Consider the following 55,593-nt stretch of genomic DNA (forward strand, 5'->3'; position numbering starts at 1 on the left):
GGGGCCACGCCGCCCCCCCCCCCCGCCACGGGGGGGCGGCGGAGCCCGGGCGCGTGATCGTCCGGGGCCCCCGGTTCCCCCCGCCCGGGGGGGGGGGCCCGGGGGGGGCCCCCCCCCCCTCCCCCCCGGGGGGGGGGGCCCCGCGCCGTTCGCGTACGCCCCGGGCGCCCGGCTCAGCGGGGCGCCGGGACCAGCCTCTCCGGCCCGTGCGCCACCTGCTCGCGCAGCGACTTCTGGAGCTCCAGGTCCTGGGCGGTGAGCTTCTGCGGGCCACCGCGCGGCGGTACGCCCCCGACGCGTTCGGCGGGGGAGACCGGCGGCTCGTAGTGGGTGGGCGCGGTGTGCAGGGTGAGACCGGTCAGGAGCATGAGCAGCGCGACGCCCGCGACGGCGGCCCTGGTCCACCGTCGGGCCCGGTTCTCGCCGCCGGAGCGCACGGCGTCGGCCGGCGGCGGTACGGGGAGGTGCCCGGCGCGGGCGAGGCCGTCGAGCCGGTCGTGCAGCAGGGCCGACCGCTCGACGGGCGAACCGGCCTCCGCCAGCTCGGGAAGCCGTGCGGCGAGGGCGGCGTGGGCGGTCATCAGCCGGCCCGCCGCCGCCGGGGTGCTGGCCTCCGTCTCGGCGGCGGTCTCCGGGAGGTCCAGGCCGACCCCCTCGTACAGGAGCAGCGTGCGCCGGTAGGCCGGGGGGAGGGCGAGCAGCGCGTCGAACAGCGTCCGCTTGCCCGGCTCCGTGGGCGGGGCGTCGGGGTGCCGGTGCGTGCGGCGCATCCGGTGCCAGGGGGACATCGCGTACTCGTGTGCGGCGGCCCGCACCCAGCCGGCCGGGTCACGGTCGACGGCCACCTCGGGCCAGCGGTGCCAGGCCAGTTGGAAGGCGCGCTCCACGGACTCGCGGGCCAGGGTGCGGCGACCGGTCAGCAGGTAGGTCTGCCGGACGAGGTCGGGGGCGGTCCGGGCGTACAGCGCGTCGAACGCGTCGGCCGGTGTGAAGCCCTCCTCGCCGGAGGGCTCCGGCGCGGCGCTCGTCCCCGCCTCCCCTTCTCTCTCCGCCCCCGCTTCCCTCTCCGTCGCCTCTTCCGCCTCCGCCCCCGTCGCCCCCCTCGCCTCTTCCGCCTCCCCCTCCCGCGTCGCCCCGGCTTGCGCGGGCTGCGGCGCGGACAGGCCCCGTTCCGGTTCCGGGCCGGGCGACGCCTTCCCGGCCACGGGCTCCGCCACGGTCACCGCCGCCGACTTCGCGGCCCTCGCCACCGACTTCGCGGCCACCGTGATCGGCTTCGCCGTCACCGCCACCGGCTTCGCGGCCCCCGCCGCCGGTTCCGCCCCCGGCGCCACCGCCGCCTGCACCGCTGTCCTCGTCCCCGGCCCGGTCTCCGGCGGCTCCGGGGCGATGATCCGGGCGTACAGCGCGCGCTTGCGTCCGCGCGGGCTCGTGCGCCCCGTCTCCCAGGAGCGCACAGTGGCGCGCGTGACCCCCACCGCGCTCGCCACCTCCTCCTCGCTCAGCGCTTTCGCCTCGCGCAGTCTGCGACGCTCCTTGGGCGAGGGCAGCGGCTCTGCCGCGGCCCCGTCGGTCGTACTCCGGGTCATGGACGACCCCCGGCCCCATCGCACGCGGAGAAAAAGTACATAAACGTATATTGAGCGACACAGCGGCTGTTCGCGCGTTACGCGAAGAAAGCGCGTGTCGTTGGCAGCATGGGCCGCGTGACCCGACTGACGCAGCGCCGCCCCCAGGTGACGACCGATCGGAACCGCGCCCTGGCCCTCTCCTCCGCCGTGGTGCGGGGCGCCGTCGCCGCCGGACTCGGCCTCGGCGCCCTGGCGGTCCTGGTCACCGTGGTCTGGATCAGCTCCCCGCACCCCGACAGCGGACCGGACGGGGCGTTGCGCACGGCCGCCGGGGTCTGGCTGCTCGCGCACGGCGCCGGACTCGTGCGGCCCGACACCCCGAGCGGCGTTCCGGCCCCCGTGGGCGTGGTGCCGCTGCTGCTCATGGCGGGCCCGCTCTGGCTGACGCACCGCGCGGCGCGTGACGCGGTGGAGCCGGAGGAGCCGGAGGAGGGGCGGTCCAGCCCGTCGCGGACGGGCGCGTTCTGCGCGGTGACCGCCGGGTACCTGCTGGTCGTGGCGGGCGCGGCGGCCTACGCGCGCGGGGGCGCGCTGCGCCCGGACGCGGACACGCTGCTGTTCCCGGTGGCGCTGATGGTGGCCGGTGCGGCGGCGGCCGGAGTCTGGACGGCGGCCGGACGGCCGCTCGGCCCCCTGCCGTCCTGGTCGCCCCTGGCCCTCCAGGAGGCCGCCGCCAGGGCGCTGGTCCGGGACCGGGCCGAGGCGGCGTGCCGGTCGGCGGCGGTGGGCGTGGCGGCGCTGCTCGGCGGCGGGGCGCTGCTGGCCGCCGTGGCGCTCGGGCGGAACGCGGCGGCGGCCCAAGAGGCGTTCCTCGGGCTGGCGGGCGACTGGTCGGGGCGGTTCGCCGTACTCCTGCTGGCCGCCGCGCTCGTGCCGAACGCCGCGCTGTGGGGGGCGGCGTACGGGCTCGGGCCCGGGTTCGCGCTCGGTACGGGGGCCACCGCGACCCCGCTGGGACTCGACGGCGCCCCGGCCGTCCCCCGTTTCCCCCTCCTGGCGGCCGTGCCGGACCCCGGTCCGGGAGCCTGGCCGAACTGGGCGGCCGGGGCGGTCCCGGTGGCGGCCGCGCTGGCGGTCGCCTGGTTCACCGTCCGCAGAGCCGCCCCGGCCGGCGTGAGCCGCGCGCGGGCGTGGAGTCCGGGCGAGACGGCGCGGACGGCCCTGCTCGCCGCGCTGGGGTGCGGCCTGGGGACGGCGCTGCTCACGGCGTTGGCCGGGGGGCCGCTCGGGACGGGGGAGCTGAGCGTCTTCGGCCCGGAGTGGTGGCTGACCGGGCCGGCTGCCCTCGCCTGGACGGCCGTCATCGGCGTGCCGACGGCCCTGCTGCTGCGTCTGTGGCGGCTGCGGACGCCGGGCTGGGCCTGGCGCGGGGAGGTGACCGAGGCGCGGGACTCCCCGGAGGCCGGGGTGGGAGCGGCATACCGGCGGGACGCGTTCGCGGGCGCGGGGGAGAGCGGAGAGGAGGGCGCCGGAAGGGCGCGCCGCCGGTGGGCGCCGTGGCGCGGGCGGGGCGGGGAGGAGGGCGTCCCGGACCGGACCGGGCCGGACGCACCGGCGCGCCCGGCCGCTTCCTCCGTTCCGGCCCCCGGCGCGGGCTCCGGCGGACGGTCCGGATCGGGGGCGGGGCAGGGCGGCGCGGGGTTCGAACCGTACGACTTCCTGCCGACCGACCCGTGGCACGAGAAGGACTCCAGGGAAGCCCGGTGGGCCTCCCTGAGGCAGGGGTCCGGCGGGCTGATGGCCGACTTCCCCGCAGGTCCCGCCGCGGACCGGCCGCCGGGCGGCCCCGCCGTCCGGCCCGCGGACAGCCCCGCCGACCGTGCCGCGGGGGCGGCCGCCGGCGCCGCCGGGGAGGCGGACGGCGGCCCGGCGGCTACTCCTTGACGCCGAAGAACGGTTCCAGCGGCTTCGGGAGGTGGTCGTTGCAGGCCACCGCGCCGGACTTGGTCAGGGCGTCGTTCACGCAGGTGTAGTAGTCGCGGTAGACGAGCTGCACGGTGAAGGTCGTCGCGACGATGAGGAGCGCCAGCAGAGCGGTGACCAGGCCGCCGACCGCCGCCGTGGTCTGCTGCCGGCCGGCGGTGCTCCGCGGTGCGCCCGGCTGCCCCGCCGGGGCGGCCCCGGCGCCGTCCGCCGCACCCGTCCCGTCCCCGGCCGCGGAGTCGGCCGCTCCGGCGCCGTCCGCCCCGGTGGCGTTCTTGAGCGGGGTGCGGAGGGCGCTGATCGCCCAGTACGTCGCGAGCGCGCCGAGCAGCAGGGCGATCTCCGGGAAGTCGAAGAGCGCGAAGAAGAAGGCCCACATGCCGCCGAGCACCGCGTAGCGGGCGCGCCGCTGTGCGGGGTCCTTGGGATCCCAGCGCAGGCCGCCCGGCCCGCCGCGGTCGTTTCCGCCCTTGCCGCCCGGACCCCCGGAGCCGTTCCCGCCCGGGCGTCCGCCGAAGCCGCCGCCGCCCCGGCCGGGCTGCCGGTCGCTCCACTGGCTGCCCCACGCCGGGCGGTCGGCCGAGGAGCCGGAGCCGTTCCCCTCGGAGCCCTCGTTCCCACCCGTGCCGTCCGAGCCGTCGGCCGCGTGGGGGCGGCGCGGCCGCCACGGCTGGTCGGGCCGGTCCGCGGGCGGCGGCGCGAACGGATTGTCCTCCCGCGGATCCCGCGACCCCCCGCCGGAGGGCGAGCCGGACGACCCCGCGGAGGAGGACGAGTCCGGCGAGGAGGACGAGCGCTCCCGCGTCAGCAAAGTGGGCCGCTCGGGCCGGGGAAGGCGAAAGGCGGTGCGACGGCGTCGGTCCGGCATGTGGTGAACGTCTTCCCCATCTCGTCATGTGCGCCCGCGGGACGGTCGGTCCGCCCGATGGACGGTTCGTCCGCCCGGCGGACGGTTCGCTGTCCCCTGACGCTACCTCCCGGTCACGCCCCCGTCCCGTGGGGGCCGTCGGGTGTGCCGGTATCGTTGCTGACGGTCGGCCCGTTCGTAGGGTTCCCCGTATCGGGCGAAGCGATTCTCTCGTACGACCCTACAAAGAGCGTCCCCGTACCCCCGCACCCTGCGTCATCGCGCGGTCATCACGTGAGAAAGGGCCCCGACGTGGCCTCCCCGCCCCCCTCCGCCCCTCCTGCCCGGCTGGTCGTGCTGGTCTCCGGCTCCGGTACCAACCTCCAGGCGCTCCTCGACGCCATCGGCGCCGACCCGGCGTACGGGGCGCGGATCGTCGCGGTCGGCGCGGACCGCGACGGGACTGGTGGCGTGGAGCGCGCCGAACGGGCCGGAATCCCCACGTTCGTGTGCAAGGTCAAGGACCACGCCACGCGCGCCGAGTGGGACGAGGCGCTCACCGCGCTGGTCGCCGAGCACCGGCCGGACCTCGTCGTCTCCGCGGGTTTCATGAAGATCGTGGGGCCGGCGTTCCTCGCCGCCTTCGGCGGCCGGACCGTCAACACCCACCCCGCCCTGCTGCCCAGCTTCCCCGGCGCCCACGGCGTGCGCGACGCGCTCGCCTACGGCGTCAAGGTCACGGGCTGCACCGTCCACTTCGTCGACGACGGCGTCGACACCGGTCCGATCATCGCGCAGGGCGTGGTCGAGGTGACCGAGGAGGACACCCCGGAGGGCGAAGCCGCCCTCCATGAACGCATCAAGGAAGTCGAGCGCACGCTGCTCGTCGAGGCCGTGGGGCGGATCGCCCGTGACGGCCATCGCATTGAGGGACGAAAGGTTCATCTCGGTCATGTCGGTGAATAAGCCCATCCGCCGCGCCCTGGTCAGCGTCTACGACAAGACGGGGCTCGACGACCTCGCCCGCGGTCTCCACGAGGCGGGCGTCGAACTCGTCTCCACCGGCTCCACCGCCGGGAGGATCGCCGCCGCCGGAGTCCCGGTCACCAAGGTCGAGGAGCTGACCGGCTTCCCCGAGTGCCTGGACGGCCGGGTCAAGACGCTGCACCCCCGCGTCCACGCCGGCATCCTCGCCGACCTGCGGCTGGACGCCCACCGCGAACAACTGGCCGAGCTGGGCGTCGAGCCCTTCGACCTGGTCGTGGTGAACCTCTACCCGTTCAGGGCGACCGTCGCCTCGGGCGCCTCCGCCGACGAGTGCGTCGAGCAGATCGACATCGGCGGCCCCTCCATGGTCCGCGCCGCCGCCAAGAACCACCCCTCCGTCGCCGTCGTCACCAGCCCCGAGCGGTACGCCGACGTCCTGGCCGCGGTCAAGGCCGGGGGCTTCGACCTCACCGCCCGCAAGCGGCTCGCCGCCGAGGCGTTCCAGCACACCGCCGCCTACGACGTGGCCGTCGCCTCCTGGTTCGCGGACGGCTACGCGGCCGCCGACGACTCGGGCCTCCCGGAGTTCCTGGGCGACACCTTCGTCCGCAAGAACGTCCTGCGCTACGGCGAGAACCCGCACCAGCCCGCCGCCCTGTACACCTCCGGCGAGGGCGGTCTCGCGGAGGCCGAGCAGCTGCACGGCAAGGAGATGTCCTACAACAACTACACGGACACCGACGCCGCCCGCCGTGCCGCCCACGACCACGCCGAGCCGTGCGTCGCGATCATCAAGCACGCCAACCCGTGCGGCATCGCGATCGGCGCCGACGTCGCGGAGGCGCACCGCAAGGCCCACGCCTGCGACCCGCTCTCCGCGTTCGGCGGCGTCATCGCCGTCAACCGCCCGGTGACCGTCGAGCTGGCCGAGCAGGTCGCGGAGATCTTCACCGAGGCCATCGTCGCCCCGGCCTACGAGGACGGCGCCGTCGAGGTGCTGGCCCGCAAGAAGAACATCCGCGTCCTGCGCGCCCCCGAACCCCCCGCCGCCGCGTTCGAGGTCAAGCCGATCGACGGCGGCGCGCTCCTCCAGGCCGCCGACCGCCTCCAGGCCGAGGGCGACGACCCGGCGAACTGGACGCTCGCCACCGGCGACGCCCTCCCCGAGGACCAGCTGCGCGAGCTGGCCTTCGCCTGGAAGGCGTGCCGCGCGGTCAAGTCCAACGCCATCCTGCTCGCCAAGGACGGCGCCTCGGTCGGCGTCGGCATGGGCCAGGTCAACCGGGTGGACTCCGCGAAGCTCGCCGTCGAGCGGGCGGGCGCGGAGCGGGCCGCCGGTTCGTACGCCGCCTCCGACGCGTTCTTCCCGTTCCCGGACGGTCTGGAGATCCTGACGGCCGCCGGCGTCAAGGCCGTCGTCCAGCCCGGCGGCTCCGTCCGCGACGAACTGGTGATCGAGGCCGCGCGGAAGGCCGGCGTGACCATGTACTTCACGGGCACCCGCCACTTCTTCCACTGACCGCTCCGGCGCCACCCGGCGGCCGCGCCCCTCCCGCCGGGGCGCGGCCGCCCCCGTCTGCGCCGTACGGCGCCCGCCCCCCGCTCTGTTCTAATGACACGGCCGTAGCAATCCCTAGCAGGGGCAGTCACCGTGCTTGAGCTGAACAAGAGTGGAACGGACCGGTCGGAGCCGGGCCGCCTGCCCGCCCAGGGGCCGGGGCCGGACAGCCGTCCGGCGGACGACTCGCCGAGTACGGGGGAGGCCGCCCCCGGCCACGTCCCGTGGCGCCCGTACCTCATCGCCGCCGCGATCCTCTGCACGCTCTACTTCCTCTACGGGTACTTCCAGTGGGCCCGCTTCGGCTCGCCCTCCTGGGACCTCGGGATCTTCGAGCAGGAGGTCCGGGCGTACGCCGGATTCGACGCCCCCGTCGTCGACATCAAGGGCCCCGGCTACCTGATCCTCGGCGACCACTTCTCCCCGATCGTGGCGCTGCTGGCCCCGCTGTACTGGGTCTGGCCGTCCGCCGCCTCCCTCCTCTTCGCCCAGGCGGCGCTCTTCGCGCTCGGCGCCGCCGTCGTCGGCCGCACCGCCCAGCAGCTCCTGGGCGGGCGCTCCGGCCTCTGCGTCACCGTCGCGTACGGGCTCTCCTGGGGCATCCAGGAAGCGGTCAAGGCGGACTTCCACGAGATCGCCTTCGCCGTCCCGCTGCTCGCCCTCGTCTGCCGGGCGCTGCTCCTGGAGCGGTACACCGCCGCCCTGCTCTGGTCGCTCCCGCTGGTCCTGGTCAAGGAGGACCTGGGCGCGACCGTCGCCGTCGTCGGCTTCCTCCTCTTCGTGCACGGCCGCCGCCTCCAGGGCGCGCTGCTCGCCGCGTTCGGGGTCGCCGCCTTCGTCGTCACGCTCACGGTCCTCATCCCGGCGGCCAGCAGCGCCGGCCGTTACGACTACTGGCAGAAGATCGACAAGAACGGCGAGCAGGACGTCTCGATGCTGGACTCCGTCCTCGGCGTCCTCGATTCGTCGGTCAAGATCGAGATGCTGGTCTTCCTGCTCGGCATCACCGCGTTCATGGCGCTGCGTTCACCGCTGACGCTGCTGATCTTCCCTACCCTCGGCTGGCGGCTGCTCTCCCAGGACAGCAACCACTGGGGCATGGTCTGGCACTACAGCGCGATCCTCATGCCGGTGCTCTTCCTCGCGCTGGCCGACGGCGTCCGCCGCAGCCGCGGCTCGCACCGCCCCTGGCTCGCCTCGTACGCGAAGGTCGCCGTCCCCGTCGCGGCCGCGATCGCCGTCGCGATGACCCAGCACCTGCCGCTGCGCGACCTGCTGCGCCCGGAGACCTACCGGACCGACGACGTCCGCAGCCGGGCGGCGCGGGCGGCGCTCGACGCCATCCCGGCCGGGGCCCGGGTCGAGACGGACATCACGCTGATGGCCCACCTCACCTCCGACCGCACCGTCTACTGGGTCGGCGGAGCCCCCGGCACCGCGCCCGACATCGTCGCCGTCAACCTGGACTTCGGCTGGTCCCGCCCGATCGAGGACCCGGTGGCGTACGCCGAGCAGCTGCACCCCGAGGCGCGCTACCGGCTCAAGCACCGGGGCGGCAGCTTCGTGGTGATGGAGCGGACGACACCGGAGCCGGCGGAGCTCCCGGGCGTCGCCGAGGACTGAGCGCGCTCCCCGGCCGGTACGCGTCGAGGGCCGCACCCGGTGGACGGGTGCGGCCCTCGTACGTGTGCGGTGCTGCCGAGCGTCAGCCGGCCTTGACGACCACCGACGAGCAGACCTTGTCCGCGAACGTCTGCTTCTTCTGGTCCCACAGCGGCCACAGCCAGCCGATGTAGCAGGCGAGGCTGTCCAGGAAGTGGGCCAGGCGGCGCACGAAGGCCATGCCGAAGCCCAGCGGACGGCCGTCGGCCTCGCGCAGCAGGCGGATGCCCACCGCCTTCTTGCCGATCGTCTGGCCGGTGGTGCCCTCCTGGTAGAGCTGCCAGATGGCCACGGCCACCAGGCCGAGGAAGCCGATGATCCCGAGGATCGCGCCGAACGAGTCGCCGACCCCGCCGCCGATGAGGACCAGGACGTACGGCACCATCATGACGAGCCCGTCGACGATCAGGCCGCCGAAGCGCAGGCCCCAGTGCGCCAGTTCGGGCATGCCGCCGCCGTAGCCGGGCTGCTGCGGGTAGCCGCCGCCGTACGGCTGGCCGGGCTGCTGCTGGGGGTAGCCGGGCTGCTGCGGATAGCCGTAGCCCTGCGGCGGGACACCCTGCGGAGCCTGCTGCGGGTAGCCGTAACCGGGCTGTCCCTGCGGCGGGCCCTGGGGAGGCTGGCCGGGCTGCTGCCCGTACGGGTTGTTCGGGTCGCCGAAGCTCATAAAGGGTGTTCCTTCAACAGACGTGTGGGGACGAGATGGCCACACGGAGGAAGGACATCGATCAGCGGCCCGCCCCCCGTACAACCGCGGCCTTCATCGTTATAAGCGGACCGCGGGTTTGTCCAGTCCGGGGCCCCGGACGTTGTGCAAGTGCAATGTCCGGTACGGGGATGGCGCCGGCAATTGGTATGCGGGCGGGGTCATCCGCGAGGATGGGCCCATGACTGCCCAGATTCTCGATGGCAAGGCCACCGCTGCCGCGATCAAATCCGATCTGACCGTCCGTGTGGCGGCCCTCAAGGCCCAGGGGATCACTCCCGGCCTCGGAACCCTGCTCGTCGGGGACGACCCGGGCAGCCGGTGGTACGTCAACGGCAAGCACCGCGACTGCGCCGAGGTCGGCATCGGCTCCATCCAGCGCGAACTCCCCGACACCGCCACCCAGGAGGAGATCGAGGACGTCGTCCGGGAGCTGAACGCCAATCCGGAGTGCACCGGCTACATCGTCCAACTGCCGCTGCCCAAGGGCATCGACACCAACCGGGTCCTGGAGCTGATGGACCCGGAGAAGGACGCCGACGGGCTGCACCCGATGAGCCTCGGCCGCCTCGTCCTCAACGAGACCGGCCCGCTGCCCTGCACCCCGCAGGGCGTCGTCCAGCTGCTGCGCGCACACGGCGTGGAGATCGCCGGGGCGCACGTCGTGGTCGTCGGCCGCGGTGTCACCATCGGCCGGTCGATCCCGCTGCTGCTGACCCGCAAGACGGAGAACGCCACGGTGACCCAGTGCCACACCGGCACCCGGGACCTCTCCGCCCATCTGCGGCAGGCCGACATCATCGTCGCCGCCGCCGGGGTCCAGCACCTGATCAAGCCGGAGGACGTGAAGCCGGGCGCGGCCGTGCTCGACGTCGGCGTCAGCCGGGACGAGAACGGCAAGATCGTCGGCGACGTGCACCCGGGGGTCCGCGAGGTGGCCGCCTGGGTCGCCCCGAACCCCGGCGGTGTCGGCCCGATGACCCGCGCCCAGCTGCTGGTCAACGTGGTCGAGGCGGCCGAGCGTGCCGCCGCCGCGACCGCCGACGCCACCGCCGCGGGCTGACGGCCGGATCCGGAGAGGGCTCCCATGGGTGCTGGTACGAGTCCGGCCGACCCCGCCCCGGCGGGCCGGGCGGCAGACGATCCGGGCGAGCGGGACGGCGCCGGGGCGACCGCCGCCGCGCCCGGCCGGGCGGACGGAGCCGAGGGGGGAGCGGCCGGGACCGCCGGGCAGACCGCGGAAGCCGGCCCCCGGCCCCGCGGTTCGCGGCGGTTCCCCCGGTTCACCCGGGACACCGCCCCGCCCGAGGGAGGCGGCCGGGCCGCCTCCGGCGACGCGCCCGCCCCGGCCCGGCAGTGGCCGCTGCTCACCGTGCTCTGCGCGGCGGGGCTCGGCCTGCTGATCGTGGCCCTGGACCCGTTCGCGGAGGCGTTCCGCGTCGGGACGATCCTCATCGGCTGCGCGCTGATCACCGGCGCCGTGCTGCGCTGGGCGGTGCCCTCGGTCGGCATGCTGGCGGTCCGTTCCCGCTTCACCGACCTGGTCACGTACGGGCTGATGGGCACGTTGATCGTGCTGCTCGCGCTGGTCGCGCAGCCCGACCCGTGGCTGGACGTCCCGCTCCTGGAGGACGCGGTCCGCTTCACGATCCGCTAGCGGGCGCGGGGCGGACCGCCACCGGCCGCGACACCCGGCGGTACCGGTCCGGGGCGCCTGGCGGTACCGGTCCGGGGCGCCGACCGCGGTGCCCGTCCCTACCCCCGAGGAGGGACGGACACCGCGGCCGAACCGGGGCGACCGGGGAAGAAGCCCCGGTAGGCGCCGGGACGGGCCGCCCCGGCCCCTCCGACTCCAGCGTCATGGACATGAAAGTCCGGAACAAGCGGCCCCTGTGGCCTGTGGCACGGAAGTGACCATTCCGGCACGGTGTGATCGTCGCGCAACGATGGCAGACTGGCACGGCGCACCGACACGGCGCACAGAGTGGCGCGGAGCGGCGGAGCGGTGGCCGGGCAGCGACCGGCGCGGTGTTCGGGGCGCGTGGGGATACGCTCCCCGCCGTTCATGCTCCCGTGCGCCCCCTCGCCAGGAACTGACTCCCCGGCTCGGCGCATCCTCGTGGGTGGCCCGCCGACGGTCCGGCACGACCGGACGGCGGAGGGGCCGGGGGGTGCGCGGGCCGGAGGCCGGCCGCGGCGGGGTACAGCAAGCACGTCCGGGGGACATGAGGGGGAAAGGGAAAAGACCATGCCTCGTTGGAAGGCTCTGCCCGAAGAGCTCGATCCGCAGATCCGGGAGTTCGCCGGGCAGCTGCGCCGGCTCGTCGACCGCAGCGGGCTGAACATCAACGCGGTGGCCGACCGCACCGGCTACAGCAAGACGTCCTGGGAGCGGTATCTCAACGGGCGGCTGCTCGCCCCACGCGGGGCCGTCGTCGCCCTCGCGGAGGTGACGGACACCCCCCAGCACCACCTCATGACCATGTGGGAGCTGGCGGAGCGGGCCTGGAGCCGGGCCGAGATGCGTCACGACATGACGATGGAGGCCATCCGCATCACGCAGGCCCGCGCCGCGCTCGACCACTTCGGCACACCGGCCCCCGGCGCTTCCCCGGGCGGCCGGTCCGGCCGTCCCTCCTCGGCCGGCCGCGGCGACGACTCCCGCCGACCGGGCGACCCCGGGCCCGACGCCCACGGCTTCGCCGGGGCGGACGGCTCCGGCGCGCACCTCCCCGGCGGCCAGGGCACGACGCGCCCGCCCTCCGTGCCCCAGCAGCGCGGCGGCGGACAGGGAGCCCGCCGGCCGCAGCCGCACGCGCACCCCCGGATGCGCCGGAGGGCCAGGGGCGGCGCGCTCCCCGGCCGCCGCAAGGGCCCCATGCTCGCCGTCGGGGCGGCCGGCGCCCTGATCGTCGTGGTCGGCGCGGTCCTGCTCGCGCCGGGCGGCGACGACGCGGCCAAGGCCGCCCCGCCCCCGACGGCGGCCCCCCGCACGGCCGCCCCCGAACTGCCCGTGGGCGTCGAGTGCAGCGGCGCGGAGTGTGCCGGGCAGGACCCGGAGGCGATGGGCTGCGGCGGCGAGTTCGCCCGTACGGTGGCCACCGGCGTGGTCGGCGGCGGCAAGCTCGAGGTCCGCTACAGCGAGGTGTGCTCCGCCGCCTGGGCCCGGCTCACCGAGGCGGCGATCGGCGACACCGTGCGAATCACCGCGGGCGAGGGCGCGCAGGACGGCGAGGTCATGGGGGACACAGAGGCGTACACGCCGATGGTCGCGGTGAAGAAGCCGTCCGACGCGAAGGCGTGCGCGACGCTCACCTCCGGCACGGAGGGCTGCGCCGACCCGGCCGGGTGAGCCCCCGGGGCCGGGGCGGGCGCACCGGCGCCCCTCCCCGAGGTGCGGGCGGTCGCGTACGGGCGGTGCGCGCGGCCCGTGGCCTGCTACGGGGAGTGGAGCGGGGGCCCGTGCCGGGCAGGCGGTGCGTGCGACGCGTGCGGTGCGTGACCGGTTGTGCGCGGTGCCACAGGGGGGCGGGCGGCCCGGCGCGCCCCGGTCCGATAGCCTGGCCGCCGGATATCTCTTCACGTCAAGATTGGTCGAGGCGCGGAGGGTGTCCAGCACCAGGGTCCGGCACCAGGGGCCGGGACCCCCACCGCCAGCTGTCTAAACGGAGACCGCCATGACCCGCACGCCCGTGAATGTCACCGTGACCGGCGCAGCCGGCCAGATCGGCTACGCGCTGCTCTTCCGCATCGCCTCCGGCCACCTGCTCGGCCCGGACGTGCCGGTCAACCTGCGCCTCCTGGAGATCCCGCAGGGCATCAAGGCCGCCGAGGGCACCGCGATGGAGCTCGACGACTGCGCCTTCCCGCTGCTGCGGGGCATCGAGATCACCGACGACCCGAACGTCGGCTTCGCCGGTGCGAACGTCGCCCTCCTCGTCGGCGCCCGCCCGCGTACCAAGGGCATGGAGCGCGGCGACCTGCTGGCCGCCAACGGCGGCATCTTCAAGCCGCAGGGCAAGGCCATCAACGACCACGCCGCGGACGACATCAAGGTCCTCGTCGTCGGCAACCCGGCCAACACCAACGCGCTCATCGCGCAGGCCGCCGCCCCGGACGTACCGGCCGAGCGGTTCACCGCGATGACCCGCCTGGACCACAACCGCGCGATCTCGCAGCTGGCCGCCAAGACCGGGGCCGCCGTCTCCGACATCAAGAAGCTGACGATCTGGGGCAACCACTCCGCCACCCAGTACCCGGACGTCTTCCACGCGGAGATCGCCGGCAAGAACGCCGCCGAGGTCGTCGACGACGAGGCGTGGCTGGCCGACACCTTCATCCCGACCGTCGCCAAGCGCGGCGCGGCGATCATCGAGGCCCGTGGCGCGTCCTCCGCCGCCTCCGCCGCCAACGCCGCCATCGACCACGTCCACACCTGGGTCAACGGCACCGCCGCCGGTGACTGGACCTCGATGGGCATCCCCTCGGACGGCTCCTACGGCGTCCCCGAGGGCATCATCTCCTCCTTCCCGGTCACCACGAAGAACGGGACGTACGAGATCGTCCAGGGTCTGGACATCAACGAGTTCTCCCGTGCGCGCATCGACGCGTCGGTCAAGGAGCTCACCGAGGAGCGCGACGCGGTCCGCGAGCTCGGCCTCATCTGACCCACCGCGGCGCCCGCACGCGGCGGTGACCGCGGCGGTGACCGCGCACCGGGCACACCGAACGCCCCCGGCAGCATCCGCTGCCGGGGGCGTTCCCGCTTCCCGGCCGACGGCGGGAGCCGGCCGGCGGCCGCCTGCCCACGCGGCCCGGGGAGCGGTCAGCTCTTGAAGTCGCCGGGGGTGTAGTGGCCCGGGGTCAGCCGGCCGGTGACGCCGAAGCGGTTCCAGGCGTTGATCACGGTGATCGCCGCGATCAGCCGGGCCAGCTCGGTCTCCTCGAAGTGCTCGGCGGCCTCCGCGTACACCTCGTCCGGGACGAAGCCGTCGGTGAGCACGGTGACCGCCTCGGTCAGCGCCAGCGCCGCCAGCTCCTTCTCCGTGTAGAAGTGCCGCGACTCCCGCCAGGCGCCGAGCTGGACGATCCGCTCGACGGACTCGCCCGCCGCGAGCGCGTCCTTGCTGTGCATGTCCAGGCAGAAAGCGCACTGGTTGAGCTGCGAGGCGCGGATCTTCACCAGCTCCACCAGCACGGGGTCCAGACCCTGGCGGGCGACGATGTCGAGCCGGACCATCGCCTTGTAGACGTCGGGGAGGAGCTGGGAGACGGAGATCCGCTGCGGCTCCTCGGGGGCGAGGTCGGCCGGGGTCCGGTGGTGCGTGTGCGATGAGGTCATGAGGACGACGCTACGGCCTGGATGGCACCCCGGTATGGTCCATTGGCATGACGGATTCCTGGGCCGCTTTCGGCGCGGACCTGCATCTGGAACCGGTCGGCCGGGGGGTGCGCAGCGGGCTGATGGAGGCGCTGCGGGAAGCGGTGCGCACCGGCCGCCTGGCCCCCGGCACCCGGCTGCCGTCCTCCCGCGTGCTCGCCGCCGACCTGGGCGTCGCCCGCAACACGGTGGCCGACGCCTACGCCGAACTGGTCGCCGAGGGCTGGCTCACCGCCCGCCAGGGCTCGGGGACGCGGGTCGCCCCCCGGGCGGCGCCCCGCCGGACCGGCCCGGCGGCGGCCCCCTCCCGGCCGGTGCGGTCCGGAGCCGGCCACAACCTGAAGCCCGGCGCCCCCGACCTGTCCGGCTTCCCGCGCACCGCCTGGCTCCGGGCCGCCCGCAAGGCGCTCACCGCCGCCCCCGACGACGCCTTCGGCTACGGCGACCCGCACGGCCGCGTCGAACTGCGCACCGTGCTGGCCGAGTACCTGGCACGGGCGCGCGGGGTGTACGCCGACCCGGAGCGCATCGTGGTCTGCGCCGGCTTCGCGCACGGGCTGGCGCTGCTGGGCCGGGTGCTGCGCGCCCGCCGGGTCCGGGAGGTCGCCGTCGAGTCGTACGGCCTCGACCTCCATACGAAGCTGCTCACCGACGCCGGGCTGCGCATCCCCTGCCTGCCGGTGGACGAGCGCGGTTCCCGGACCGGGGACCTGGCCGCGCTGCGCGGCGTGGGGGCCGTCCTGCTCACCCCGGCGCACCAGTTCCCCACCGGCGTACCGCTGCACCCGGACCGGCGGGCCGCCGCCGTCGACTGGGCCCGGTCCACCGGCGGGCTGATCCTGGAGGACGACTACGACGGCGAGTTCCGCTACGACCGCCAGCCGGTGGGGGCGCTCCAGGGCCTCGATCCGGAACGCGTCGTCCACCTCGGCACCGCCAGCAAGTCGCTGGCCCCGGGGCTGCGGCTCGGCTGGATGGTGCTGCCCCGGAGCCTGGTGGCGGAGGTGGTGGCCGCGAAGGGCGCGGCCGACTGGACGACCGGCACCCCCGACCAGCTCACCCTCGCGGAGTTCATCGCCTCGGGGGCGTACGACCGCCATGTGCGCTCCATGCGGTTGCGCTACCGCCGCCGCCGCGACCAACTCGTCACGGCGCTCGCCGACCGCGCGCCGGGCGTGCGGGTCAGCGGGATAGCGGCCGGGCTGCACGCCGTCCTCGAACTCCCGGCGGGCGCCGAGCGTTCGGTGGTCCAGGCGGCGGCCTTCCAGGGCCTGGCGCTGGAGGGCCTCGACCGCTACCGCCACCCGGACGCCGCGCCGGGCCGCGACGCCCTGGTGATCGGCTACGGCTCCCCCTCGGAGAGCGCCTGGACGGGCGCGCTGGAGGCCCTGTGCCGGGTGCTGCCGTAGGGCTTCGCGTCCGGCACCGGGTTTCAAACCGGCAGATCGTCGAACTAGTCTGACGAGAAGCCCGGTCGCGCACGCGTGTCCCGGGCGCGCACACGTATCACGGGGGAGGACCGGAGATGGCCGGACGAAGGCTGAGGTCGAGCACCGTCGTGCTCGGCGGCATGGGGCTGCTCGCCCTGACGATCACGTCCTGCGGCTCGGAGCCGGACAAGCGCTGCGCCGACCGCACCACCCAGAAGACCCTGCCCGGCTCCGAGTGCCGCAGCGGCGGCAGCGGGTCGTACTACTACGGCGGCAAGAAGGGCGGCGACGGCAAGGTGCAGGGCGGCAGCTTCGACAAGTCCGCGGTGGACCGCGGCGGCTTCGGCTGCTCCAAGTCCGGCGGGGGCTGAGGGAGATGGAGCGCCGCACGATCGAGCCGCGCCCCGGCTGGCAGGAGACCGTCGAGGCGCAGGGCGTCGTCTACCCGCTCACCCGCTACCCGGACGGTTCGCTGCGCCCGTACTGGGACGAGAGCGCCTACTACGTCTTCTCGCTGCCCGAGGTCGAGGCGCTGGAGGAGGTCGTCGAGGAGCTGCACGCGATGTGCCTGGCCGCCGCCGCGCACATCGTGGAGCAGGACCGTTTCGCCGATCTCGGCATCACCGACCCGCGCCTGGCCGGCCTGGTCGCCGAGTCCTGGCGCCGTCGCGCCGAACTCCCCTCCGTCTACGGGCGGTTCGACCTGCGGTACGACGGGAGCGGTCCGGCGAAGATGCTGGAGTACAACGCCGACACCCCGACCTCGCTGGTGGAGGCGGCCAGTGCGCAGTGGTTCTGGATGGAGGACCGGTTCCCCGGGGCCGACCAGTGGAACTCGCTGCACGAGCGGCTGGTCGACGCCTGGAAGCGGCAGGCGCCCCTGCTGCCGCCCGGCCCGCTGCACTTCGTGCACTCGGAGGGCGACGAGCTCGGCGAGGACCTGATGACGGTCGCGTACCTGCGCGAGACCGCCGACCAGGCCGGTCTGGAGACGCACGCCCTCTCCGTGGAGGAGATCGGCTGGGACCGGCTCTCGGGTCGGTTCGTCGACGACCGGCTGCGGTTCATCCGCAGCTGCTTCAAGCTCTACCCCTGGGAGTGGCTGGCCACGGACCGCTTCGGACCGCAGGTGCTGGACACCCTCGACAACGGCGGCGGCTCCGGAACCACCTGCTGGATCGAGCCCGCCTGGAAGATGCTGCTCTCCAACAAGGCGCTCCTGGCGGTCCTGTGGGAGCTGTATCCGGGCCATCCGAACCTGCTGCCCGCCCACCTCGACGGCCCGCGCGAGCTGGCCGGGCCCGGCGGGGCGGGGTACGTGTCCAAGCCGCTGCTCGGCCGGGAGGGCGCCGGGGTCGACCTGCACGGCCCCGGCTCTCCGCCCGTCCTGCGCGATGAGCCGTGCTGCTACCAGGAGTTGGCCCCGCTGCCCGACATCGACGGCAACCGGGTGGTGCTCGGCGCGTGGGTCGTCGAGGACGAGGCGGCGGGGCTCGGCATCCGGGAGTCGTCGGGCTTGGTCACGGACGAGTACGCCCGCTTCCTGCCCCACGTCATTCTCTGAGCGGGCGGGCGGGCGGGCCGGGCCGGGCCGGGCGGGACGGGACAGGCGAGACGTGCGGGACGACGGGCGGGGCTCCGGCACGGGCACGGGGCCGCCGGTCCCGGGACGGGCCGCCCCCGGCCCTCCCCGGGGCCCTTCGGCACGAGGCGGTCCGGGCGGCCCCGCGCCGCCCCCGGCCCTCCCGCCCGGGCCGGGCTCAGGCCTCCAGCACCGCCCGGAGCCGGTCCAGGCCCCAGTCCAGGTCCTCCTTGGAGATCACCAGCGGCGGCGCGATCCGGATCGTCGAGCCGTGGGTGTCCTTCACCAGCACCCCCCGTTCCATCAGCTTCTCCGAGATCTCCCGGCCGGTGCCCAGCGCCGGGGCGATGTCCACGCCCGCCCACAGCCCCCGGCCGCGGACCGCCTCCACCGCGCCGCCGCCCGCCAGCAGGCCCAGCTCCCGGTGCAGATGGTCGCCCAGCTCGGCGGCGCGCGCCTGGTACTCCCCGGTCCGCAGCATCGCGATCACCTCCAGCGCCACCGCGCAGGCCAGCGGGTTCCCCCCGAACGTCGAACCGTGCTCGCCGGGCCGGAAGACGCCGAGCACCTCCGCCGAGGAGACCACCGCGGAGACGGGCACCACGCCCCCGCCGAGCGCCTTGCCGAGCACGTACATGTCGGGCACCACGCCCTCGTGGTCCAGCGCGAACGTCTTCCCGGTCCGCCCGAGCCCCGACTGGATCTCGTCCGCGACGAACAGCACGTTCCGCTCGCGGGTCAGCTCCCGCACGCCCGGGAGGTAGCCGGCCGGAGGCACCAGCACCCCCGCCTCGCCCTGGATCGGCTCGATCAGCACCGCGACGGTGTTCTCGGTCATCGCCTCCCGCATCGCGGTGAGGTCCCCGTACGGCACGATCTCGAAGCCGGGCGTGTACGGACCGAAGTCGGCCCGCGCCTCCGGGTCGGTGGAGAAGCTGACGATCGTCGTCGTGCGGCCGTGGAAGTTGTCCGAGGCCACGATGATCTTGGCCATGCCGTCCGGTACGCCCTTGACCCGGTAGCCCCATTTGCGGGCGGTCTTCACCGCGGTCTCCACGGCCTCCGCCCCGGTGTTCATCGGCAGCACCGTCTCCATGCCGCACAGCGCCGCCAGCTCCGTGCAGAAGTCGGCGAACCGGTCGTGGAAGAAGGCCCGGGACGTCAGCGTGACGCGGTCCAGCTGGGCCTTGGCCGCGTCGACGAGGCGGCGGTTGCCGTGGCCGAAATTGAGCGCCGAATATCCGGCGAGCAGGTCGAGATAGCGGCGGCCCTCGACATCGGTCATCCAGGCGCCCTCGGCGGAGGCCACGACGACCGGCAACGGGTGGTAGTTGTGCGCGCTGTGCGCCTCGGCGGAGGCGATGGCGGTTTCCGTGGTCGACACGGGATCTCCGTTCGTCGTGCGGCGGGGGGCCGGGGTGGTGCCCACTTTGTATCGTCGGTCGGATCCCGCGCCGGGAAACCTCCACCGCCCGGCGCGCCCGCCGTCGTACGCGGGCGGACGGAACGGGCGCTTCGTCTCGGGCGTGCGCTCCCGTGCCCCTGGCCCCCGCGACCGCGCGCCCTCTCCGCCCGCACCGGCTGCCGGAGAACGCCCCCGCACCTGAGACAATGGGGCCATGGCCTCCGACCTCCCCACCGACCAGCCGCAGACGGGCCGCACCGGTGCGGCCGCCCGCCCGCGCGTGCTCTCCGGCATCCAGCCCACCGCGGGCTCGTTCCACCTCGGCAACTACCTGGGCGCGGTGCGCCAGTGGGTGGCGCTGCAGGAGAGCCACGACGCCTTCTACATGGTCGTGGACCTGCACGCGATCACGGTCCCGCAGGACCCCGCCGAGCTGCGCGCCAACACCCGGCTCGCCGTCGCGCAGCTGCTCGCGGCCGGCCTGGACCCGGACCGCTGCACGCTCTTCGTCCAGAGCCACGTGCCCGAGCACGCCCAGCTCGGCTGGGTGATGAACTGCCTCACCGGCTTCGGCGAGGCGTCCCGGATGACGCAGTTCAAGGACAAGTCCGCCAAGCAGGGCGCCGACCGGGCCACCGTCGGCCTCTTCACCTACCCGGTGCTCCAGGTCGCGGACATCCTGCTCTACCAGGCGAACCAGGTCCCGGTGGGCGAGGACCAGCGCCAGCACATCGAGCTGACCCGCGACCTCGCCGAGCGCTTCAACGGCCGGTACGGCCAGACGTTCACCGTTCCCGCGCCGTACATCCTCAAGGAGACGGCGAAGATCTTCGACCTCCAGGACCCGGCGGTGAAGATGAGCAAGTCGGCCTCCACGCCGAAGGGGCTCATCAACCTGCTCGACGACCCGAAGGCCACCGCGAAGAAGGTGAGGAGCGCGGTCACCGACACCGACACGGTGATCCGGTTCGACGCCGAGAAGAAGCCGGGCGTCTCCAACCTGCTCACGATCCTCTCCACCCTCTCGGCCAGCCCCGTCGAGGAGCTGGAACGCAGGTACGAGGGCAAGGGCTACGGCGCGCTGAAGACCGACGTGGCCGAGGCCATGGTGGAATTCGTCACCCCCTTCCGGTCCCGCACCCAGGAATATCTGGACGACCCGGAGACGCTGGACTCGATCCTGGCCAAGGGGGCGGAGAAGGCCAGGGCCGTCGCCGCCGAGACGCTGGCGCAGACGTACGACCGGATGGGCTTCCTGCCTGCCAAGCACTGAGTCCAAGGACCCTGGCGAGATCACGGCCGCAGGGGCCACACTTGCGGCGGAACGTGCGGGCCGGGCAGCCGACCCGCACGGCATGACCGAAAAGCGACCATCGACGACGGAGGAGAACGACGTGGGGACCGTAACGCTCGGCGTTTCGATCGCGGTCCCGGAGCCCTACGGCAGCCTGCTCCAGGAACGCCGCGCGAGCTTCGGTGACCCTGCCGCCTACGGCATCCCCACCCACGTCACCCTGCTGCCGCCGACGGAGGCGGACGCGGCGGACCTGCCGGCGATCGAGGCGCACCTCGACGCGATCGCCACGGCCGGCCGCCCGTTCCCGATGCGGCTCTCCGGCACCGGCACCTTCCGCCCCCTGTCGCCGGTCGTCTTCGTCCAGGTCGTCGCGGGCGCCTCGGCCTGCTCCTGGCTCCAGAAGCGGGTACGGGACGCGTCCGGGCCGCTGGTGCGCGAGCTCCAGTTCCCGTACCACCCGCACGTCACCGTGGCCCACGGCATCTCCGAGGAGGCGATGGACCGGGCCTACGAGGAGCTGGCGGAGTACGAGGCGGCCTGGACCTGCGGCTCCTTCGCCCTGTACGAACAAGGCCCGGACGCCGTCTGGCGCAAGCTCCGCGACTTCCCGTTCGGCGGAGGCGGCGGCGCGCCCGCCGTCCCCGCCCAGGGCGGCTGTACGATCGAGGCGTCGTCCTCGGCCCCCTCGCTGCGGCCCTGATCCGACCGCCCGGGGGCGGCCGACGTACGGGAAGCCCCCGCTCAGACCGGCAGCCGGCGGAACAGCGGGCGCGGGAGGTGCCGCAGCGCCGCCATCACCACCCGCAGCGAACCGGGCACCCACACGGTCTCCGAGCGCCGCCGCAACCCCGTGACGATCGCCTCCGCCACCTCCTCCGGACCCGTCGCGAGCGGCTGCTCCGGCCGTCCCGCCGTGGCCCGGGTCCGTACGAAGCCCGGCCGGACGACCAGCACCTGCACCCCGGTCCCCTCCAGCGCGTCCCCGAGCCCCTGGGCGAACGCGTCGAGCCCCGCCTTGCTGGAGCCGTAGATGAAGTCCGCGCGCCGGGCCCGCTCCCCGGCCACCGAGGACAGCACCACCAGCGAACCGTGCCCCTGCGCCTGGAGTGCGCCCGCGCACACCAGCCCGGCGGAGACCGCCCCCGTGTAGTTGGTCTGGGCGACCCGGACCGCGGCCATCGGCTCCTCCTCGTCCCGCGCCTGGTCGCCGAGGACCCCGAACGCCATCAGCGCCACGTCGACGTCGCCCTCCGCGAAGACCTTGCCGAGGACCGCCTCGTGGGAGGCGGGGTCCAGCGCGTCGAACTCGACGGTCCGCACCTCCGCTCCTCGGCCCCGCAGCTCGGCGGCGGCCGACTCCAGGGCGGGGGAGGGGCGCCCGGCCAGCCAGACCCGGCGGGTGCGCAGGGCGATCAGCCGCCGCGCGGTGGCCAGGGCGATCTCGGAGGTGCCGCCGAGGACGAGCAGGGACTGCGGGGCGCCGAAGGCATCCTTCACGTACATCTCCTGGTCAGTGAGGGTGGGGAAAGGCGCGGGCGGAAGGGGCGAAAGCCGTTCACAGCCCGAGGCGGCGCGAGAGGTCGGAGCGGAACGCCCCCGTCGGGTCCAGCCGCGCCCGCAGCTCCCGGAACTCCGTGAGACCCGGGTACATCGCGGCCGCCGTCTCCGGCCGCATCCGGGAGTCCTGCGCCAGGCAGACCCGGCCCCCGGCGGCGGCCACCTCCTCGTCCAGGCCGTCCAGGAAGCGGGCCAGACCGGGCAGGGCGGCGGGCAGGTCGAGGGTCAGCGACCAGCCGGGCGCGGGGAACGACAGGAGGCCGGGGCCCGCCGCCCCGAACCGTTGCAGCACCACCCGCAGGGCGGGGCCGCGGCCCACCGCGAGCCGGCGCACCACCCGGTGCAGGATCTCCTCGTGGCCGTACCCCACGGTGAACCCGTACCGCACCAGGCCGCCCCGGCCGTACAGGAGGCTCGCCTCCGGGCGGGCGTCCGGGGCGTGGAAGAAGGCCGTGGCCGGAAGCAGCTCACCGGCGCGCAGGCGGGGCGCGATCCGGTGGCGGACCCCGTTGCACAGGGCGGCCGGGCCCGACCCGAGCAGCCTGCCCGGCACCGGAGGCAGCCCGGCGAGGAGGCCGGAGAGGGGGCGGAGGAAGGGGCCGGGGGACGGGAACCGCCACCCGGTGCCGGAGCGGCCGGGCCACCAGATGCGCCCCGCGTGCGCCGGGCGCGCATGAGGAGGCGCGTGCTCCCCCCGGGTGAGGATCCCGCGCCCGGCGGCCCGGCCCCGGGCCGTCGGATCGATCCACGCGGAGGCGTACGGCAACCGGTCCCCGCCCGCCGTGAAGCGGGCCAGCACCTCGTCCAGGTCCCCGGCCCGCTCGGTGGAGACCGACATCAGCGCCGTGGCGACGGGCCGCACCCGGAGCGTGGCGCCCAGGATCACCCCGGTCAGCCCCAGCCCCCCGGTGGTCGCGTCGAAGAGAGCGGTGCCCGGAAGCACCGTACGGATCTCGCCGTCGGCGGTGAGCAGCTCCAGGGCGCTCACCTGCCGGGCGAAGGAGCCCGAGCGCCGGTGGTCGAGGCCGGGCAGGTCGGAGGCGATCGCCCCGCCGACCGTCAGCCTGCCGGTCCCGGGCACGACCGGCGGGAACAGCCCCAGCGGCAACAGCACCCGCAGCAGCCGTTCCAGGCTCACCCCCGCGTCGCAGTGCACCGCCCCGGCGGCCGGGTCGACGCCGATCCGGGCCAGGCCCGTCAGGTCGAGCACCGAGCCGCCGGCGTTCTGCGCCGCGTCCCCGGGCGACCGCCCCAGCCCGCGCGCGATGACGCCCCGCGGCCCCCGCCCGCGGACGACGGCGGCCGCCTCCTCGTACGTACGGGGGCGGAACCGCACGGCGGTCGTCGGGGCGGTGCGGCCCCAGCCGGTCAAGGACACCGTGTCGACGGACATGAAGGTGACCGTATCGTCCGGTAAATCCCCTTTGCGGCATTGGTCACTCCGCTCACCGGAACGGGTGACGGCGGGTGTGTCAGCGGAGCGTGGCGGGCATCCGCCGGAGGCGTCCGGGAGAGTCCGGGGCGGGCCACTGGTGTTCCGGGCCCAGGAGGGTAGGCGTGAGGCCATGGACTGGCTCAAGAGACTTCCGGGGATCGGCCCCCTGGTCGCCCGGTTGATGGAGACGCACGCGTGGCGTTCCTACGAGCGGCTCGACCGGGTCCACTGGACCAGGCTCGCGGCGGCGATCACCTTCATCAGCTTCCTGGCGCTCTTCCCGCTGATCGCGGTCGGCGCGGCGATCGCCGCCGCTCTGCTGAGCGACCGGCAGATCGACACCCTCAAGGACCAGCTGGCCGACCAGGTGCCCGGCATCTCCGACCAGTTGGGGATCGACGGGCTGATCGCCAACGCCGGGACGATCGGCCTGGTGGCGGGCGCCCTGCTGCTGTTCACCGGGGTCGGCTGGGTCGGCTCGATGCGCGAGTGCCTGCGGGCGGTCTGGGAGCTGGACGACGTCCAGGAGGCCAACCCCGTCGTCGCCAAGGTGAAGGACGCGGTCCTGCTGGTCGGCCTCGGCGGGGCGGCGCTGGCCACCCTGGCGGTCTCCACCGTCGGTTCGACGGCGGTCGGCTGGACCGCCGACCTGATCGGCATCCCCGAGAACGGGGCCGGCGGCGTCCTGCTGCGGGTGGCGGCGCTGGCGGTCGCGGTCGCCGCCGACTTCCTGCTGCTGCTCTACCTGCTGTCGCTGCTGCCCGGCGTGGAGCCCCCGAGGCGGCGGCTGATGGTCGCGGCCCTGCTCGGCGCGGTCGGCTTCGAACTGCTCAAGCTGCTGCTGGGCAGCTACATGAAGGGCGTGGCGGGCAAGAGCATGTACGGCGCGTTCGGCGTGCCGATCGCGCTGCTCCTGTGGATCAACTTCACCGCGAAGCTGCTGCTGTTCTGCGCCGCCTGGACGGCGACCGGCAGCAAGGAGGAGGGGGGCGTGGGGCGGGAGGAGGAGTCCGGGGAGTCCGGGACGGAGCAGGCCGCAGCCGGGGCCCCCGGGACGGAGCAGGCCGCCGCCGAGGCCCCCGGCGGCTCCACCCGCGTCTAGGGCTTGTCGGCCGGGGCGGCCGGTGCAGGTGCTGCGGCGCTCTCCGCCCCGCCCCCCGCTTCCGGCTTCCCCGCCGCCTCCGGCGTCCCCGCTTCCGCGTCGCGGGCCCGTCCGGTCAGCGGCCAGCGGCGGTTGACCAGGAAGACCGCGGCGGCCAGGACCACCAGCAGGCCGCCGATGATCGCCAGAGCGGTCCCGACCCCGTTGGCACCCTCCGGGGCGGACGCGTGCGTGGCCTCCGCCTGGCCCTTCGGGCCCTGGTCCGCGCCGGCGGCGGGCGCCGCGCCCTTGCCGCCGTTGGTGGAGCCGGTGCCGGTGTCCACGGACTTCGGCGGCACCAGCTGGCCGACCGGGGCCACCTTGCCGCTGGCGGCGAAGCCCCAGTCCAGCAGGTGCGCGGCCTCCTTGTAGACGGCGTGGCTCTCCTCCGCGGCCGGGTTCATGACCGTGACCAGCAGCACCTTGCCGTTGCGCTCGGCGACGCCGGTGAAGGTGTTGCCCGCGTGGGTGGTGTAGCCGTTCTTGACGCCCGCGATGCCCTGGTACGGATCCACGCCGATGTCCCCGGTGATCAGCCGGTTGGTGTTCTGGATCTCGAAGGAATCGCGCTTCTCGCCCTTCTTCTTCTCACCGGGGAATTCGGCCGACGCCGTCGCCGCGTACTCGCGGAAGTCCTTCTTCTGGAGTCCGCTGCGGGCGATGAGGGTCAGGTCGTACGCGCTGGAGACCTGGCGCGGCGCGTCGTAACCGTCCGGTGAGACCACCACGGTGTCCAGCGCCTGGAGCTCCTCGGCGTGCGCCTGCATCGCGTCCACCGTCTTCTGGACGCCGCCGTACATCTCCGACAGGACGTGCACCGCGTCGTTGCCCGACCGCAGGAACACCCCCAGCCACAGGTCGTGGACCGTATAGGTGTGGTCCTCCTTGATCCCGACGAGGCTGCTGCCCTCGCCCACCCCGGACAGCTCGCTCGCCTTCACCTTGTGGGTCAGGGTGGCGGGCTGGAGCGCGGGCAGGAGCGTGTCCGCGAAGAGCATCTTCAGCGTGGAGGCGGGCGGCAGCCGCCAGTGCGCGTTGTGCGCCGCCAGGACGTCCCCGCTCTCCGCGTCCGCGACGATCCAGGAGCGCCCGCTCAGCTTCTTGGGCAGCACCGGCGCTCCCGGGCCCAGATTGACCTGGGTGCCGGCCTTGCCGAGCTGCTCGCCGCCCAGGCTCGACATCGTGTTCGGCGGCTTGGGCTGTTTGTCGTCGCTCTTGTCCTTGTCGGCCGCCGCGGCGGGACTGAGGACGAAACCGGACAAAAATGCGGCGGAGGCGATCGTGAGGACGATCTTTTTCAGAGCAGGCACGGTCGGAAACGTACAGGGAGAAGGAGGGGATGCGGACCCGGACCGGCGGACCCGCCGCAGGGAACGCCGGGACGGACCTGTCCGCAGGCCACCCCGGAGGGGAGCGTCGGCCCGCGGCGGCGATACTGGACCCATGAAGCTCAGCCGCCGCGTGTCCTGGTTCCTGCTCGCGTTCGGGGTGTGGAGCTGGTTCATCTGGATCACTTTCGTCAAAAACCTGTGGCAGGACGGCAGCGGCCTCGCCTTCGACGACGCGGGCGATCCGACCGGTTACTTCTGGGTGCACCTGCTGCTCGCCATCACGTCCTTTCTTCTGGGGACGGCGGTCGGCGTGATCGGGTTGCGCGGGGTCCGGGCTTTGCGCGACGAGCGCGTATGACGACGGGAACGTGGGGAAGCTCGGATGGCAGCAGTGGTCTTCGCTCTGGTGGCGCTCGTGGTGCTGGCGCTGCTCGGCGCCGTACACCGGTACCTGTGGCGGCGCTTCGTCGGTGACACCACCGCGCCGGGCAGCACGCTGCGCCGGGTGGGCACCGTCGCGGCCTTCGTGCTCCCGCTGCTGAGCGTCGGCGCGATGGCCTCGGGGCGGACGGGCGCTCCCTTCTGGCTCCAGCAGGTGCTGGCCTGGCCGGGGTTCCTGTGGCTGGCCTGTCTGCTGTACCTGACGCTGGCGCTGCTCGTGGGCGAGGTCGTCCGCCCGGTCCTCCTCCGGCTCCTCGCCCGCCGTGACACGAGGTCGGGCGCGCCGGGAAGCGGAACGGCATCCGGAGCGGCGTCGGGCACGGGTTCCGAGCCGGCCGCCGAGGCCCAGGGCGGGGCCCGCCCCCGTACCGGGGAGCTGGTGCCGTCCGGACCGGCCGGTGCGCCGACCTCGTCGGACCTCTCCCCGGACGCCTCCTCGTCCGTCGCCCCGCACTCCGCGGACGCGGCGGTACGGACCGCCGCGGAGCCGGTGACGGAACCGGAAGCGGAACCCACGACGGAACCCGCGGCGGAGCCGGCCGCCCCCACCGCAACCGCCCCCACCGCCGCTGCCCCAGGCCCCTCCCGCCGCCTCTTCGTCTCCCGGGTGGTCGGCGGCGCGGCGGCCGCCGCCGGGCTGGCCACCGTCGGGTACGGCGCCTACGGCGTGCTGCGCGGCCCGAGCGTCCGGCGGATCACCGTCCCGCTGGCCAAACTGCCCCGGGCGGCCCACGGTTTCCGGATCGCCGTGGTCAGCGACATCCACATCGGCCCGATCCTCGGCCGCGCGCACACCCGCCGGATCGTCGACACGATCAACGCGACCTCGCCCGACCTGGTCGCCGTCGTCGGCGACCTCGTCGACGGGTCCGTCGCCGACCTCGGCTCCGCCGCCGAACCGCTGGCCGCCCTGCGGGCCCGGCACGGCAGCTACTTCGTCACCGGGAACCACGAGTACTTCTCCGGTGCGCAGCAGTGGGTCGACCACGTCCGCGAACTGGGCCTGGTCCCGCTGGAGAACGCGCGGGTGGAGATCGAGGGCTTCGACCTCGCCGGCGTCAACGACATCGCGGGCGAGACCGAGGGCCAGGGGCCGGACTTCGTCCGCGCGCTGGGCGACCGGGACCGGGGCCGCGCCGCCGTCCTCATGGCGCACCAGCCCGTCGTGATCCACGACGCCGTCGAGCACGGCGTCGACCTCCAGCTCTCCGGACACACCCACGGCGGACAGCTCTGGCCCGGCAACTTCCTCGCCGAGCTGGCCAACCCCACCGTCGCCGGGCTCGAACGCTACGGCGACACCCAGCTGTTCGTCTCGCGCGGCGCCGGAGCCTGGGGGCCGCCGGTCCGGGTGGGCGCACCCTCCGACATCACCGTCGTGGAGCTCGCCTCCCGCCAGGCGTAGCCCCGTTGCGGGTGCGACGGGTCGGGAACTCCGGGGTGATCGTCATGAAATCCACACCGCCAGATCACCGTCCGCTACATAAACCCGCAGGTGAAAGGCAGGAAACAGCCTTTTCGGACAGGGTTTCCCGATCGTGTCCAACAAAAGGCTGTCAGCGCCCCATTTACTCTTCCAGATGTGAAAATCGTGTGATTGGGTAAGCGCGAACATGCGGCGATGTGCGCGTCCCAGACGCCACCGCCGAGGTGGGGTTGGCAAGGGAGAGCACGGCAATGCGGTCGGTCCGGGTACGGATTCTCGCGATTCTCGCGGTATTGGTCATAGCGGGCGTCGGTGCCTGGCAACTGCTCCCGTCGGGGGAGGGAAAGACCGACGCGATCACGGTCGGGACGTCGGACGTCGTCACCTCGCTCGACCCGGCCGGCGCCTACGACGCGGGCTCCTGGGCGATCTACAGCAACCTCTACCAGTCGCTGATGACCTTCAAGCCCGGCGCCGTCACGCCGGAGCCGGACGCGGCGGAGAGCTGCGGGTTCGTCGGGCAGAAGCTCCAGACGTACCAGTGCAAGCTCCGTGACGACCTGGTCTTCTCCAACGGTCGCAAGATCACCGCCGAGGACGTCAAGTACTCCTTCGACCGGATCTTCACGATCAAGTCGGACGTCGGTCCCGCGGGCCTCTTCCCCACCCTCGACACCGTCACCACCGAGGGCCGGACGATCACGTTCAACCTCTCCGCACGGGACGCGACCTTCCCGCAGAAGATCGCCACCGGCGCCGCGGCGATCGTCGACCCGACCAAGTACCCGAAGGACAAGATCCGCAAGGGTGACCAGGTCGACGGCTCCGGCCCGTACGTCCTGAAGTCGTACGAGACGAACAAGAGCGCCGAGCTGGTGCCGAACCTCAAGTACAAGGGCGCGCTCAAGAAGACCGGCGAAGCGGTCGACATCCGGTACTTCAAGACCTCCGAGGAGCTCCAGAGGTCCTGGGACAGCGGCGAGGTGGAGATCGCGCACCGCCAGCTCCCCTCCGAGACCCTCGCCGAGCTGGACCAGAACGACCCGGAGGTGCGGGTGACCGAGGCGGCCAGCGCCGAGATCCGCAACGTCGTCTTCAACTTCCGCGAGGGCTCGCCCTTCCAGGAGAAGAAGGTCCGCCAGGCCGTCGCCGCGCTCCTCGACCGGGGCCCGCTGGTGCGGAACGTCTACCAGGGCACCGTCGACCCGCTGTACTCGCTGATCCCCACCGGCTACATCGGGCACAGCACCCCCTTCTTCGACACCTACCCCACCTCCGACCCCCAGCGCGCCGCGCAGCTCCTGGAGCAGGCCGGGGCGAAGACGCCGGTCCCCGTCTTCTTCGCCTACCGCGAGGGCGACATGTACACCAAGGAGACCGCCGAGCTGCGCCGGCAGATGGAGAAGGACGGCCTGTTCAAGGTCACGCTCAAGGCCGTGGAGTGGACGAAGTACCAGAAGGAGTACGCGGCCGGTAAGTACGACATGTACACCGTCGGCTGGTTCCCCGACTTCCCGGACCCGGACACCTTCAGCCAGCCCCTCGTCGGCACCGGCAACGTCCTGCACAGCGGCTACTCCAGCAAGAAGATGGATCAGCTGATCGCCGCCACCCAGCAGTACAGCGACCGCAGCCGCACCTCCGCCGACTTCAAGGAGCTGCAGTCGCTGGTCGTCGAGGACGTCCCCCTGCTGCCGCTGTGGCAGAAGAAGGACTACGTCGTCGCCAAGTCCGACGTCGCCGGCTCCCAGTACCTCTCCGACGGCACCGGCACCTGGCGCCTGTGGGAGCTCAGCCGGATCTGACCGGGTCAGCCGACGGGACGGCCGGGGCCCTGCGCCCCGGCCGTCGCCGCACCCGGAAGGAACTCCACCAGCAGCCCGTGGACCTGCCGCACCAGCGGCCGCAGCACCCGGAACCGGGAGAGCGCGACGGCCCGTGCCACGATCGGCGCGGTGCGCTCGACCAGCCTGCGGCTGCGCTCGGCGCCCTCGCTGCGGTCGTACACCCAGTGGAGCACCAGCCCCATCTGCATCAGCCACATCAACTGCGGCAGCAGCGGAGCCAGTTCCGGGTCGCTCTTGACGTCGGCTCCCGCGAGGCACCGCTCGTGGATGGAGATCGCCGCGTCCCGCGCGGCGGAGGAGTCCTCGGAGAACGGGGAGAGCGGGCTGTCCGGGTCGGCCGCGTTCTTGAAGAACTGGGCGGCGAAGCGGTGGTACGGCTCGGCCACGTCCAGCCAGCCCAGCAGGACGCCCCTGATCCGTACGGTCAGGTCCCGGTCGCCCTCCAGCACCGGCCGGACCGCCGCGGCGTGCTCGCCGGCGATCCGGTCGTAGAAGCCCTGGACCAGGTGCTCCTTGGAGGAGAAGTAGTAGTAGGCGTTGCCGACCGAGACGCCCGCCTCCTGGGCGATGGCCCGCATGGTCGTCCGGTCGTAGCCGCGCTCCGCGAAGAGCCGGAGCGCCGTTTCGAGAATCAGCGTGCGGGTCTGCTCGCTCTTCGCGGCCTTGGCCGGCCTGTTCTCCTGCACGTTCTTCTCTTCCTTCACCACGGGCCCAAGGTTATCGGGGGCCCCGGGGGCCGCCCGGCGGGGTGGCGCACGCGGGGCCCCCGGGGGCGCAGGGCGGCACGGCCGTCCAGCGGTAGCGGGCGGCCGCCAGTACGGTGCCCCTGACGAAGGGCCGCCCGGCCGGGGTGGTCAGCCAGTGGGCGCGGGAACGGTACGCGGCCAGCGCCCAGAGGCAGACGATCCAGGCGGCGGCCTCCCGGTAGACCTGGCCCAGATCGCCGACCGCGGTGATCTCCCGGAGCGTCGCCGCGTGGTCCAGCGCCGGGAACCGCCGTACCGCCTCCGCCGAGCCGGCCGGCACGAGGTCGATCGGGACGAGCTGCCGCTGCCGCTGGAGCCAGCCCCCCAGATGGAGGCAGAGCGGGCACCGCTCGTCGTAGAGCACGGTGAGCCGGCGGACGGGGGCGGGCGGGGCGGCGGCGGGGTACGGAGCCGGGCCCGGCTCCGCCGGGGGCGCGACCCGGACCACCGGGCTCACCGCCCGGCCGCAGGGGCGGCCCACGGGCCCTGGGCGCCCGGAGGGGTCCAGCCCTGCGGCGCCACCGGCGGTGTCTGCTCCCGCTCCAATGCGCTGCGGCGGCGGATGCGGCTGAGCACCCACACGTTGCCCAGGTGCATCACGCCGAGCACCAGCAGGACCACGCCCACCTTCACCGAGAGCGCTTCGAACAGCTCCCGGGCGGTGGCCACCCCGTCGGCGTTCTTCAGGTAGAGCGCGACGAACCCGAGGTTGACCAGGTAGAAGCCGACCACCAGCAGGTGGTTGACGGCCTCGGCGAGCCTCTCGTTCCCCCGCAGCACGTCGGCGAGGAAGACCCGCCCGTTGCGGCTGAGGGTGCGGGCGACCCAGACGGTGAGCGCCACGCTGACGAACAGGTAGACGACGTACGCGACCACAGTGAGGTCCATGCCCCACCCTCCTTTGAACGCGTTCAAAACGCTGCGTGGGCATGACTGTAGACCCCTTCTTGAACATGTTCAAGAAGGGGTCTGCGGGGGAATCACCGGGTGCGCCTCACCGGCCCTCGGGCCCGGCCGTCTCCGTCAACGCGTCCGCGATCTCTGCCCGCAGCGCCTCGCCGTGCCGGGGCGTCAGCTCCGCGAGAGCCCTGTTCCACTCCCCGGCCGCCCTCTCCACCGCCTCCCGGAAGCCCCGCTCCATCGGGCGACGGGCGAAGAACAGTGCCACCGCGCCCACCGGACGCAGCAGCCACCGCCCGCGCACGCCCAGCACGACGGAGATCCGCCAGGAGCCGTCGTCGGCCGGGCGCGGGGTGACCGTGAGGCGGGCCCTGGCCAGCCGGTGCACCGCCCGCGCGGAGAGGGGAGGCCGGGCGGCCGGGGGAGCTGAGGAGGGCCGGTCCACCGCCGCCCACCAGGCGGCGAGATCGGCGGTGCCGCGCCCGGAGACGCGGTACAGCGAGCCGCCCTCGGGCCGGTGCCCGGAGACTGAGAGGTCCAGCGCCCGGGGGCTGCGGGGCTCGCTCAGCCGCACCTTCACGCGCAGCGCCAGATCGTCGTCCGCGACCCGGCTCTCCACCTCGACGGAGCGCCCCGGCCGCCACGCGCGCAGCACGACGGACTCGACCGTCGAAGACGCCTCGGGCTCGGCCGGGCCCTCCACCCCGCGGGGCCGCTCGGGCTTCCCGGTCTCCGGCGGGGCCTGCCCGTACCGCGCCCCCGTCCGCAGATGGCGGCCCTCCACCAGGCGCAGGCCGTCCACCGTCCGTCCGTCGGCCAGCAGGACCGACCCGCCCGGCCCCACCCGGGAGGAGTCGAGGAGATCCACCAGCGTGTCGGCCGCCTCCTCGAACCATCTGCGGTCCAGAGGCGTGACGGTGACCGTGTGCGTAAGACGTGCCATGGGGCGGCCCTCGGAGCGCTCAGATACTCATGGAGCGGGCCTGGTTGAGCTGGCCCATGACGGCGGGGAAGGTGTGCGGCCCCATCGCCGGGATCATCGTGGAGTGGTGCCGGCCGCCGCTGGTGACCGTGACCTGGACGAAGCCGGTCGTCCGCTTCTCCTTCATCAGCAGGAACAGCAGGCCGATCAGGCAGAAGAGGGCGAAGACGATCGCCAGCACGACCGCGTGCGCCGGGATCTTCTCCTCGGTGCGCGACATGTCCGTGGCCGTCCAGACCGCGCCCTTGAGCGGCATGGTCCCGGACGGGGTGACGATCGCGTCGCTCATCACGGTGATGTCGCCGATCGAGAGCATCGGCACACCGCCCTGGCCCGGCATGCCCTGAGCCACCGGAAGGTACGGGCCGGGCATCGTCGGCTGGGCGTGCGGGGCGTACGGGGGGTAGCCGTAACCGGGGCCGGGCTGGGCCGCGGACTCCGGCAGCGGCTGCGGATAGCCGTACGCCGGTGCGCCGCCCGGATCGGGGTAACCGTACGCCTGGCCGTCCGCGACGGTGGGCTGGTGGCCCGGCTGCTGGGGCGGGCCCCACGTGTACGCGTCGCCCGCGGACGGATTCGGCTCGCTCACGAGTATCCCCGTTCTCTTTCTTCGGTCTTCAGCTCCGCTGAACCGTACCGCCCGGACGGGCCCGGTGCAGCAACAGGCCCCGCCCCCGGCAGCGGTGGGCTGCGGGGGCGGGGCCTGTCGGCGTAACCGGTGTTACGGGAGGGTCAGAAGCGACGCGTGATGAGCGCGCGCTTCACCTCCTGGATCGCCTTGGTGACCTCGATGCCACGCGGGCAGGCGTCCGTGCAGTTGAACGTGGTGCGGCAGCGCCACACGCCGTCACGGTCGTTGAGGATCTCCAGCCGCTGCTCGCCGGCCTCGTCGCGCGAGTCGAAGATGAAGCGGTGCGCGTTGACGATCGCCGCCGGGCCGAAGTACTGGCCGTCGTTCCAGAACACCGGGCACGAGGACGTGCACGCGGCGCACAGGATGCACTTGGTGGTGTCGTCGAACCGCTCGCGGTCCTCGGGGGACTGCAGACGCTCGCGGGTCGGCTCGTTCCCCTTGGTGATGAGGAAGGGCATGACGTCGTGGTACGCCTGGAAGAACGGGTCCATGTCGACCACGAGGTCCTTGAGGACCGTGAGGCCCTTGATGGCCTCGACCGTGATCGGCTTGTCCGGGTTGATGTCCTTGATCAGCGTCTTGCAGGCGAGCCTGTTCTTGCCGTTGATCCGCATCGCGTCGGAGCCGCAGATCCCGTGGGCGCAGGAACGGCGGAACGTCAGGGTGCCGTCGAGCTCCCACTTGATCTTGTGAAGGGCGTCGAGGACGCGCTCCTTCGGGTCGATCTCGATCTGGAAGTCCTGCCACTCGACCTGGTCCGACACCTCGGGGTTGAAGCGGCGGATGCGGAACGTGGCGGTGATGAACGGCGAGTCGGCGAAACCGGCCTCGGCCTTGTCGGTCTTGTCCAGGGTCGGGGTAGCCATCAGTACTTACGCTCCATCGGCTGGTAGCGGGTCGTCACGACCGGCTTGTAGTCGAGCCGGATCGACTCGGCGCCGTCGGCGGCCACCTCGCGGTACGCCATGGTGTGGCGCATGAAGTTGACGTCGTCGCGGTTGGGGTAGTCCTCGCGGTAGTGACCGCCGCGGGACTCCTTGCGGGCGAGCGCGGAGACCGCCATGACCTCGGCCAGGTCGAGCAGGTTGCCCAGCTCGATGGCCTCCAGCAGGTCGGTGTTGAACCGCTTGCCCTTGTCCTGGATGGACACGTTCAGGTAGCGCTCGCGCAACTCGGCGATCTTGGCGACCGCCGTCTTGATGGTCTGCTCGGTGCGGAACACCATCACGTTGGCGTCCATGCACTCCTGGAGCTCCGTGCGCAGCGCCGCGACGCGCTCGGTGCCGGTGGAGTTGCGCAGCCGCTCCACCTGGTCGGCGACGAGCTGGGCCGGGTTCTCGGGCAGCTCGACGAAGTCGCTCTTCGCCGCGTACTCGGCGGCCGCGATGCCGGAGCGCTTGCCGAAGACGTTGATGTCGAGCAGCGAGTTGGTGCCCAGGCGGTTGGCGCCGTGCACCGAGACGCAGGCGACCTCGCCCGCGGCGTACAGGCCGGGGACGACGGTGGTGTTGTCGGCCAGCACCTCGCCCTCGACGTTGGTCGGGATGCCGCCCATGGCGTAGTGCGCGGTCGGCTGGATCGGGATCGGGTCCGTGTAGGGCTCGATGCCGAGGTACGTCCGCGCGAACTCCGTGATGTCCGGGAGCTTGGCGTCCAGCTGCTCCGGCGGCAGGTGCGTCAGGTCCAGGTACACGTGGTCGCCGGCGGGACCGCAGCCGCGGCCCTCGCGGATCTCCGTGTAGATGGAGCGCGAGACGACGTCACGGGAGGCGAGGTCCTTCATGACCGGCGCGTACTTCTCCATGAAGCGCTCGCCGTCCTTGTTGCGGAGGATGCCGCCCTCACCGCGGGCGCCCTCCGTCAGCAGGATGCCCATGCGCCAGATGCCCGTCGGGTGGAACTGGAAGAACTCCATGTCCTCCAGCGGCAGACCGCGCCGGTAGCAGGCGGCCTGGCCGTCACCGGTCAGGGTGTGGGCGTTCGACGTCACCTTGAAGAACTTGCCGGTGCCGCCGGAGGCGTAGATGACCGACTTGGCCTGGAAGATGTGGATCTCGCCGGTCGCCAGCTCGTACGCGACGACGCCGGCGGACTTCTTGACCCCGTCCACCTCGGTGATCAGCTGGTCCAGGACGTAGAACTCGTTGAAGAACTCCACGCCCTCCTTGACGCAGTTCTGGTACAGCGTCTGGAGGATCATGTGGCCGGTGCGGTCGCCCGAGTAGCAGGCGCGACGGACCGGGGCCTCACCGTGGCTGCGGGTGTGACCGCCGAAGCGGCGCTGGTCGATCTTGCCCTCGGGCGTGCGGCCGAACGGCAGGCCCATCTTCTCCAGGTCGAGGACGGCGTCGATGGCCTCCTTCGCCAGGATCTCGGCGGCGTCCTGGTCGACCAGGTAGTCACCGCCCTTGATCGTGTCGAAGGTGTGCCACTCCCAGTTGTCCTCCTCCACGTTGGCCAGCGCTGCGGCCATGCCGCCCTGCGCGGCGCCCGTGTGGGAGCGGGTGGGGTAGAGCTTCGTCAGCACGGCGGTGCGGCTGCGCTTGGTGGCCTCGATGGCCGCGCGCATGCCGGCGCCGCCGGCGCCGACGATGACGGTGTCGTACTTGTGGATCTGCATGGTTTTCCTCTGGTCCCTCTGTCCCGGCGCCTAGCGGATGTTCGGGTCGAAGGTGAAGATCACCAGCGTGCCCAGCAGGACGGTGAACACCGTGGCGGTGTACAGGAGCATCTTCAGCCAGAAGCGGGTGTTGTCCCGCTCGGCGTAGTCGTTGATGACCGTACGGAGGCCGTTGGCGCCGTGGAGCATGGCGAGCCACAGCATCAACAGGTCCCAGACCTGCCAGAACGGCGAGGCCCAGCGGCCCGCCACGAAGGCGAAGCCGATCTTGGAGACGCCGCCGTCGAGCACCAGCTGGATCAGCAGGTGGCCGAGGACGAGGACGACCAGGACGATGCCCGACAGGCGCATGAAGAGCCAGGCGTACATCTCGAAGTTGGTGCGCGATCCCTTGGGCGTCTTCTCCGTCCGCTTGCGCGGCGGCTCGATCACCGGGGCCGGGTGGTCGACGTCGTAGAGGCTCACGCCCTCGACGTCGCCGATCGCGGCTGCGGAAGAGGTCTCGCTGGACATGGGCCTCAGCTCCCGAAGAGATCGCGTACGGCGTGACCGAGGACGGGGTACAGGGCCCCGACCATCAGCACGATCCAGATGCCCACCACGGTCCAGAGCATCTGCTTCTGGAGGCGCGGGCCCTTGGCCCAGAAGTCCACGGCGATGATCCGCAGACCGTTCAGCGCGTGGAAGAGAATCGCGGCCACGAGGCCGTATTCGAGGAACGCGACGGGCCACGTCTTGTAGGTGGCCACGACGTCGTCGTACGCCTCGGGGGATACGCGGACGAGTGCGGTGTCCAGGACATGTACGAACAGGAAGAAGAAGATGAGGACACCGGTGACTCGATGAGCCACCCAGGACCACATGCCTTCCCGGCCGCGGTACAGCGTTCCAGCCGGCACGGAAGAACCCTCCGGGAGCGGGGATGAGGGCCGGCCGGCTTGACTGTCGGTCTGACCCGGCCGGGTACGGTCCACCGGCCCCGGCCATCGTAGCGACGCCGGGTCGGTTCGTTCGCGCCGGGGCCTCCGGTGTGATCAAACCGGCAATCAAACAGGCACGTACGGGCTAGAGCGCGGCGTGTCGCCGGGGCGCGGCGGGGGCGTCCCGGGGGAGGCGGGGGCCTACCGGCCGGGGTCCGCGGTGATCATTTCCACGATGCGGCTCCGGGCGAGTCGGCGCAGCTCCTCGGCGGTCACGGCCCGCTCCTCGTCCACCTCGTGCGCCAGCCGGACCTGGATTCCGGCCAGCACCTGGTCCACGTGGTGGGAGGGGGTGGAGGGGTCCAGGCAGATCACGAAGGCGTGGCCGAACCGGCTCTCGTACGCCGCGTGCGCGGCCCGCAGAGCCACATGGGCACCGGGATACGCGTCGTGGTGGAGGCAGGGGGCCGGCTCGGCGGCCAGGGCCTCCGCGATGTCGCCGGGCGCGAGGTCGTAGCCCGCCTCGTCGGACGCCGCCAGTAGGGCGCCGAGATCGGGGTAGGGGCGGTGGGCGGCCATGCGGTGGGCCCACCGCAGGCTGCCGCAGCACTCCAGGAAGGCCGCCTCGGCGGCGGCGAAGGGGAGGGTGTTGAAATGGGCGAGGCCGACGGCATGGTCGACCGGCGGCACGCCGGCGTGCTCCGTCCCCGGGCCGGCGCCCGGCGCCGGACGGCACGGCTGCGCGGGCACGGCCGGCCGGCCGGCCGGGGGCGTGGATCGCTTCGGCAGGCCGGCGGGGGACTCGCTGGACCTGGACAGCGTGGGCTCCTCGTGTCAACGACGGCTGGGACTCCGTGGTCCCGGAAAGGGACTCTCCGTCCTGGAAAGACAGGCCCGGGTGCGGGGAGGTTGCCCGGTGGGGGAGTGAGTTCCGCCGGGTGGGACGGGTTCCGCGGGGGCGGGAGCGCCCTCTGCGGGGGTGGTGCTGTGTTCCGGTTGGTGCTGTGTTCCGGCGGTCGGGCGAGCGGGTCGGGGGCGGGGGAGCGGTCCGGGAAGGGAAGGGGGAGCGGTCCGGGGGAAGGCCCGGAGGGAGGAGGGGAAGCCGCGGGACGCCTGTGCCGCAACGCTAGCGAGATCGACCGGGGGACGCCCGGCGGCCCACGGCGGAATCACCCGAACGGGAGAGTTTCGGAACGGGTGATGGACGTCTGACCAGCAGTCCGTCGAGGATCGTTCGCTTGTCCGATCTCTTCGGTGGGCGAGCCCGGGACAAAAATGCCAATCTTGCTCTCAGATCACCTCTTTTCCCCTCTCTTCACTCTTTTCACTCGCATGTAACCCCGTAATGGAGGAATCTGTCCGATGTCGCCCTCGCGTGGTGCCCTCGTCACCGGCGCGGCCGTCACGGCCGCGGCCGCCGTCGTCCTCACCGTCGTCGTCTGGCCGGAAGGCTCCGGCAGCGGGTCCTCCGGCGACACCGCGTCGCCCTCCGGAACCTCCGCCGAGGCGGCCCCCTCGCCGTCCCGCAGCTACCCGATGTCCAGCGCGCCGAGCACGGTCCCCGCCGTGCGCGAGCACACCGCCGCCCGGGGGCCCGGCTGGCAGCCCGGCGAGGACAGCGGGGTCGTCATCGCCGAGGGCAGCCGGGTGCTCGCCGACGAGGCGCGGCTGCTCGCCGACGAGCTGAAGATCCGCTACCGGGGCGCCGAGCCGGCGAAGGCGGGCGACGTCGAGCTGGCGCTCGGCGACAAGGACGCGGGCCCCGCCGAGTCGTACACGCTCACCGTGCGCGACCGGAAGGTGCGGATCACCGGGCCCGACGAGTCGGGCGTCTTCTACGGCACCCGTACCCTCAAGCAGTCCCTGAAGGCGGACGGCACGGTCCCCGAGGGCGTGGTCAACGACCGGCCGGACCGGCCGCAGCGCGGGCTCAACCTCGACATCGCGCGCAAGCACTACAGCGCGGAGTGGATCGAGGACCGCATACGTGAGATGGGCGACCTCAAGCTCAACCAGCTCGGCCTGCACTTCTCCGACGACCAGGCGTTCCGGATCGAGTCGAAGTCCCACCCCGAGGTGGTCTCCGACGAGGCCCTCACCCAGGACGAGGTCCGACGCATCGTGGGCCTCGCCAACAGCCGGCACATCGAGGTCGTCCCCGAGATCGACTCGCCCGGACACCTCGGCGCGGTCCTGGCCGCCCATCCCGACCTCCAGCTCCGCAACACGGCGGGCGTTCCGTCGAAGGGGTCCATCGACATCTCCAAGCCGGGCGCGGCCAAGATCATCGACGAGCTGCTCGACGAGTACACCGAGCTGTTCCCCGGCCGTTTCTGGCACCTGGGCGCGGACGAGTACCAGGCGCTGACCGTGCGGAATCCGGCCGCCTCCTACCCGCAGCTCCAGCGGGCGGCGGAGAAGGAGCACGGCTCCGGGGCCACCGTCGAAGACCTCGCCACCGGGTGGCTGAACGACCGCGCGGCCGTCGTCGTCCCGAAGGGCCGGACCCCCAAGGCGTGGAACGACGGCCTCTTCCGGGGCACGAAGGTCAAGGCCGACGAGAACATCGAGATCGAGTACTGGACCGGCAAGGAGATCGGCGCCCGCCCGCCGCAGGAGTACCTCGCCGCGGGCTACAAGGTGCTGAACCTCAACGACGAGTTCCTCTACTACGTGCTCGGCGAACCGAACGACTTCACCTACCCGACGGGCAAGCGGATCTACGAGCAGTGGACCCCGCTGGTCCTGCGCGGCACCGAACCCGTGGCCGAGCGCTACTCGAAGCAGATCCTCGGCGGCCGGTTCGCCGTCTGGGGCGACCTGGCGAACGCGCAGACCACCGAGCAGGTGGCGAACGGCATCAGGATGCCGCTGGCGGCCACCTCGCAGAAGCTGTGGGATCCGCGGAAGCCCTCGCTGAGCTGGGCGCGGTTCCAGGAGCTGGCGGAGCGGACGGGCAGCGCGGGCTGAACGCCGCGGCAGGGCCCCGAACGGGCCGCCGCCCCCGGCCGGCGCGCGACGGCCGGGGGCGGCGGCCCGTTTCCGCCGGACGGTCAGGCGTAGTTTCCGCCGGACGGTCAGGCGTAGTTTCCGCCGGACGGTCAGGCGTAGGTGTAGAACGGGGTGTGGTCCAGCATGTCCTGGGGGGTCGTGGCGGGGAACGGCGGCATGGTCTCGTTCAGGTCGATCACATCGGTCGTCCCCCCGGCGGGGAGGTACTTGGCGCTGGCCGGGTGGAGCGCCTGCCAGTCGGCCCAGAGCTTGTCGACGAACGCGTGGTGCAGCCAGAACACCGGGTCGTTCGGGGAGACGCTGGACTCCATCTGGCCCCAGACCCAGGTGTGCACGCGGTTGTGCATGCTCATGTACCCGTCCGAACCCTCCAGCGCGGCGCGGAAACCGGCCGAACCGTCGCGGAACGGGGCGGAGTCGTAGGTGGGGATGGCCAGGGCGGCGTCGACCTGGGACTTCGTCGGGAGCGTGGGAACGCGGTGGCCGAGGTTGCGGGCGAGGAACTCGCGGCTGTCGACCTGCACGTTGATCTTCCAGTTGCCGGTGGAGAAGGCGAAGGGGCCGTCCATCACCTGGTCGTCCAGGGGGCGGCCGGTGCCGCCGAGGAAGTCCGGTGCCCAGAGGGAGGAGGCGACGGTGTTGTCGGCGGTCCAGTCCCAGTAGGGGATCGACACCGAGGGGTTGAACTTCTGGAGCTCGCGCTCGAAGTCGATGAGGAACTTGCGGTGCCAGGGCAGGAACGGCGGGCCGAAATGGCCGACGTAGACGCCGGTGTTCATGTCGATCGCGAACCGGGTGCGGTGGGTGGAGACGAACTCGTCGTACACGCCCTTGCGCTTCATCCCCAGGACGGCGTCGACGAAGGCCTTCTTCTCGGAGGCCGTGAGGTTCGCCTGGTTCTTGCGTACGGTCATGGTCGCTGCTCCCGGCTCAGGCGGTGGGGTCGAACGGGACGACGGAGGCGCCCTTGAGGGAGACGACCGCCGTGCGGGCGGCGTCGAGCGGGGTCGCGAACCTCTCGTAGTGGTTGATCGCGCTGCTCCAGCCGCTCTTTCCGTGCCGCATCACGTGGAGTTCGCGGCCGTCGATCAGCACCCGGTAGACGGCGCTGTGCCCGGCGTGCGCGTGGGCGTGGGCGTGGGCCTCGGCGGGCGCGCCCTGGATGCGGCGCCCCTGGAAGACCTCGTCGAAGGGCGCGGGCCCCGCGGCGGCGCCCGGTGCGGGTGCTTTCTTCTCCCGGGGCGCGGCCGACACGGGGCCCGTGGACGCGGAGGCCATGCCGACGAGCGCGATGCTCGCGGCTACACCGGTGGCGGCCCCGAGGGTCTGGCGGCGAGTGGGTCTGGACATGGCTGAAAATCCCTCCAGAACATGGCTGAGGCGGCCCCTCGGGTGGGCGGGAGCCGCCTCGGCCATGTCTACACGGGCGGTGACGTCGGCAGAAGGAGGACGATGTCGGTTGGCTCTCTTACGGACACGTCTGCACAGGTCACAGGGGTGGTGGTGGAGGGGCCCGTGCGTCGTGGGTGCGGAATGTGGAGGATGCGGGCGCAGATTCCCCCGGAAATATGCCCTGTCTGTGAAGATCCTTCGGTCCGCGAGGGGCTGCTAGACGTCGAGTCAGTGGTTTAGACCTGACTGGAAATAGTTGCTGCCGTCGGGCCGGGTGTGCGTTTCTCGCCCGGGTTCACGAGGGTTCATCCGGGTTAGCCGTAGTTCGGTGTGGTCCGGGAGTTCTGTGGAGTCCGGGGGCCGGGCGGAGTGAGAAGCGGACGCCGCAGCCTCCGCTTCCTCGGGAGGTCCCTTCCCGGGAGTTCGGCCGCCCCCTGGGAGGCCCCCCGGGGCCGACCGCCCCGTAACGGTCTGTTCCTCCCCCCGCCCACCTGCGAAGATGCGGGACCGACGGCCCGGCGACCGGCCGGGCCGCACCGCGTCGGCCGCGCGCTTGTGGGGAAGGCGTGCGGCCGTGCACCCGCACCGTGACCCGGGGGACCGTTCCATGCTCTGTATCCGTTGCCGTATCAGAACGGCCGTCACCGACGACGGCCTGTGCACCTTCTGCTCGGGCACCCGGCCCCCGCTGCCCGACGGCCTGATGCCGGCGGCGCCCGGGCCGGGGGGCTGGGGCGCGGGCACGTGGCCGCGTTCGCCGGTCGGTCTCGCGCGGGCCGTGACGGTGCTGCTCGGCGCGGTCATCGCCGCCGACGTGTTCGCCATCGCCGCCGGGCTGCGGGTGCGAAGCCTCTGGGACCGCCTGGTGAGGGACGGCTCCCCGGGCGTCCATGGTGGCGCCGACCGGGCCGCCGGGCGGCTGTACGACGTCGCGGCCACCGCCCAGGGCGCGGCGCTGCTGGCCACGGCCGTCGTCTTCATCGTCTGGTTCCACCGGACCCGCCGGAACGCCGAGGTCTTCGACCCCGGGGTGCAGCGGATGGGCCCCGGCTGGGCGGTGGGCGGCTGGTTCGTCCCGTTCGCCAACTTCTGGTTCCCCTACCGCGTCGCGAGCGGTGTGTGGGAGGCCAGTGCGCGGACCGGGCCGGACGCCGGGTGGCGCACGGCGCCGAAGACCCCGCTCAACCTCTGGTGGGGCGCGTGGGTCGCGAGCCTGCTCTCCTCCCGCCTGACCGAGCGCATGTGGGAGAGGGCCGAGGAGGCGGAGGAGATCGTGCGGGCCGCGGGGCTGGTGGCGGCCTCCGACGCGCTGGACGTCGTCGCCGCCGTACTCGCCGTCCTCTACGTGCGCGCCGTGACCCGGATGCAGGTCGAACGGGCCGCCCGCTCCCGGCCCCCCGCCCCGGCGGCCTCGGACACCCGGCCCCTCTGACCGCCCGGCGGGGAGGGGCGCGGCGGAGGGACGGCCGTGACGGTCCCTCCGAGGTGACGATTTTCAGCCATTCGGCGCAGTACCCGGTAGACCGAGGGAGACGTCGATGAGTCTGCTGGACCTGATCGAACGAGCTGACGCCCGCGCTCGCGCGGCCACTGCGGTGGCCTGCCTGGACCGGTGCCTGCCGCTGCTCGCGGGGGCCGGGGTCGAGCCTCTGCGCCCGCTCTGGGCGAGTTGCGAGGGGGGTCGGGATTGGGCCAAACGGCTCGCGGCGGTGCGGACGGAGCTGGACCGGATCGCCGGGGACGTCTCCGGCGCCGACGACCCCGTCGCGCTCGTGCGGGCCGCGCTGGCCGCCGCCCCCTCCGACTTCGCCGCCGCCCCGCTGCGGGAGTGGGCCGACGCCTGCTCGCTGCTCGCGCTCCGCGTCCACGGTCGGTTCGACGCCCCGGACAGGGTCGCGCCGGTTGACGGGGAGCACCCGCTCGCAGCGGCCCGCAACGGTGGAACGGCCGCCGTGGGCCCCCTGGTCGCGGGAGAGCTGGAGCGGCAGGTCCGCATTCTGGAGACCCTGGCGGAGACGTCCGGCACGGCGGGCAGCGGCGCCGGACTCCGCAAGGCGCTGGACCTGTCCACCGAAGGCCGCCGCGTCCTGCGCGCGGTGATGTCCCGCCGGGCGCGCGTCCGAAGCTGAGGTCCGCGGGGGGCGGGGCGGCGTCAGACCGGCGTCAAGGGCGGGGTCGTATGCGTATGGGCCCCGTCAAGGGGGCTCATCCCCCGGGTGGAGCCGAGGTTTGCTCGTATCGGCCGAACGGCCGATCACCTTCCTCGCATCCCCCAGGAGTTCACGATGGCCGACCTGGCCTTCGTCGCCACCACGATCGCGATATTCGCGGCGGTGGCTCTCGTCGCCCGCGGAGTGACCCAGCCATGACCGTCGAGAATGTCGTCGGCCTCGTCGTGGCCGTTTCCCTGCTCGGATACCTCGTCCTGGCCCTCCTCTTCCCGGAGAGGTTCTGAGAACGGACATGAGTCCCCAGCTCGCCGGCCTGCTCCAGCTGACCGCCCTGATATCCGCGCTCGCCCTCTCCTACCGGCCCCTGGGCGATTACATGGCCCGGGTCTACTCCTCCGAGAAGCACTACCGGCCGGAGAAGTGGATATACCGGTTCATCGGCGCCGACCCCGCCGCCGAAATGCGCCTGCCCGCCTATCTGCGCGCCGTGCTCGCCCTCTCCGCGGTGAGCGTGCTCCTCCTCTACCTGATGCAGCGGGCGCAGGGTTCGCTGCCCGGCTCGCTCGGCTTCTCCTCGATCGACCCGGACCAGGCGTTCAACACCGCCGCCTCGTTCGTCACCAACACCAACTGGCAGTCCTACGCCGGCGAACAGACCATGGGGCACGTCCTGCAGACCGGCGGCCTGGCCGTGCAGAACTTCCTTTCCGCCGCCGTCGGCATGGCCGTCGCGGTGGCGCTCGTCCGGGGCTTCGCCCGCTCCCGCACCGGTGAACTGGGCAACTTCTGGGCCGACCTGGTACGCGGCACCGTACGCATCCTGCTGCCCATCGCGGCGGCCGGTGCGATCGTCCTGGTCGCCTGCGGGGCGATCCAGAACTTCTCCGGAATCCACCCCGTCGGACAGTTCACCGGGGGCCCGCAGGAATGGAACGGCGGCGCGGTCGCCTCCCAGGAGGCCATCAAGGAGCTGGGCACCAACGGCGGAGGCTATTTCAACGCCAACTCCGCCCACCCCTTCGAGAACCCGAACCCGCTGTCCAACCTCTTCGAGATCTTCCTCATTCTGCTGATCCCGTCCGCCCTGACGCGGACCTTCGGCCGGATGGTCGGCTCGCTGAAGCAGGGATACGCGATCCTCGGCGCGATGGCCGCCATCTGGCTCGGCTTCACGGCGCTGATGATGTGGGCCGAATTCGCCCATCAAGGGCCCGCGTTCGAGATCGCGGGCGGCGCGATGGAAGGAAAGGAGACCCGTTTCGGCATCGCCGGATCGTCCCTCTTCGCCGTGGCCACCACTCTCACCTCGACCGGCGCGGTGAATTCCTTCCACTCCTCGTACACCGGGTTCGGCGGCGGTATCACGATGCTGGGCATGCAGTTGGGAGAAATCGCACCCGGCGGCGTCGGATCCGGTCTCTACGGCATGCTGGTCATGGCGGTCATCGCGGTATTCATCGCCGGGCTGATGGTCGGCCGCACCCCCGAATACCTCGGCAAGAAGATCGGCGCCCGGCAGATCAAACACGCCGCCTGCTACCTCCTCGTCACCCCGGCGCTGGTGCTCGGTTTCACCGCCGTCGCCCTGGCCCTCCCCACCCCCGCCGACTCGATGGCCACCACCGGCGCGCACGGCTTCTCCGAGATCCTGTACGCCTACACCTCGGCCGCCAACAACAACGGCTCCGCCTTCGCCGGGCTCGACGCCGACACCCAGTGGTTCAACACCACCCTCGGCATCGCGATGCTGCTCGGCCGGTTCCTGCCGATGGTGTTCGTCCTCGCCCTGGCCGGCTCGCTCGCCGAGCAGCGGCCGGTGCCGGAGACCACGGGCACCCTGCGCACCGACAAGCCCCTCTACGCGGGGCTGCTCGTCGGCACGGTCCTCATCATCACCGGACTCACCTACTTCCCGGCCCTGGCGCTGGGTCCGCTCGCCGAAGGGCTCGCCTCATGAGCACCGCCGCCCCCGCCCGCCCCCCTCGTACCGACGTGCCGCCGACCGGCGCGCCCGGGACCGCCGCCCGGGCCGGCGGCGGGCTGTTCGCCCCGCGGCAGCTCGTGGAGGCGTTCCCGGACGCGCTGCGCAAACTCGACCCGCGCGTGATGATCGCCTCCCCGGTCATGTTCGTCGTCCTGGTCGGCTCCGTCGTCACCACCGCGCTGGCGCTCACCGACCCCGCCGACCCGTTCGGCTGGGCGATCACCGGCTGGCTCTGGCTGACCACGATCTTCGCCAACCTGGCGGAGGCGGTCGCGGAGGGACGCGGCAAGGCGCAGGCCGCCACGTTGCGCAAGGCGAAGACCGGCACCGTCGCCCGCCGTGTCGTCGAGGGCACCGGGCCGCGGGCCGAGCAGGAGGCCGAGCAGGGGACCGAACCGCGGTCCGGGGCCCGCCCCGGAGACCGCCGCACCGGGGACGGCGCCGGGGCCCGTACCGAGGAGCGGGTCGCCGGAACGGACCTGCGCGTCGGGGACCTGGTGGTCTGCGAGGCCCGCGACGTCATCCCCGGGGACGGGGACGTGGTGGAAGGCGTCGCCTCCGTCGACGAGTCCGCGATCACCGGTGAATCGGCCCCGGTCATCCGTGAGTCCGGCGGCGACCGGAGCGCGGTGACCGGCGGTACGAAGGTGTTGTCCGACCGGATCGTCGTCAGGATCACCACGAAGCCGGGCGAGACCTTCATCGACCGCATGATCGGACTGGTGGAGGGCGCCTCCCGGCAGAAGACGCCCAACGAGATCGCCCTGAACATCCTCCTGGCCTCCCTCACCATCGTCTTCCTGCTCGCCGTCGTCACCCTGAAGCCCTTCGCGATCTACGCGGGGGCCGACGACCAGACCTCGATGATCGTGCTCACCGCCCTGCTGGTGTGCCTGATCCCCACCACGATCGGCGCGCTGCTGTCCGCGATCGGCATCGCCGGCATGGACCGCCTCGTCCAGCGCAACGTGCTGGCCCTCTCGGGGCGCGCGGTCGAAGCCGCCGGCGACGTCTCGACCCTCCTCCTCGACAAGACCGGCACCATCACCCTCGGCAACCGGCAGGCGGCGGAGTTCGTCCCGGCGGAGGGAACGGCACCGGCCGAACTCGCGGACGCCGCCCGGCTCTCCTCGCTCGCCGACGAGACCCCCGAGGGCCGGTCGATCGTCGCGCTGGCCACGGAGGCGTACGGGCTGCCGGAGCGGGACGCGGGGTGGCCGCCGGGCGCCGACTGGGTGGAGTTCACCGCCCGGACCCGGATGTCGGGCGTCGACCTGGACGGGCGCTCGGTCCGCAAGGGCGCGTCCGGCTCCGTCGCGGCCTGGGTGAAGGAGCGCGGGGGCCTCGTCCCCGCCGACGTCCCGGCGCTGGCCGACCGCATCGCCCGGGCCGGCGGCACACCGCTGCTGGTGGCCGTGGCGGACGGCGGCGGCGCCCGGGTCCTCGGCGTGATCCACCTCAAGGACGTGGTGAAGGAGGGGATGCGGGAACGGTTCGACGAACTGCGCCGCATGGGCATCCGTACGGTCATGATCACGGGCGACAACCCGCTGACCGCGAAGGCGATCGCCGAGGAGGCGGGGGTCGACGACTTCCTGGCCGAGGCGACGCCCGAGGACAAGATGGCCCTCATCAAGCGGGAGCAGGCCGGCGGCAAGCTCGTCGCGATGACCGGCGACGGCACCAACGACGCACCCGCGCTCGCCCAGGCGGACGTCGGCGTGGCGATGAACACCGGGACCTCGGCCGCCAAGGAGGCCGGGAACATGGTGGACCTCGACTCCGACCCCACCAAGCTGATCGAGATCGTCGAGATCGGCAAGCAGCTCCTGATCACCCGGGGCGCGTTGACGACGTTCTCCATCGCCAACGACGTGGCGAAGTACTTCGCGATCATCCCCGCCCTGTTCACGGTGGCGTACCCGTCGCTGGACCGGCTCAACGTCATGGGGCTGGCGTCGCCCGAATCCGCGATCCTCTCGGCGGTCGTCTTCAACGCCCTGGTCATCGTCGCGTTGGTGCCGCTCGCCCTCAGGGGCGTCCGCTACCGGCCCGCGAGCGCCGACCGGATGCTCCGCCGCAACCTCGGGATCTACGGACTCGGCGGCATCGTCGCCCCGTTCATCGGCATCAAACTCATCGACCTGCTCCTCTCCCTCCTCCCCGGAATCGGCTGATCCGCCATGACCCACACCTCCGTCGGCAGCACCGCGCGCGTCCTCGGCGCCGGCCTGCGCGCCCTGCTCGCCCTCACCCTCCTCTGCGGGGTCGTCTATCCGCTCGCCGTGACCGGCATCGCCCAGACGCTCTTCCGCGACCGGGCCGATGGCTCGGAGATCAAGGACGCGAGCGGACAGGTCGTCGGCTCGTCCCTCATAGGCCAGCGCTACGACCTCCCGCCGGAGAAGGGCGAGGAATCGCCCGCCCCGGACCTGCGGTGGTTCCAGCCGCGCCCCTCCCGCGGCCTCGGGACCAACAGCGTCAACACCCGGTACGAGCTGATCCTCTCGGGCGCCACCAACCGCTCCGGCGACGACGAGGAGCTGATCGGGTGGGTGAAGGCCGCGAAGGCCGCCGTGGTGAAGGACAACTCGACCGCCACGTACACGGTCCGGCCGGACGACGTCCCGCCCGACGCCGTCACGTCGTCCGGCTCCGGCCTGGACCCCCACATCTCACCCGCGTACGCCGCACTCCAGGTCCACCGGGTCGCGGACCGGAACGGCCTCGCCGTCCGGAAGGTCGAGCACCTGGTCGAGGAGCACACCACCGGCCGCCTGCTCGGCTTCCTGGGCGAGCCCCGGGTGAACGTCCTCGAACTGAACACGGCGCTCAGGGACGCGGTACGGGGCTGAGCGGCCCCACCCCGGCCCCGGGCCTTCCACGGCGCCGCCCCCCTTCTCCGCCCGGTCCTGGCGGGATCAGGACTCGCCGGTCCTCGTCGTCGCCGGAGGGATCGTCCCCGGAGGCGCGCCCCCGCGCTTCCCGCCGCGTGCGCTCGTGGAGCAGGTCCTTGGGCGGATCCCTCACAGGGAAGCGGTGCGGGCCGGGGCGGCCCTCGTGGAGCCGGCGGAGCGTTCGACGGGGCCGGTGAGCAGGGCGGCGGGAGCGTCAGGGAGGGTGCGGTGACGGCGATCCCGGATGTGCCGGGCGAAAACGAGGTCGATCATGCCGGTCTCTCCTCGATCGCGCCGAAGACGACGGCGTGCGCGGCCGGTGCCGCGCCTTTCCGGCCTTGTTCGCCCCGACGCGTCGTGTCCCGCCCCAGCGCCGCAGTCTGCTCCTGCATGCTCGCCGGCCCGCCGCCGCCACGGTCCGGAAGGCTCGTGGGGCATTTCTTTCGCTGTGCACCCCGTTGACCGTCCGTCACACGAGGCCCCGTCTCCTTGAGGGCCTTCCTCGCGGTGTGCTCCCCCGCCGTGCGGGCCGGGAAGGGCACCGACGACTCCTCGTTTCTCCGCTCTTCCGCCATCTCCCCGGCCTCCTGGCCGGGCCCCTTCAGTCGAGGACGGCGGTGGCTTCGATCTCGACGAGGTGGTCGGGCGAGGAGAGGGCCGCGACGCCGATCAGGGTGCCCGGGGGGACGGGGACGGCGCCGCCCAGCTTCGCGGCGGCCCTGGCCACGCCCTCGCCGAAGGCGGCCATCTTGTCGGGCGTCCAGTCGACGACGTAGACGGTCAGCTTCACCACGTCGGCGAAGGAGGCGCCGGCCCCGGCCAGGGCGGTGGCGACGTTGAGGTAGCTCTGCTCGACCTGGGCGGCGAGGTCGCCCGCGCCGACGGTGCGCCCCTCGGCGTCCCAGGAGACCTGCCCGGCGACGGAGACCAGCCGTGAGCCGGTCGCGATGGAGACCTGGCGGTAGGCGTCGATCTTCGGCAGTCCTTCGGGGTTCACCAGGGTGATGGTCATGATCGTCGATTCTCCGTACGTGCGTGGGGCCCGCGGGCCCGCGCCCACCGGACCAGGCCGTTCCCGGTCTCTTGTGGATACTCGGTAACCATAGGAGACTGTGCGCTGTGCTGGAAGAACGCACTTTTTCGTAACGGAGGAACCTGATGGTGACCAAGGCCTACCCGGGCTCGCCCGACCAGGCGGACCTGAGCCGCGCCGACTCGCTGGCGCGGGAGGTCTTCTCGGACATCGCCAACAAGTGGGCCCTGCTGATCATCGAGGCCATCGGTGACCGCACCGCCCGCTTCAGCACCCTGCGGGACGAGATCGAGGGCATCAGCCACAAGATGCTCACCCAGAACCTGCGCATGCTGGAGCGCAACGGACTGGTCGTCCGCACGGTCCACCCCGTCGTGCCCCCGCGCGTCGAGTACACCCTCACCGAGGCGGGACAGGCCCTGCGCGTGACGATCGACGGCATGTGCGCCTGGACCCACCAGTACCTCGCCCACATCGAGACCGCCCGCGGCCGCTTCACCACCGGCTGACCCGACGACCGCCTGCGCCCACGCGGAGGGGACGCCCCTTCGGGCGTGCGGCTGCCGCACCGCCCGGTATGCGCCGGCGTCGGAATCCGCCGGGAAGCGACGAGACGCACCCTGCCGACCGGGCGGGCGGTACGTACTGCCGAAGCCGGACTTCGCCCCGGTGGGGTCCGCCGCCGGAGCCCACGAGCCGGCCAGTCCACCTGGATGCCGGACAGGGGTGCTCGTGCACGGACTTCCCGCTCGTCCTTCTCGTACCCAACCTGCACATCGCCGCGCGTTTCGTAGGCGGGCGACACCTACTGCGAAGGAACGTCGGCGGCAGGTACATCCTGTGGGTACGGCAGTGAGCCGCTCCCAATGGGCCGCGCGTTCCCGGCAGTTCGCTCCGGCGGACCGCCAGGAACACTGCACGGCTCGGGGTCGGGCGCCCAACGCTGGGTCGTGGAGCGTGCCTTCGCGCATCCGCACTGGTTCCGTCGTCCACGGATCCGCTGGGAGAGCCGCGACGACATCCACGAAGCCTTCCTCACCCCCGTATGCGCACTGATCTGCCGGCGGCGCCTGACGAAGCTCTGGCCTCAATCGCGGCTGTCCCAGGTGGCGCTGAAGCCATGGTCCTGAAGCACCGGGAACGTGTGCACTGCACCGGACAGCCATGCGTCGATCTCTTCGTGGGACGACCTGATGGCGCTGACCAGTTCCATGACTCGGGTGGGGGCTCGGAAGCTCGTGTCGGGGACCGCGCGGCGCATCGGCCTGGGGCGCATCGGGTGACCGTCCGACGCGTTGGTCACGCCGTTGGTCACGGAGGTGTAGGTGGCCCGCAAATCCGCAGGTCAGAGGGTAAATACTGGAGCGACGACCGGGGCCGCCACCCCCCACAGGAGAGGCCCCGGCCGTCTTCCACGGGGTCGCAGCACGACCCCGTACTCCTCTCTGCGCCATGACTGCGTTTTCTGTCACACCCGGGAGTGCGGCCGACGAATTGTTGCGAGTTGTACAAGCCATGGACGCGGCCCCCGCCGAGCACGTAGCGTGCTGGTTCGCGCAGGGTTGCGCAGCAGTTGACCAGCTGCGGGTGAGGACGTCAGGGCGGGTACAGGGAGTGCTGGGGGACGACGCGGAGCTGACCGCCGCGGTGCTCGCGGCACAGGACGGGGACGAGGACGCCTTCCGTGCTGTGTACCGCGCGGTGCAGCCGCGGCTGTTGGGCTACATACGGACGCTGGTCGGGGATTCGGACGCCGAGGACGTGGCCTCCGAAGCGTGGTTGCAGATAGCGCGCGACCTCGACCGCTTCAGCGGTGACGCCGACCGGTTCCGGGGCTGGACCGCCCGGATCGCGCGCAACCGCTCTCTGGACCATCTGCGGATGCGCAGCCGCCGTCCCGCCATCGGCGGCGACGAGACCGAGCTGACCACGCGCGCCGCCGAGTCCGACACCGCCGCCGACGCCATCGAGGCGCTGGACACCGACCGCACCATGTCCCTCATCGCCCAACTGCCCCAGGACCAGGCCGAGGCCGTCGTGCTCCGGGTGGTCGTCGGGCTGGACGCCAAGAGCGCGGCGCAGACCCTCGGCAAGCGGCCCGGCGCCGTCCGCACCGCCGCCCACCGCGGTCTCAAACGGCTGGCCGAACTCCTCGGCGCCGAGCAGTCGGGGCGGGCGGCGAGCCGGGCCGATGCCGGAGCGGGCCCCCCGGCGAACCGGTCCGAGGCCGCCGCCCCCGCCGCCGACCCGCCCGCCGCCGACCCGCCCGGTGCCGGAGCGGCCCTCGCGGACGGCGCCTCCGGACCGGGGCGGGGCGCCGGCGACGCGGACCGGGAGGCGGGCGGGGGCGCCGGGCTCGGCGTGGTGCCCGCCCAGCGCCCCGGCCGGGTCGGTCCGGCCGCGCCCGCCGGGGTCACCCCCGGTGTGACGCATTCGCGACCGTGGACGCAGAAGGACATGTGATGGCCGACGAGCACTACGAGTGGCTTGACAAGGACGCGGCGGAGAGACTGCTCCGCGGCGAACCGGTCGTCCCCGTCGGCGACGAAGCCCGCACCGACGCCTTCCGGCTCGCCGAAGCGCTCGGCGCGGCCCGCGAGGGGCTGCGGGCCCCGGCAGGCGAACTCCCCGGCGAGGAAGCGGCCCTCACCGCGTTCCGGCAGGCCGGACACGGCACGGGCGCGGACCGGCTCGCCGGCCGTGCCGCCGGCGCCGCCCTGCCCGGCCGCCCCGGTCTGCTGCCCGCCGTCCACCTCGGCTCCGCCCCCGGCGCCCCGGTCCGTCGTCCGCGCTGGAGCCGGCCGGTCCGCTTCGGCCTGGTCGCCTCGCTCGCGGGCTGTGCGCTCGGCGGGGTGGCGGTCGCCGCCGGTACGGGCGTCCTCCCCGGAAGCTTCGGCGGCCAGGGCTCACCCGCGCCCGCCACCTCCGTATCGGCGGCCGCGACCCCGGGGCCGGTGACGTCCGGTGGGCCGACCGACGACCCGGCGTCCCCGGCGGACCCGTCCGCCCCCGACGGGCCGAAGGCGTCCTCCGCGCCCGGGACCCGGGAATCCGGCGGCCCCCGGAAGCCCGAGGGGGCGCACACCGGCGACGTCGGCCGAGGCCCGGACGAGGACCGGCCGGACGGCCAGGACCTCCCGGGCGACCACGGCCGGGAGCAGGCGACCGGGGGCGGCCACGACGCACGCCCCGCCGCGTCCGGCGGGCCCGGTGACGGCGGTACGGACGCCGGGAACTGGTACGAGAAGTCCGTCAAGGCGTGCAAGGCGTTCCGCAACGGAACGCTGGACGACCGGAGCCGACGCCAACTGGTCCGGCTCGCCAAGGGCGAGAAGAACCTGGAACGTTTCTGCGACGACCTCCTCGACGGGAACGGCGACGGTGGCGGAAACGGCGGAGGCGGCGGGAACGGCGGCTCCGGCGGGAACGGCGGCGGTGGCGACGATGACGACGATGACGACGGACCGGGCGGGCCGGACGGCGGTGGCTCCCTGCCACCCGTCTCCTTCAACCCCGTGCCCCGGTCCGCCCCCCTCCCGGAGGCAGAGGCGGGGGCAGGGGTGAGCGCCGGTTCTCCGGCGCTTCCGGAGAGCGGCGGCCCGGCCTCCGTACGCGCCCGCTGAACCGGGTGCACGCCTCCGTCCGGGGGCCCGGACCGCCAGGTGTGACGTTTTTTCGATGCCGGGCGCAGTACAGAGTGCCGACTGGTCATCGGCCGCGCGACGAGCCGGGGTTCCCCCCGTACCTTCGGCTCAGCGCATCGGCGCGGGCGGGGCACGTTCCCCCGGTCCCGCCCGCGCCCTCTCCCACCACCGCGCCGCTCCGGCCGCTCCGGCCCGGCCGCGCCGCTCCGGCCGCTCCGGCCCGGCCGCGCCGCTCCGGCCGCCCGGCCCGGATCACCAGGAGACGACGACCTTGTCGCCGTTCTTCACCTGGTCGAACAGGGCCGCGACCTTCTTCTTGTCCCGGACGTTGACGCAGCCGTGCGACGCGCCGCCGTAGCCGTTGGCCGCGAAGTCGGCGGAGTAGTGCACCGCCTGGCCGCCGCTGAAGAACAGGGCGTACGGCATCGGGGTGTCGTAGAGCGTGGACACATGGTCCCGGGACTTCCAGAACACCTCGAACACGCCCTCGCGGGTGGGCGTGTACTCCGAGCCGAAGCGCACGTCCATCGCGGAGACGACCCGGCCGTCGATCATCCACGCCAGGGTCCGGCTCTTCTTGCTGATGCACAGGACCCGGCCCGTCAGGCAGCGCTTGTCCGGCGCGGCCACCGGCCGCTCGGTCGGCGGGCGCAGCTCGGCGGCGGTCGGCGGCCGGGTCATCGCCAGCAGCCGCCTCCACGTCGCCTCGTCGGTGCTGCCGGTGGTCGCGAAGCCCCGTTTGGCTTGGAACGACCGTACGGCGTCGGCGGTGACGGAGCCGTAGTACCCGGTGGGGTTGCGCCCGAAGTGGCCGATCTGCCGGAGCCGGGCCTGGAGCTCCCGTACGCGGTCGCTCTCGGAGCCGGTCCGCATCAGCACGCGCGGCGGCGGGGCGGCGCTCGGCTCCGGAGCCGGCCGGGCGGTCGCCGGGGCCGGGGCGGCGGTGGGCGCCGAGGGGGCGGGCGGCGGCGCGGTGCTCGGCTTCGCGGGCGCGGGGGACACGGGGGAGGGGGCGGCGGGGGGCGTGGCGGCCCGGGCGGCCGGCGGCGGCGCGTCCTGCACCCCGGTGGCGGCTCCCGGTTCGCACCCGGTGGCGAGGGCGGCCACCGCGACGGCCGACACGGCGGCGATCCGACGGGCCCGGGAACGCCGGGCGTTCCCCGGCCCCGGCGCGGCCGGGGCTCCCGTACCCGTCCCGTCCGGTTCCGGGGCAGGCGCCGCGGCCACCGGTCGTGCGCGTCCCGCGCCCGTGTCCGGTCCCCCGCGGTCCGGCCCCCTCGCTCCCCGGCCGCCCCACCCGTCGCTCGTCTCCGCCATCGCTCCGCCCCCTGGCTCACCCGTCGGTCCGGTGCCTCCCTGTACGGATTCCCGCCCGGCCCGGTCCCCGAATCCTCCGCCGTACGCGAGCGGCGCGTCCAGCCCCGGGGGCGCGCACCCCGGTGATTCCGGCCGGGTCCGGCCTGCCGGGAAACGTCCTCCGCCGCCCGCGCGGAGGGAGGCGCACCGCCCGGTGAAACCCCCGGGCGGCCTCCGGGGCGGGCATGCGAGACTCCGTCCATGCTGGGTGTCACCGATCTTCCGACGTACCTCGCCGGTCTGGCGCTGATCGTTCTCCTGCCGGGGCCGAACTCGCTGTACGTGCTCTCCGTCGCCGCCCGGCGCGGCGTGCGCACCGGCTACACGGCCGCCGCGGGCGTCTGGACGGGGGACGCCGTGCTGATGACGCTCTCCGCGCTCGGCGCGGCCTCCCTGCTCCAGACCACGCCCCTCCTCTTCGCGATCGTCAAGTACGCGGGTGCGGGCTATCTGACCTGGATGGCCGTCGGGATGCTGCGGGCGGCCGTCGCGCTGTGGCGCGAGAGGCACCGGCGTACGGCGGAGCTGGTGGAGTCGGTCGAGGCAGCCGGAGCGGCCGGGACCGCCGGGGCGGCGGAGACCGCGGGGACTTCCGGGACCGCGGCCGGGCCGGTCGAGAAGCCCTACCGCCGGGCGCTGTTGGTCAGCCTGTTCAACCCGAAGGCGATCCTCTTCCTGATCTCCTTCTTCGTGCAGTTCGTCGACCCCGGCTACGCCTACCCGGCCCTGTCGTTCCTGCTCCTCGGCACGCTGCTCCAGCTCGCCAGCTTCGCGTACCTCTCGGTGCTGATCTTCGGCGGCACCCGCCTGGCTGCCGCCTTCCGCCGCCGCAAGCGGCTGTCGGCGGGGGCCACTACGGCGGCCGGCGTCCTCTTCCTCGGCTTCGCCGCCAAGCTCTCGCTCACCAGCGTGTAGCGGGAGCGGGAGCGGGAGCAGCGGCCGGGACGGTGGGGCGGCGGGGCGCGCGCCGCCCCGGCGGTGCATCGGGGCGGCTTGGGTGGGGAGGTCTCGCCCGTCCTCGGGCGTGAGACGGCGGGAGCGCGGTGCGGAGAGCTGAAACGCCGTTCGCGGCGTCGCCCGCTGAGAACGGCCGTCCGGCCGGCGCGGGCCCGACAGGTGTCCGGCCAGGGGTGCTCATGGGGAAGGGGCTGGGGGAGCGCGCCCGCGCGCTCCCCCAGCCCCTTCTTCTCGCGGGCCTACCAGATGCTGGAGAACCCCAGCCGCAGCCGCTCCTCCTCGTTGGCCACGTCCAGCGCCCCGCTCCGCACCCGTGACGCCTCCTGCGAGGTCAGGGCACGGCCGAAGAGGCGGAGGTCGTCCAGGCCGCCGCGGAAGAGCTCCGTGACGCCGGCCGGCTGGTTCGGGAAGTCCGGGCGGGCGCCGATGTGGACGGAGAACTCGGCGGGCGGGGTGAGGGAGCCCGACGGGGCCGCCGCGCCGAACTCCTGGCCGCCGTCCACGGAGAGGCTCAGCCGCCCCGCCTGGCGCTTGAGGACCGCGTGGTGCCACAAGCCGTCGTTGTACGAGGAGGCGGTCTTCACCTCCGCGTACTCCGTCCCCGTGTCGATCGCCGCCCGGAGGGTTCCCCTGCCCGGCTCGGCGCGCAGCCAGAACTGGCGGACACCGGAGCCCATCCCGTACGCCCAGACGATGGGCAGCGCCCCCGTCGTGGCGGTGTGGCGGAACCAGGCCGTGAAGGTGAAGTCGCCCGCGCCC

The 55,593-nt window shown here is 73.2% G+C and carries 53 protein-coding genes (1 of these 53 only partly in view); 28 read left to right on the plus strand and 25 right to left on the minus strand.

Translation table 11 applies throughout. From position 1 onward, the window contains the following. Positions 1–173 precede the first annotated feature (173 nt). Positions 174–1,589 carry a helix-turn-helix domain-containing protein gene (locus ACH4K1_RS02620; RefSeq protein WP_398085745.1) on the minus strand — a complete coding sequence of 472 codons (1,416 nt, stop codon included), beginning with the start codon at positions 1,587–1,589 and terminating at the stop codon, positions 174–176. 108 nt (positions 1,590–1,697) lie between these two features. On the opposite strand from ACH4K1_RS02620, the gene ACH4K1_RS02625 reads away from it, so the two are divergent. Continuing rightward, positions 1,698–3,515, plus strand: coding sequence for a DUF6350 family protein (locus tag ACH4K1_RS02625; protein WP_398085747.1), 1,818 nt, complete (start codon positions 1,698–1,700; stop codon positions 3,513–3,515). Here ACH4K1_RS02625 and ACH4K1_RS02630 read toward each other — a convergent pair. Next, the gene (locus ACH4K1_RS02630; RefSeq protein WP_398085750.1) at positions 3,505–4,422 is read right to left on the minus strand and encodes a hypothetical protein; all 918 of its coding nucleotides are present in this window, start codon (positions 4,420–4,422) and stop codon (positions 3,505–3,507) included. The genes ACH4K1_RS02625 and ACH4K1_RS02630 overlap by 11 nt on opposite strands. 291 nt (positions 4,423–4,713) lie before the next feature. On the opposite strand from ACH4K1_RS02630, the gene purN reads away from it, so the two are divergent. The 3 genes from purN (at position 4,714) to ACH4K1_RS02645 (ending at position 8,569) form a co-directional block, all read left to right on the plus strand. Further along, a complete protein-coding gene (gene purN / locus ACH4K1_RS02635; protein ID WP_228995265.1) occupies positions 4,714–5,367 on the plus strand; it encodes a phosphoribosylglycinamide formyltransferase in 654 nt (217 codons plus the stop codon). After that, positions 5,354–6,907, plus strand: a complete 1,554-nt coding sequence (purH, locus tag ACH4K1_RS02640) for a bifunctional phosphoribosylaminoimidazolecarboxamide formyltransferase/IMP cyclohydrolase (protein ID WP_398085753.1) — start codon at positions 5,354–5,356, stop codon at positions 6,905–6,907. Before purN ends, purH begins: the two co-directional genes overlap by 14 nt. 132 nt (positions 6,908–7,039) lie before the next feature. Continuing rightward, positions 7,040–8,569: a DUF2079 domain-containing protein gene (locus ACH4K1_RS02645; protein WP_398085755.1), complete on the plus strand. Its 1,530-nt coding sequence runs from the start codon at positions 7,040–7,042 to the stop codon at positions 8,567–8,569. A gap of 82 nt (positions 8,570–8,651) precedes the next feature. Here the strand turns inward: ACH4K1_RS02645 and ACH4K1_RS02650 are convergent, their stop codons facing one another. Next, positions 8,652–9,275, minus strand: a complete 624-nt coding sequence (locus ACH4K1_RS02650; protein WP_398085758.1) for an RDD family protein — start codon at positions 9,273–9,275, stop codon at positions 8,652–8,654. Positions 9,276–9,495: 220 nt separating this feature from the next. Between ACH4K1_RS02650 and ACH4K1_RS02655 the strand changes: the two genes are divergently transcribed. From ACH4K1_RS02655 to ACH4K1_RS02670, 4 genes are all read left to right on the plus strand, one after another. Beyond that, entirely contained in the window at positions 9,496–10,377 is an 882-nt protein-coding gene (locus ACH4K1_RS02655; protein WP_398085760.1) for a bifunctional methylenetetrahydrofolate dehydrogenase/methenyltetrahydrofolate cyclohydrolase, read from the plus strand. Between the two features lie 24 nt (positions 10,378–10,401). After that, positions 10,402–10,971: a DUF3017 domain-containing protein gene (locus ACH4K1_RS02660; protein WP_398085762.1), complete on the plus strand. Its 570-nt coding sequence runs from the start codon at positions 10,402–10,404 to the stop codon at positions 10,969–10,971. A 591-nt stretch (positions 10,972–11,562) separates the two neighbouring features. After that, positions 11,563–12,666 (plus strand): helix-turn-helix domain-containing protein, encoded by a 1,104-nt coding sequence (locus tag ACH4K1_RS02665; protein WP_398085765.1) that lies wholly within the window; start codon positions 11,563–11,565, stop codon positions 12,664–12,666. A gap of 325 nt (positions 12,667–12,991) precedes the next feature. After that, the gene (locus ACH4K1_RS02670) at positions 12,992–13,981 is read left to right on the plus strand and encodes a malate dehydrogenase (RefSeq protein ID WP_398085766.1); all 990 of its coding nucleotides are present in this window, start codon (positions 12,992–12,994) and stop codon (positions 13,979–13,981) included. 158 nt (positions 13,982–14,139) lie between these two features. Here the strand turns inward: ACH4K1_RS02670 and ACH4K1_RS02675 are convergent, their stop codons facing one another. Next, a complete protein-coding gene (locus ACH4K1_RS02675) occupies positions 14,140–14,655 on the minus strand; it encodes a carboxymuconolactone decarboxylase family protein (protein ID WP_398085768.1) in 516 nt (171 codons plus the stop codon). Between the two features lie 47 nt (positions 14,656–14,702). On the opposite strand from ACH4K1_RS02675, the gene ACH4K1_RS02680 reads away from it, so the two are divergent. The 3 genes from ACH4K1_RS02680 to ACH4K1_RS02690 all read left to right on the plus strand — a co-directional run bounded on the left by ACH4K1_RS02680 (position 14,703) and on the right by ACH4K1_RS02690 (position 17,688). After that, positions 14,703–16,103 carry a PLP-dependent aminotransferase family protein gene (locus ACH4K1_RS02680; protein WP_398085771.1) on the plus strand — a complete coding sequence of 467 codons (1,401 nt, stop codon included), beginning with the start codon at positions 14,703–14,705 and terminating at the stop codon, positions 16,101–16,103. Between the two features lie 116 nt (positions 16,104–16,219). After that, positions 16,220–16,495 carry a hypothetical protein gene (locus ACH4K1_RS02685; RefSeq protein ID WP_398085772.1) on the plus strand — a complete coding sequence of 92 codons (276 nt, stop codon included), beginning with the start codon at positions 16,220–16,222 and terminating at the stop codon, positions 16,493–16,495. Between the two features lie 5 nt (positions 16,496–16,500). After that, complete coding sequence (locus ACH4K1_RS02690) at positions 16,501–17,688, plus strand: glutathionylspermidine synthase family protein (RefSeq protein ID WP_398085775.1); 1,188 nt, start codon at positions 16,501–16,503, stop codon at positions 17,686–17,688. 196 nt (positions 17,689–17,884) lie between these two features. Here the strand turns inward: ACH4K1_RS02690 and rocD are convergent, their stop codons facing one another. Beyond that, positions 17,885–19,090: an ornithine--oxo-acid transaminase gene (rocD, locus tag ACH4K1_RS02695; RefSeq protein WP_398085777.1), complete on the minus strand. Its 1,206-nt coding sequence runs from the start codon at positions 19,088–19,090 to the stop codon at positions 17,885–17,887. A gap of 301 nt (positions 19,091–19,391) precedes the next feature. Between rocD and trpS the strand changes: the two genes are divergently transcribed. Together trpS and ACH4K1_RS02705 are read left to right on the plus strand one after the other, a co-directional pair. After that, the gene (gene trpS / locus ACH4K1_RS02700; protein ID WP_398086571.1) at positions 19,392–20,384 is read left to right on the plus strand and encodes a tryptophan--tRNA ligase; all 993 of its coding nucleotides are present in this window, start codon (positions 19,392–19,394) and stop codon (positions 20,382–20,384) included. Between the two features lie 121 nt (positions 20,385–20,505). Continuing rightward, complete coding sequence (locus ACH4K1_RS02705; protein ID WP_398085779.1) at positions 20,506–21,108, plus strand: 2'-5' RNA ligase family protein; 603 nt, start codon at positions 20,506–20,508, stop codon at positions 21,106–21,108. Positions 21,109–21,149: 41 nt separating this feature from the next. On the opposite strand, the gene ACH4K1_RS02710 is transcribed toward ACH4K1_RS02705, so the two are convergent. Both ACH4K1_RS02710 and ACH4K1_RS02715 read right to left on the minus strand, forming a co-directional pair. Then, positions 21,150–21,905, minus strand: a complete 756-nt coding sequence (locus ACH4K1_RS02710; RefSeq protein ID WP_398085782.1) for a decaprenylphospho-beta-D-erythro-pentofuranosid-2-ulose 2-reductase — start codon at positions 21,903–21,905, stop codon at positions 21,150–21,152. Positions 21,906–21,963: 58 nt separating this feature from the next. Then, on the minus strand, positions 21,964–23,358 hold the full coding sequence (locus ACH4K1_RS02715; RefSeq protein WP_398085784.1) for an FAD-binding protein: 1,395 nt from the start codon (positions 23,356–23,358) through the stop codon (positions 21,964–21,966). Positions 23,359–23,530: 172 nt separating this feature from the next. Here ACH4K1_RS02715 and ACH4K1_RS02720 point away from each other — a divergent pair, with 172 nt between their 5' ends. Continuing rightward, the gene (locus tag ACH4K1_RS02720; protein ID WP_398085787.1) at positions 23,531–24,502 is read left to right on the plus strand and encodes a YihY/virulence factor BrkB family protein; all 972 of its coding nucleotides are present in this window, start codon (positions 23,531–23,533) and stop codon (positions 24,500–24,502) included. Here the strand turns inward: ACH4K1_RS02720 and ACH4K1_RS02725 are convergent. After that, complete coding sequence (locus ACH4K1_RS02725; protein WP_398085790.1) at positions 24,499–25,851, minus strand: D-alanyl-D-alanine carboxypeptidase family protein; 1,353 nt, start codon at positions 25,849–25,851, stop codon at positions 24,499–24,501. The genes ACH4K1_RS02720 and ACH4K1_RS02725 overlap by 4 nt on opposite strands. 133 nt (positions 25,852–25,984) lie before the next feature. Between ACH4K1_RS02725 and ACH4K1_RS02730 the strand changes: the two genes are divergently transcribed. The 3 genes from ACH4K1_RS02730 (at position 25,985) to ACH4K1_RS02740 (ending at position 29,544) form a co-directional block, all read left to right on the plus strand. Beyond that, positions 25,985–26,230 (plus strand): SCO4848 family membrane protein, encoded by a 246-nt coding sequence (locus tag ACH4K1_RS02730; RefSeq protein WP_398085793.1) that lies wholly within the window; start codon positions 25,985–25,987, stop codon positions 26,228–26,230. A 33-nt stretch (positions 26,231–26,263) separates the two neighbouring features. Next, on the plus strand, positions 26,264–27,718 hold the full coding sequence (locus ACH4K1_RS02735; RefSeq protein WP_398086573.1) for a metallophosphoesterase: 1,455 nt from the start codon (positions 26,264–26,266) through the stop codon (positions 27,716–27,718). 272 nt (positions 27,719–27,990) lie between these two features. Then, complete coding sequence (locus ACH4K1_RS02740) at positions 27,991–29,544, plus strand: ABC transporter substrate-binding protein (protein ID WP_398085795.1); 1,554 nt, start codon at positions 27,991–27,993, stop codon at positions 29,542–29,544. 5 nt (positions 29,545–29,549) lie between these two features. On the opposite strand, the gene ACH4K1_RS02745 is transcribed toward ACH4K1_RS02740, so the two are convergent. From ACH4K1_RS02745 to ACH4K1_RS02790, 10 genes are all read right to left on the minus strand, one after another. Next, complete coding sequence (locus tag ACH4K1_RS02745) at positions 29,550–30,293, minus strand: TetR family transcriptional regulator (protein WP_398085798.1); 744 nt, start codon at positions 30,291–30,293, stop codon at positions 29,550–29,552. 10 nt (positions 30,294–30,303) lie between these two features. Beyond that, positions 30,304–30,780, minus strand: coding sequence for a thiol-disulfide oxidoreductase DCC family protein (locus ACH4K1_RS02750; protein ID WP_398086574.1), 477 nt, complete (start codon positions 30,778–30,780; stop codon positions 30,304–30,306). 5 nt (positions 30,781–30,785) lie between these two features. Beyond that, the gene (locus ACH4K1_RS02755; protein WP_398085800.1) at positions 30,786–31,220 is read right to left on the minus strand and encodes a hypothetical protein; all 435 of its coding nucleotides are present in this window, start codon (positions 31,218–31,220) and stop codon (positions 30,786–30,788) included. 106 nt (positions 31,221–31,326) lie between these two features. Continuing rightward, positions 31,327–32,175 carry a hypothetical protein gene (locus ACH4K1_RS02760; RefSeq protein ID WP_398085802.1) on the minus strand — a complete coding sequence of 283 codons (849 nt, stop codon included), beginning with the start codon at positions 32,173–32,175 and terminating at the stop codon, positions 31,327–31,329. 19 nt (positions 32,176–32,194) lie between these two features. Next, on the minus strand, positions 32,195–32,803 hold the full coding sequence (locus ACH4K1_RS02765) for a hypothetical protein (protein WP_398085805.1): 609 nt from the start codon (positions 32,801–32,803) through the stop codon (positions 32,195–32,197). Between the two features lie 143 nt (positions 32,804–32,946). Further along, a complete protein-coding gene (locus ACH4K1_RS02770) occupies positions 32,947–33,714 on the minus strand; it encodes a succinate dehydrogenase iron-sulfur subunit (RefSeq protein ID WP_073764687.1) in 768 nt (255 codons plus the stop codon). Continuing rightward, complete coding sequence (sdhA, locus tag ACH4K1_RS02775) at positions 33,714–35,468, minus strand: succinate dehydrogenase flavoprotein subunit (RefSeq protein ID WP_145797867.1); 1,755 nt, start codon at positions 35,466–35,468, stop codon at positions 33,714–33,716. The genes ACH4K1_RS02770 and sdhA overlap by 1 nt, the downstream gene beginning before the upstream one ends. A 30-nt stretch (positions 35,469–35,498) precedes the next feature. Further along, complete coding sequence (locus ACH4K1_RS02780) at positions 35,499–35,981, minus strand: succinate dehydrogenase hydrophobic membrane anchor subunit (RefSeq protein ID WP_398085808.1); 483 nt, start codon at positions 35,979–35,981, stop codon at positions 35,499–35,501. 5 nt (positions 35,982–35,986) lie between these two features. Further along, positions 35,987–36,367 (minus strand): succinate dehydrogenase, cytochrome b556 subunit, encoded by a 381-nt coding sequence (sdhC, locus tag ACH4K1_RS02785; protein WP_030112669.1) that lies wholly within the window; start codon positions 36,365–36,367, stop codon positions 35,987–35,989. A 222-nt stretch (positions 36,368–36,589) separates the two neighbouring features. Continuing rightward, on the minus strand, positions 36,590–37,078 hold the full coding sequence (locus tag ACH4K1_RS02790) for a 2-oxo-4-hydroxy-4-carboxy-5-ureidoimidazoline decarboxylase (protein WP_398085812.1): 489 nt from the start codon (positions 37,076–37,078) through the stop codon (positions 36,590–36,592). Between the two features lie 672 nt (positions 37,079–37,750). Between ACH4K1_RS02790 and ACH4K1_RS02795 the strand changes: the two genes are divergently transcribed. Next, entirely contained in the window at positions 37,751–39,358 is a 1,608-nt protein-coding gene (locus ACH4K1_RS02795; protein WP_398085814.1) for a family 20 glycosylhydrolase, read from the plus strand. A gap of 131 nt (positions 39,359–39,489) precedes the next feature. Here the strand turns inward: ACH4K1_RS02795 and ACH4K1_RS02800 are convergent, their stop codons facing one another. Both ACH4K1_RS02800 and ACH4K1_RS02805 read right to left on the minus strand, forming a co-directional pair. Next, on the minus strand, positions 39,490–40,314 hold the full coding sequence (locus ACH4K1_RS02800; protein WP_398085817.1) for a tyrosinase family protein: 825 nt from the start codon (positions 40,312–40,314) through the stop codon (positions 39,490–39,492). Positions 40,315–40,330: 16 nt separating this feature from the next. Beyond that, entirely contained in the window at positions 40,331–40,750 is a 420-nt protein-coding gene (locus ACH4K1_RS02805; protein WP_398085820.1) for a tyrosinase cofactor, read from the minus strand. Positions 40,751–41,399: 649 nt separating this feature from the next. Between ACH4K1_RS02805 and ACH4K1_RS02810 the strand changes: the two genes are divergently transcribed. The 6 genes from ACH4K1_RS02810 to ACH4K1_RS02835 all read left to right on the plus strand — a co-directional run bounded on the left by ACH4K1_RS02810 (position 41,400) and on the right by ACH4K1_RS02835 (position 47,802). Then, positions 41,400–42,224 carry a DUF4328 domain-containing protein gene (locus ACH4K1_RS02810; protein WP_398085823.1) on the plus strand — a complete coding sequence of 275 codons (825 nt, stop codon included), beginning with the start codon at positions 41,400–41,402 and terminating at the stop codon, positions 42,222–42,224. Positions 42,225–42,330: 106 nt separating this feature from the next. Beyond that, positions 42,331–42,921 carry a hypothetical protein gene (locus ACH4K1_RS02815; protein WP_398085825.1) on the plus strand — a complete coding sequence of 197 codons (591 nt, stop codon included), beginning with the start codon at positions 42,331–42,333 and terminating at the stop codon, positions 42,919–42,921. A gap of 236 nt (positions 42,922–43,157) precedes the next feature. Continuing rightward, entirely contained in the window at positions 43,158–43,247 is a 90-nt protein-coding gene (gene kdpF / locus ACH4K1_RS02820; RefSeq protein ID WP_032746149.1) for a K(+)-transporting ATPase subunit F, read from the plus strand. 8 nt (positions 43,248–43,255) lie between these two features. Then, complete coding sequence (gene kdpA / locus ACH4K1_RS02825; protein ID WP_398085829.1) at positions 43,256–44,920, plus strand: potassium-transporting ATPase subunit KdpA; 1,665 nt, start codon at positions 43,256–43,258, stop codon at positions 44,918–44,920. Further along, the gene (gene kdpB, locus ACH4K1_RS02830) at positions 44,917–47,124 is read left to right on the plus strand and encodes a potassium-transporting ATPase subunit KdpB (RefSeq protein ID WP_398085831.1); all 2,208 of its coding nucleotides are present in this window, start codon (positions 44,917–44,919) and stop codon (positions 47,122–47,124) included. Before kdpA ends, kdpB begins: the two co-directional genes overlap by 4 nt. Positions 47,125–47,130: 6 nt before the next feature. Next, entirely contained in the window at positions 47,131–47,802 is a 672-nt protein-coding gene (locus ACH4K1_RS02835; protein WP_398085834.1) for a potassium-transporting ATPase subunit C, read from the plus strand. A 171-nt stretch (positions 47,803–47,973) separates the two neighbouring features. Here the strand turns inward: ACH4K1_RS02835 and ACH4K1_RS02840 are convergent, their stop codons facing one another. Continuing rightward, positions 47,974–48,117: a hypothetical protein gene (locus ACH4K1_RS02840; RefSeq protein WP_398085837.1), complete on the minus strand. Its 144-nt coding sequence runs from the start codon at positions 48,115–48,117 to the stop codon at positions 47,974–47,976. Between the two features lie 328 nt (positions 48,118–48,445). Further along, positions 48,446–48,856 carry a RidA family protein gene (locus ACH4K1_RS02845; RefSeq protein ID WP_398085840.1) on the minus strand — a complete coding sequence of 137 codons (411 nt, stop codon included), beginning with the start codon at positions 48,854–48,856 and terminating at the stop codon, positions 48,446–48,448. A gap of 146 nt (positions 48,857–49,002) precedes the next feature. Here ACH4K1_RS02845 and ACH4K1_RS02850 point away from each other — a divergent pair, with 146 nt between their 5' ends. After that, entirely contained in the window at positions 49,003–49,386 is a 384-nt protein-coding gene (locus ACH4K1_RS02850; protein WP_398085842.1) for a winged helix-turn-helix transcriptional regulator, read from the plus strand. Between the two features lie 578 nt (positions 49,387–49,964). On the opposite strand, the gene ACH4K1_RS02855 is transcribed toward ACH4K1_RS02850, so the two are convergent. After that, positions 49,965–50,192, minus strand: a complete 228-nt coding sequence (locus tag ACH4K1_RS02855; RefSeq protein ID WP_398085845.1) for a hypothetical protein — start codon at positions 50,190–50,192, stop codon at positions 49,965–49,967. 299 nt (positions 50,193–50,491) lie between these two features. On the opposite strand from ACH4K1_RS02855, the gene ACH4K1_RS02860 reads away from it, so the two are divergent. After that, positions 50,492–51,340: an RNA polymerase sigma factor gene (locus tag ACH4K1_RS02860; RefSeq protein ID WP_398085847.1), complete on the plus strand. Its 849-nt coding sequence runs from the start codon at positions 50,492–50,494 to the stop codon at positions 51,338–51,340. Next, positions 51,340–52,500 carry a hypothetical protein gene (locus ACH4K1_RS02865; RefSeq protein ID WP_398085848.1) on the plus strand — a complete coding sequence of 387 codons (1,161 nt, stop codon included), beginning with the start codon at positions 51,340–51,342 and terminating at the stop codon, positions 52,498–52,500. The genes ACH4K1_RS02860 and ACH4K1_RS02865 overlap by 1 nt, the downstream gene beginning before the upstream one ends. Before the next feature lie 273 nt (positions 52,501–52,773). Here the strand turns inward: ACH4K1_RS02865 and ACH4K1_RS02870 are convergent, their stop codons facing one another. Continuing rightward, the gene (locus ACH4K1_RS02870; RefSeq protein WP_398085851.1) at positions 52,774–53,838 is read right to left on the minus strand and encodes a L,D-transpeptidase family protein; all 1,065 of its coding nucleotides are present in this window, start codon (positions 53,836–53,838) and stop codon (positions 52,774–52,776) included. A 240-nt stretch (positions 53,839–54,078) separates the two neighbouring features. On the opposite strand from ACH4K1_RS02870, the gene leuE reads away from it, so the two are divergent. Beyond that, entirely contained in the window at positions 54,079–54,792 is a 714-nt protein-coding gene (gene leuE, locus ACH4K1_RS02875) for a leucine efflux protein LeuE (protein WP_398085853.1), read from the plus strand. Positions 54,793–55,073: 281 nt separating this feature from the next. On the opposite strand, the gene ACH4K1_RS02880 is transcribed toward leuE, so the two are convergent. Further along, on the minus strand, positions 55,074–55,593 hold the final stretch of the coding sequence (locus tag ACH4K1_RS02880) for an exo-alpha-sialidase (RefSeq protein WP_398085856.1). The gene runs 1,403 nt beyond the window's last position; 520 of the gene's 1,923 nt are visible here — the last part of the coding sequence; its start codon lies off the right edge, out of view; the stop codon is at positions 55,074–55,076.

Origin of the sequence: Streptomyces sp. NPDC017448 (assembly GCF_044330565.1) — a bacterium.
Taxonomy (GTDB): domain Bacteria; phylum Actinomycetota; class Actinomycetes; order Streptomycetales; family Streptomycetaceae; genus Streptomyces.

Bases quoted from the DNA above. Each gene is read 5' to 3' on its own strand.
- ACH4K1_RS02620 (WP_398085745.1), bottom strand. From the start codon at position 1,589: ATGACCCGGAGTACGACCGACGGGGCCGCGGCAGAGCCGCTGCCCTCG.
- ACH4K1_RS02625 (WP_398085747.1), top strand. From the start codon at position 1,698: ATGGGCCGCGTGACCCGACTGACGCAGCGCCGCCCCCAGGTGACGACC.
- ACH4K1_RS02630 (WP_398085750.1), bottom strand. From the start codon at position 4,422: ATGCCGGACCGACGCCGTCGCACCGCCTTTCGCCTTCCCCGGCCCGAG.
- purH (WP_398085753.1), top strand. From the start codon at position 5,354: ATGTCGGTGAATAAGCCCATCCGCCGCGCCCTGGTCAGCGTCTACGAC.
- ACH4K1_RS02650 (WP_398085758.1), bottom strand. From the start codon at position 9,275: ATGAGCTTCGGCGACCCGAACAACCCGTACGGGCAGCAGCCCGGCCAG.
- ACH4K1_RS02655 (WP_398085760.1), top strand. From the start codon at position 9,496: ATGACTGCCCAGATTCTCGATGGCAAGGCCACCGCTGCCGCGATCAAA.
- ACH4K1_RS02660 (WP_398085762.1), top strand. From the start codon at position 10,402: ATGGGTGCTGGTACGAGTCCGGCCGACCCCGCCCCGGCGGGCCGGGCG.
- ACH4K1_RS02665 (WP_398085765.1), top strand. From the start codon at position 11,563: ATGCCTCGTTGGAAGGCTCTGCCCGAAGAGCTCGATCCGCAGATCCGG.
- ACH4K1_RS02670 (WP_398085766.1), top strand. From the start codon at position 12,992: ATGACCCGCACGCCCGTGAATGTCACCGTGACCGGCGCAGCCGGCCAG.
- ACH4K1_RS02675 (WP_398085768.1), bottom strand. From the start codon at position 14,655: ATGACCTCATCGCACACGCACCACCGGACCCCGGCCGACCTCGCCCCC.
- ACH4K1_RS02680 (WP_398085771.1), top strand. From the start codon at position 14,703: ATGACGGATTCCTGGGCCGCTTTCGGCGCGGACCTGCATCTGGAACCG.
- ACH4K1_RS02685 (WP_398085772.1), top strand. From the start codon at position 16,220: ATGGCCGGACGAAGGCTGAGGTCGAGCACCGTCGTGCTCGGCGGCATG.
- ACH4K1_RS02690 (WP_398085775.1), top strand. From the start codon at position 16,501: ATGGAGCGCCGCACGATCGAGCCGCGCCCCGGCTGGCAGGAGACCGTC.
- ACH4K1_RS02715 (WP_398085784.1), bottom strand. From the start codon at position 23,358: ATGTCCGTCGACACGGTGTCCTTGACCGGCTGGGGCCGCACCGCCCCG.
- ACH4K1_RS02720 (WP_398085787.1), top strand. From the start codon at position 23,531: ATGGACTGGCTCAAGAGACTTCCGGGGATCGGCCCCCTGGTCGCCCGG.
- ACH4K1_RS02730 (WP_398085793.1), top strand. From the start codon at position 25,985: ATGAAGCTCAGCCGCCGCGTGTCCTGGTTCCTGCTCGCGTTCGGGGTG.
- ACH4K1_RS02740 (WP_398085795.1), top strand. From the start codon at position 27,991: ATGCGGTCGGTCCGGGTACGGATTCTCGCGATTCTCGCGGTATTGGTC.
- ACH4K1_RS02755 (WP_398085800.1), bottom strand. From the start codon at position 31,220: ATGGACCTCACTGTGGTCGCGTACGTCGTCTACCTGTTCGTCAGCGTG.
- ACH4K1_RS02760 (WP_398085802.1), bottom strand. From the start codon at position 32,175: ATGGCACGTCTTACGCACACGGTCACCGTCACGCCTCTGGACCGCAGA.
- ACH4K1_RS02770 (WP_073764687.1), bottom strand. From the start codon at position 33,714: ATGGCTACCCCGACCCTGGACAAGACCGACAAGGCCGAGGCCGGTTTC.
- sdhA (WP_145797867.1), bottom strand. From the start codon at position 35,468: ATGCAGATCCACAAGTACGACACCGTCATCGTCGGCGCCGGCGGCGCC.
- ACH4K1_RS02780 (WP_398085808.1), bottom strand. From the start codon at position 35,981: ATGTCCAGCGAGACCTCTTCCGCAGCCGCGATCGGCGACGTCGAGGGC.
- ACH4K1_RS02795 (WP_398085814.1), top strand. From the start codon at position 37,751: ATGTCGCCCTCGCGTGGTGCCCTCGTCACCGGCGCGGCCGTCACGGCC.
- ACH4K1_RS02800 (WP_398085817.1), bottom strand. From the start codon at position 40,314: ATGACCGTACGCAAGAACCAGGCGAACCTCACGGCCTCCGAGAAGAAG.
- ACH4K1_RS02805 (WP_398085820.1), bottom strand. From the start codon at position 40,750: ATGTCCAGACCCACTCGCCGCCAGACCCTCGGGGCCGCCACCGGTGTA.
- ACH4K1_RS02810 (WP_398085823.1), top strand. From the start codon at position 41,400: ATGCTCTGTATCCGTTGCCGTATCAGAACGGCCGTCACCGACGACGGC.
- ACH4K1_RS02815 (WP_398085825.1), top strand. From the start codon at position 42,331: ATGAGTCTGCTGGACCTGATCGAACGAGCTGACGCCCGCGCTCGCGCG.
- kdpF (WP_032746149.1), top strand. From the start codon at position 43,158: ATGACCGTCGAGAATGTCGTCGGCCTCGTCGTGGCCGTTTCCCTGCTC.
- kdpA (WP_398085829.1), top strand. From the start codon at position 43,256: ATGAGTCCCCAGCTCGCCGGCCTGCTCCAGCTGACCGCCCTGATATCC.
- kdpB (WP_398085831.1), top strand. From the start codon at position 44,917: ATGAGCACCGCCGCCCCCGCCCGCCCCCCTCGTACCGACGTGCCGCCG.
- ACH4K1_RS02835 (WP_398085834.1), top strand. From the start codon at position 47,131: ATGACCCACACCTCCGTCGGCAGCACCGCGCGCGTCCTCGGCGCCGGC.
- ACH4K1_RS02840 (WP_398085837.1), bottom strand. From the start codon at position 48,117: ATGATCGACCTCGTTTTCGCCCGGCACATCCGGGATCGCCGTCACCGC.
- ACH4K1_RS02845 (WP_398085840.1), bottom strand. From the start codon at position 48,856: ATGACCATCACCCTGGTGAACCCCGAAGGACTGCCGAAGATCGACGCC.
- ACH4K1_RS02850 (WP_398085842.1), top strand. From the start codon at position 49,003: ATGGTGACCAAGGCCTACCCGGGCTCGCCCGACCAGGCGGACCTGAGC.
- ACH4K1_RS02865 (WP_398085848.1), top strand. From the start codon at position 51,340: ATGGCCGACGAGCACTACGAGTGGCTTGACAAGGACGCGGCGGAGAGA.
- ACH4K1_RS02870 (WP_398085851.1), bottom strand. From the start codon at position 53,838: ATGGCGGAGACGAGCGACGGGTGGGGCGGCCGGGGAGCGAGGGGGCCG.
- leuE (WP_398085853.1), top strand. From the start codon at position 54,079: ATGCTGGGTGTCACCGATCTTCCGACGTACCTCGCCGGTCTGGCGCTG.